This window comes from Gilliamella sp. B14384G10 (assembly GCF_016101685.1).
Classification (GTDB): Bacteria; Pseudomonadota; Gammaproteobacteria; order Enterobacterales; family Orbaceae; genus Gilliamella; species Gilliamella apis_A.
In genome coordinates this window covers 519043-576713 of sequence record NZ_JACFQA010000002.1, presented here as the reverse complement: position 1 = coordinate 576713, position 57671 = coordinate 519043, and the positions used below count along the sequence as shown (strand labels likewise).

Sequence of the window (57671 nt, the reverse complement as noted above, 5' to 3'; positions counted from 1 at the left end):
GATTAAAAAATTATTTGTATACACGTTTCTGGCGTTAGTTTTAATTGGTGGTGGTTCATTAGGTATTGGTTACTATTTTTTACAGCAATTTTCTCAACAACATATGAATATCACTACGGATAATCAAATGTTTGTATTAAAAAAAGGAACCTCATTACATCAATTAGTTGAGCAAGTAAAGAGTAGTAATTTGATGCAACAAGCTTACTTGCTCCCGTATTTATATAAACTCGATCCTTCGTTAAGCTCTATTAAAGCTGGTACTTATCAATTGCATCCTCATATGACAGTTGAAGAGTTTTTAAAATTACTTGTCTCTGGTAAAGAAAGTAGTTTTTATGTGCAATTTGTTGAAGGAAAGCGAGCAAAAGATTGGTTAAATGTGCTTAGTAACACGCCTTATATTCAGCAAACATTAACGGGTAAGTCTCATGATGAAATTGCCAAGTTGTTAGGCATTGATGGCCCATTAGAAGGTTGGTTATCACCTGATACTTATCAATATACAGCTGATAGTCTTGATATCAATATTTTGAAACGTGCATATTTAACTATGAAGACGAATCTACAAAAAGTATGGGACAATCGTGATAGTGATCTACCTTATAAATCCCCTTATGAATTGTTGATTATTGCTTCAATTATTGAAAAAGAGACTGGAATCAGTTCAGAACGAGCAAACGTTGCCTCTGTTTTTGTTAACCGCTTAAAAGCTAATATGAAGTTACAAACGGATCCAACCATTATTTACGGTTTGGGTGAGAATTATACAGGAACGATTAGGCGTATTGATTTGACTGATACTAATAATCCTTATAATACCTATGTAATTGAAGGCTTGCCACCGACACCGATTGCTATGCCTAGTTTGGCATCGCTTGAAGCGGCAGCTCATCCGGCAAAAACCAAATATCTGTTTTTTGTTGCTAATGGAACCGGTGGGCATACGTTCAGTAGCACCTATAGTAATCATCAACAAGCAGTGAATGAATATCGCCGACTTATGAATAATAATTAATTTATTTTATACTACAGCCACATTTTTGTGGCTGTTTTTTTAGCTAAAATACCCTCAATCACTCACTCTTTGGTTAGTTGATAATTCATCAAGTTGTTTTATCAATGCTAATAAGTCATTAACATCTATTTCTTGCTGTTTAAATGCTTCTTCAAAATAAGGATGAAGGGCAAATTTTGGTAATTCAGCATTAGCATCAATTAACGCTTGCATTCGAGGGATAAATATCCACTGTAACCATTCATAAGGTTGCATGGTATCAAGCGCAAATGGTTGTTCACTCAAGAACGCCTCTGCTACTGGTGGCGAAGGTTGCCAAAGTGTCAATCTTTGTAATTCATCTCTAATCAATCTTAATTGAGTAGTCATTAAATCTATTTGTTTATGATGATTAATTAGTGATCGATAATACTGCCAATCAAAATAAGGTCCTGGATCTGTTTTCCTTGTTGGGGCAATATCACTATGGCCAGTAATATGTTTAATTGGATAGGTTTGTTGTAGTAATTTGGTTACTATGGCTAGTTGTTGATATTGTATTTCGGTAAAGTTTTCAGTATCGCAACCTTCCATTTCAATACCAATTGAGAAATCATTACAATTTTCCTTGCCTGCAAAAATAGATTTGCCTGCATGCCAAGCCCGTTTATCAAAAGGGACAAATTGAATAATTTCACCATCACGTCTTATAAACAAATGGCTTGATACCTGTAATTGATAAATTTCAGCAAAATAGGGGTGAGCGTTTGGGTCTAATTTACCTGTAAAGAGTTGTTCAACATAAGGACCGCCATATTGCTTAGGTGGTAGGCTAATATTATGAATAACCAGTAATGAGATGGGTTGATCTTCTGGACGGTCATTATAATAAGGCGATTTTATTTGCTTAATATTTTTAATCCAACCATCAACAATTTTTAAAGGCATAATAGCTCCGATACATTTAGATTTGCTCTATATTTCGATCTGTTTCACAATTTTGATTACCACCATGATGATTGTGGTGATCATTTTGTATTTCAAGTTCTAAAATTCTCTCTGTATATTATTTCATTTTTTGAATTAGCTATAAAGTCACACTATCAAACAATTATTTGATTTGTGAGGCTATTATGCAATGCCAATCTGGATTTACTCTATTTGAATTAATGATCGCTATTGTCGTGATAGCAATTTTAACTGCTATCGGTTTACCTGCTTATCAAGGTTATATAAAAAAAGCAGCCTTAACCGATATGCTGCAATCAATGACTGCATATAAAACAGCAATTGAAATTTGCACTATAGAGCAAGGCGCTTTAAGCAAATGTAGCAGTGGTAATAACGGTGTACCAACGACGAGAACGACCAATTATGTGACGTCAATTAATGTCTCTAATGGGGTGATAACTTTAGTAGGTAAAAGCGCTTTATCAAGTTTAACAGTAACTTTAACACCTATTTTAAATGCTAAATTAGGTAATTTAGATTGGTCAAGAACATGTCAAACCAATCCACCAGATCCAACTTTAACTACAGCTTGTGAAGATATTTTTAAATTTTAATTGTGATTAATATTGCTAATAGGATAACCGCTATGCAAGAAGAGAATCTCGTCGAAAGCCTCGACAAATTATTGCTTTCAGCATTGGATAAGCGGGCATCTGATATTCATTTTGAGCCTTATCAACATTATTATCGAATTCGCATGAGAATTGATGGCGTTTTGCAAAATATGCTAACACCGTCGTTAATGTTAGCTAAACAGATTGCAGCTAGACTAAAGATTATGGCCAATTTAAATATTGCTCAACAACGGCTTCCGCAAGATGGTCAACTAGTGATCAATAATTATGCAATGCGTATAGCTACTTTGCCTGTCCTCAATGGTGAAAAGATTGTATTACGAGTTATGGATAATCATGACTCCGAACTGAGTATCGATGATTTAGGATTAACAGGGGAAGATCTATTAACCTTCAAGCAAATATTGGATTATCCGCAAGGCTTGATTTTGGTAACAGGGCCGACAGGCAGTGGCAAAACTATGACGTTATATAGTGCTTTAAAACGGTTAAATAAACCTAAATGTAATATTTGTAGTGTTGAAGATCCGATCGAAATTCCATTAGATGGTATTAATCAAACTGCAGTTAATCTTAAGGCTGGTTTAAGTTTTTCTGTGATATTACGAGCCTTTTTGCGTCAAGATCCTGATGTGATGATGATTGGTGAAATTCGTGATCCTGAAACAGCTGAGATTGCAATTCAAGCAGCGCAAACTGGGCATTTAGTGTTATCAACCCTACACACTAATTCTAGTATTGAGGCTATCATCCGTTTAAATCAAATGGGTATTAAAAATTACCTGTTATCATCCAGTTTAAAACTAGTCATTGCTCAACGATTAGTTCGTAAATTGTGCCAATATTGTAAAGTGGTAGCTAGTGAGCTTACATTGATAAATAACGAACCTTCACCACATTTTATCGCCATGGGCTGTGAAAAATGTGTGGGTGGTTATTTAGGGCGGATAGGCTTATATGAACTGTTAATTATCACACCACAAGTACAACAGCAGATTTTAACCAACCAACCGATTGTTTCAAAAAATATGGTAACACTTAGGCAAGTAGGTAATAAGCTTGTTCGACAAGGCATTACTACACTGGCGGAATTAAATCGTGTTTTAGGTAATAATTGAGTGATAGTTTGGAGATAATGCATGAAGCGACTCTATTATTGGTATGATATTAACTTTCATCAAAATAAGATTATTGCCATATCTAAGCAAGATGTGCGAAGAAAATTGTTATTAGAAGGCCAAATTGCGATTAAAATTAGTTCCGGTAACTTAATTACCTCACAAAGTTTTAAACTTAACGAACTGCTCATTATAACTAAACAGTTAGCCACAATGTTAAAAGCAGGATTATCAATTGTAGAGAGCTTACGATTACTGATTGATGAGCAACCTAAAGTGCAATGGCAATATCTGTTAACCGATATTAGTCAACAGATAACCAAAGGTGAATCATTATCGATTGCTTTAAAACAGCATCATTCAGTATTTTCGGAGCTTTATTGTGAAATTATTGCCATTGGTGAATTGACCGGAAGATTAGAAGAGAGTTTTGAACAATTAACCTGTCATCTTGAAAGATCATTATCAATACAAGATCAGATTAAGAAAGCGCTGCGTTATCCATTGTTTTTATTATTTGTATCGGTACTAGTGATTATGGTTATGATATTTATTGTATTACCAAAATTTGCCGATATTTATCAAAGTTTTGATGCCGAGTTACCTTATTTTACACAACTAGTGATTGATATAACCAATAATGTTAAACAAGAGGGATTATTTATACTATTAGCTATTACGTTATGTTATTTGTTTTTTTATTATGTTGTTATAGTACGTTATCAGCTTATTATAGATAAGTATAAACTGAAGCTTCCTTTAATTGGTCCAATAATCCAATCTCAATGTCTAATGCAAATTTTTCATACATTAGCAATAACTCAGCAAGTAGGTATCCCACTTTTGACAGGATTAACCGCCTCGTCTAAAACAATAAGTAATTTTTATTACCGTAATATCATCAACCAAATTATGACGGGGATTGAACAGGGGAATAGCTTTAGTCAAATGTTAGCTAGCTATCCCGCTTTACCGAAGCTTTGTGTGCAACTAGTTCATGCCGGTGAAGAGTCTGGTTCATTAGATATTATGTTGGATAATATTACTCTTTACTATCAACAACAAAATCAAACTTTAACTGACAATCTAGTCAAAGCATTTGAACCTTCATTAATGCTAATTTTAGCTACAATAATCGGCAGTTTGATTATTGCGATATATTTGCCAATATTCCAAATGGCGGACGTGATCAGTTAATGGCAATACTCTTTTTTTGCGTCGGACTTGCTATTGGTAGTTTTTTGCGAGTCGCTTATTATCGTTATTTACCTATGCAGTCTTTATATGAATATTTGTTAGCTATTACTATTCCTCGCTCCTCATGCCAGAATTGTCATCACAAACTTAGTGCTTGGCAGCTAATTCCTGTATTGTCATGGTTGATGTTAAAAAGACGTTGTTATTATTGTTACCATAAAATAGCCAATAGTTATGTTATTTTTGAGCTAACTATAGCAATATTATTTTTGCTGATTTATTTGGATAAGGGGCTAAATTTTAGATGTGCTTTACTTATGTTACTTGTCGTTATTTTTTTGTTGTTAGCACTAATTGATATTAACTACTTATTATTGCCAGATTTTTTAACTCAACCATTAATGTGGAGTGGATTGATAATAGCTTACTTTAATCTATCTTCACTTAATATCTATGATGCTCTAGTTGGTGTTTTGTTTGGCTATTTAATGCTCAAATTACCGGCAATCATCTTTTTTTGTATTACAAGTAAACAAGGATTAGGTGGTGGTGATATAAAGTTAATTGCTGCTTTAGGTGCGTGGTTGCCTTATCAGTTATTACCATTAATGTTAATCATCGCATCGACGCTGGCTATCATCTATTACGCTTTCTCAAAATATCTATTTAAAAAAAGTTATGAATTAATCGCTTTTGGTCCCTTTTTATTAATCTCAGGGTATTTTATTCTCTACTTAAATTGAACAATTTTTTTGTTTCTATCTTAAATGATTTTAAATAGTTATTTTCTTATTGGTTTGTGATTTTGTTGTCAAACTTTGCTTATAACTAAAAACGATAAGGTTAGTAAAAATGGTTATTTATATTCACTTTCAATAAACGTTATAGTGCAATTAACTCTTTCAGATTTGTAGTTAAGTGATTAATTAAGGAATGATCAATGACGAATATTATTGCTAATAGAATTAACGCATTAAAAGATGAAATGACTGAATGGCGTCATTATATTCATGCTCATCCAGAAACTGCTTTTGAAGAAAAACAAACTACCGAGTTTATTATCGAAAAATTAAAATCATTTGGTATTACTGAACTATATACAGATTTTGCGCCAACAGGAGTAGTAGGCATTATTCATGGTAAAAATGAAGGTCGAACTATTGCATTACGTGCCGATATAGATGCATTAGATATTATTGAAGAAAATGATATTGATTACTGTTCAACTATTCCAGGCAAAATGCATGCCTGCGGTCATGATGGCCATACGGCAACTTTATTAGGTGTAGCAAAATACTTAAGCATCCATCGAGATTTTTCTGGTACAGTTGTGGTTATTTTCCAGCCTGCTGAAGAAAACGAAGGTGGTGGCAGAGTTATGGTTGAAAATGGTTTATTTAATAAATTTCCTATTGAAGCTGTTTATGGTATGCATAATCAACCTAATCTAGCATTAAACCATTTTTTAATTAATCATGGTGCTGTGATGGCATCTTATGATGTTTTTGAAATCAAAATAACAGGGGTGGGTGCTCATGCTGCCGCACCACATTTAGGCAAAGAAACGATTTTAACTGCCACCACAATTGTGAATAGTTTACAGACGATTGTTAGTCGTAATCTCAATCCGATTGATTCATTGGTTATCAGTGTGACACAGATTCACAGCGGCGATACTTGGAATGTACTGCCACAACACGCAGTAATTCGTGGTACAGTTAGAGCATTAAGTGCTGCAGATCAAGATTTAGCAGAAGAGCGAATTAAACATATTTCGACAGGTATTGCTTTAACCTTCAATACCAAAGCGGAGATTGATTATCAGCGACGTTATCCAGCAACCATTAATCATGCTAAACAAGCTGATATTGCCGTTAAAGCTGCACAAAAAATTGTCGGTGATGATAAGATTATTGTGGATTCACCGCCAACAATGGGATCAGAAGATTTTGCCTTCATGTTGCAAAAAATACCTGGATCTTATATTAAAATTGGTGCAGGTGAAGGCACAAATGTTCATAATCCTTCATATAATTTTAATGATGAAATTCTGACAACTGGTGCGCGCTATTTTATCGAAATTGTTCAGCAAGAATTAGGACAGTAAATTTTAACCAGCTGGAATAGATTTATTCCAGCTTAATTAAAATTATTGGTTCTGAACCATTAGAAATTTAACAGACTATTTGGTTGACCCTTAACACGGAAGTTTGTTTCAATATCAATGCCATTGGCTAAAACGACTTGTACATAGATTTCATCATCTTCGCCAAGTTTTAATGCAGCTAATACTTGGCCACCTTCTCGCCAATTACCGTCAAGTTCATATTCAAGTTTGTCACCAATTATTGGCAAAGCCTTGCTTTTTCCAACTAACAGATAAAGTCCACGATTATTTGCGCCGCGAAATTGTGCTCTAGCTACCATCTCTTGTCCACAATAACAGCCTTTATCAAAACTGATAGCATTATAATGCTGTAAGTTACAAGCTTGTGGTAAAAGACTTTCAATATTTGGTTCATCAATAATCGCATAACCAGCTTCTAAATCAAGTTTTAACCAATGATCTGCAGTTTGTGAGTCGGTTGGTAATGGTTCATTCGAGACTTTTATCAGCCGCATTTCAGGTAATGGGATTTTGATATAAGTTATATCATCTTTGGTAATGCAACTATTGTCACCAAGCTCCGCAATAATTGATTGTTCAATGGCATTATTTTCTAAGCCAATTAGATTAAGATCTACAACGGGTTCAATTGTCACTTTTGAAAAAACGGCATATTTTTTTAGAGCAGCAATTTGTTTTTCAGCAACCGTCTTACGCACAATATAAAAAATATCTGCTCCTCGTTGAAATAATATTAAATTACTCCACATCCGTCCTTTTGCATCACAATGTGCTGCAAATAATGCTGTATGTTCATTAAGATGATTAATATCAGCAGTCACTTGTCCTTGTAAAAATGTACGATTGTCAGTACCTGATACTTTGACTAATTGCCAATCAGATAGGGAAGTTGGTTTACAATAAGAATTGTTCATTAAAAACACCTTTTTAATATAAAGGACTCTAGTACAAAATGACTAGCATAAGTCATGCATAAAAAAACAAACAAAAAATAATAATAAATAACTCTTAATAATCATAAGGATATCATTTATCATCAATTAAAAATTGACATTAATCCAATTAAAATCGATTAATAGAATATTTACAAGTTATTTCTTTCAAAAATGAGGCCTAGTATCCAAAAATAATAAGTATACCGCACATATTATTGACTTTATTGATTTTCTGTATTAGTTCATGCAAAATAAATTAAAAATGACAAATTAGTTATAAATGGAGGCAACAACCATGGCAAAACTGTCAGGCGCAGAAATGGTCATTCAGTCACTGATTGATCAGGGAGTTAAGCAGATATTTGGTTATCCAGGTGGTAGTGTTTTGGATATCTATGATGCAATTCATACCTTAGGTGGTATTGAACATATTTTAGTTCGTCACGAGCAAGCTGCAGTACATATGGCTGATGGTTATGCCAGAGCAACTGGTGATGTTGGTGTGGTACTTGTTACTTCAGGTCCAGGGGCAACTAATACTATTACAGGTATCGCAACGGCCTATATGGATTCCGTGCCAATGGTAATTTTATCTGGCCAAGTAGCGAGTAATTTAATTGGTAATGATGCCTTCCAAGAGTGTGATATGGTTGGAATTTCGCGCCCAATTGTCAAACATAGTTTTTTAATTAAAGATAGTAAAGATATTCCAGAAACAATCAAAAAAGCGTTTTATATTGCCTCTACTGGGCGCCCTGGACCAGTTGTTATTGATTTGCCGAAGGATATTGTTAATCCAGCTAACAAATATAATTATAATTATCCAAAATCAGTGACAATGCGATCTTATAATCCAACGACACAAGGGCATAAAGGGCAAATTAAAAAAGCCTTAACTACTTTATTAGCAGCTAAAAAACCTGTGTTATATATTGGTGGTGGGGTAATTAGTGCTGACGCTAGTAATGTGGTTAAATCACTAGCTGATAAACTCAATCTACCGGTGACTTCAACATTAATGGGCATTAGTGCTTTTCCCGGAACCGATAAAAAATATTTAGGCATGATTGGTATGCATGGTGTCTATGAAGCCAATATGGCAATGCATAATGCTGATGTTATTTTTGCTATTGGTGCTCGTTTTGACGATAGAACGACCAACAATATTGAAAAATATTGTCCAAAAGCCAAAATTATTCATATTGATATTGATCCAACGTCTATATCGAAAACCGTATCGGCAACTATTCCAGTGGTTGGTGATGCAAAACAAGTTGTTGAAACAATGTTAACACAACTTAAAGATCTTAGTGTTCAACGTGATCTAGATGCATTAGTTGATTGGTGGAAACAGATTGAACATTGGCGAGCTCGTAAATGCCTTGCTTATAGTCATGAAGGTGAAAGTATTAAGCCACAAGAAGCCATTGAGGTTTTATATAAATTAACTAAAGGTGATGCTTATATTGCAACCGATGTCGGACAACATCAAATGTTTACTGCACTTTACTACCCATTTGATAAACCTCGTCACTTTATTACTTCTGGCGGTCTTGGCACTATGGGCTTTGGTTTACCTGCTGCATTGGGAGTTAAATTAGCATTTCCTAAAAAACATGTAGTTTGCGTAACCGGTGATGGTAGTATTCAGATGAATATTCAAGAGCTTTCAACTGCTTTGCAATATGGTTTACCTGTTATCGTTTTAAATCTTAACAACCGTTTTTTAGGCATGGTTAAACAATGGCAAGATATGATATATGCTGGCCGTCATTCATCATCTTATATGGAATCATTACCTGATTTTGCCAAAATTGCCGAAGCTTATGGTCATGTTGGTATGGTGATTAATAAACGAGAAGATCTGGAACCTAAACTGAAAAAAGCGCTTTCGATAAAAGATCGTTTAGTTTTTATTGATGTCATGACTGATGCGACAGAACATGTTTATCCAATGCAAATTCGCGGTGGTGCAATGAATGAGATGTGGCTTAGTAAAACGGAGAGAACCTAATGCGTTATATATTATCAATTTTAACTGAAAATGAACCAGGTGCATTGTCACGAATTATTGGTTTATTTTCACAGCGTGGGTTTAATATTGAATCCATTACTACAGCACAAACTGAAGATCCAACAATGAGTCGAATGACAATTCAAACATCTGGTGATGAACATGTGCTCGAACAGATCCAAAAGCAACTACATAAATTAGTCAATGTTTATCGCGTTAATGATCTCACTGAAGGCCCTCATGTTGAACGTGAAATCATGTTAGTTAAAGTTGCAGCAAAAAGCTCTGATGCGCGTGATGAAGTTAAACGTTGTGCTGATATCTTTAGAGGTTCGATTGTTGATGTGACAGCAACTCATTATATTGTCCAATTATCAGGTACTAGTGAAAAATTAGAGTCATTCTTAGCTTCAATTCGTGAAACCTGCAATATAGTTGAAATTGTTCGTTCTGGGATCATCGGTTTATCTCGCAGCGAAAAAACGGTTAAATAAATGATCTTCTAAATAAAATAAAAGGCGCATTAAGCGTCTTTTTTTTAAATATATAATAATATTAAATCAATTTTGAAAAAATATTGGATAAATATCAAACAAATGATATAGTTGTCGATTTTTTAACATTCGCGATATTATAGGGAAATAAAGAATGTTGGATGCATTATTTTGGATCGTGATGATATTTAATATCTTCTCCGGTGTAATTGTGTTTGCATTTATACTCATTTTCATTTTTGGTTACTTTGCTGTAAGACGTGATCGCAAAAATCTTAAAAAAAATAAGAAAAAAATAAAAGATTTTATTGCAAAACGTGAGTCATATAGAGATTTAACTAATGAAGAATTAAAACTATTAGAACCTTTTACAAGCCATAAAATATCTGTTCGACCTTATAAACTCCAACCGTTAATTGATTGCAAAGTATCGATAATAAAAGGTGCTTGTATTCGTAATATGGTAATCACCGAAGACAACAAAAATCGTTATTACTATGAAATTAATAATATCAATCTTTTCTTTCCGTATGATTTAGATATGTATCTTTCAAAATATAATGTTGTTGAAGTTGTTTTTACGAACACATATGCATATGTAGTTAATGTCAACAATTGTGGTATTCAGTTTGCTTTTGACAATTATGATCCTAATAGAATAAAAACGACTAATGTTCCAAAATCAGAGACAGCTCCTAAGAATGCTGATTTCGCTTCAGTAAATAATGACGTAAAAGTTGATTATAAAACTTTGTCTACACGTGAAGAAACACCATTGGAATTAAAATCTCGCAATCTAAGCAACTATGGCATATTAACTTCATTTTGTTTATTATTTGCAACTATTCTTTTTATTCGTGAATGGTTAGCTGAAAATGATCAAATATTATCTACTCTGATCAAAATTATAATATGTTTTGTTGTAGCTGTATTTTTTGCTTTGCATAAATCTAAGCTAAAATCCAAACCACAACAAGTGAAAACCATTAAGGTTAATACTTTCAATAAAAATTCTAAATCTCACACCTTAATTGTCGATCATAAAACGAATATAGGTTATCCAAAGTATTGGTCACGTTTTCTACCTGAAGTATCAAAAACAACCACCGAAATGGACATCATAGGTAATATTAATACATTACTGCGTTGTGGGAATATTTTATCAATTCATCGGGAAGTACAACAATTCGGACCACCAAAATTTGTTTTTCGCAATAACGCTTTATTTTTTCTAGGGTTAATATTGGTAATCGTCTTCTATATTTTTTCTAATCCAATTAACAATAGTTTTTTAGCTTATCGATATTACAGCCATCAATTACAAAATTGGCAAATCAATGATTTAACCAGCTTAAATAATAGTGATATTAAGCGAGGGGATCTTATTAACATCTCTATCAACGGTACTTCATGTGATATTAAAGAGAGAAATAAAAATATTGACACTAAATGTCATCACTTGGCTATCAAGGATAAGCCACTGGGAAATGAGGATAATCAATTTATGCTTTTGTTTAATACTATAAACAAAGTATTTGATGAAAAATTCATTGATGCAGTGATAGATCCAAATACGCTCCGAATGCTAGTTTATAAAGGTGAATCTTATTTAAGTTTGAAAAATATGGGACAGATGGTTATTGATATTGATAAAATTTGTAACATCCTTGAAATTGAATGTGAATCGGTTAAATATAAATTAATTCAATTATATACTAATAAAGGAAATTATGATGAAACAGAATGGACTAAATTAGTTACTGAAGCTGAACTTGATCCAAATTTTTCAAAATCAATAGAAATATCAAAAATTAAAGAATTTATCCCTTATATTGATAAGATTAAAAAAGATATTTTATATGAGTTGAAAAATGTTGTTTATAATTATCAATTTAATGGCTTAGGAGTTGAAATTGTATTAATAGAAAATAGTTATATTCAAATAGCTCAATCAGATAGTATTGAAAATGCATCTTCTAAGGAAGATTTGAAATTATCATTAGATTATTACTATAAAATTTTAACTAATGAAGCTAATGCAAATGATGCAATTAATTTGATTGGACTAGTAGGCGATATTAGCTATCGCGAAGATGGTAGCATTTCACAACTTAAGCTTAATGTTAAAGATTATTATAAGGTTGATTCAGAAAAACTATTTTCATTAACGTCGCCAGTTATTATTGATATTATTATGTTCATTATTATGGCAGCAGTAGCATTAATTAATGGGACCACACTACTTTATAAAATTATATTTAATCAACGTCGTATTAAACTAATCACCAAATATTATTCGGATAGAGTAGTACATTACTATGGCTAGACATTAATAACGACAGGATTAAATTTTCATTTTTTGTTATAAAAATAATCAATAATTTCAGCTTGTGGAATAACAATGGATTTGTATTTAGTTTTTAAAATAGGTATTTTAATTTTTGGATTAATTAGTTGGTTTCTTTATAAAAGTGATCGTAGTATCAATAAGAATATTTTAAATGATCATATAAGACAACGTGAACAAATAAGAGATTTAACCGATGAAGAACTAGAACTGTTACAACCCTTTCTAACTAGTAAATTAGCAGTTTATCCTTATAATTTTCAATCATCCTTGATTGATAACAAAGTATCGTATTTACTTGGTACTTGTACTCGTAAAAGTCTTTATAGTAACACAGAAGAAATCGCCTATTATTATGATGTCGATAATATTGAAATATTCTTTCCATATAATATGGATATGTATATTGATGAATCAAATATTTTTGAAGTTGTATTTACCAAACATTATGGGATCGTTATTAAAGTAAATGATTATGATATCAAAACAGCATTTGAAAATTATGATCCAAATGAGGAATATTTATTTAGAGATGTAAAGCAAACTAAATCTAAAGAAAAGATTTTTGACAATGAATTCTTTGAAGAACACAATACTACCCATCGTCAAGATGGTATTAATTCTTCTGATGTTGAATCACTCAGCATTTATAATGATAGTAAAAATCTAGATAATAATCAGGCTTATTTAGAAGCATCAAAAAATTACTATAAACTCCTCTATCAACGAGAAGAAACTCAATTTGAAGCTGCTATACGTCGTAAACATAGCCTTGGTTGGTTGACATCGCTTTGCTTAATTTTAGCTACGGTTCTCTTGATACGCTCATGGTTGGGAGAAAATGATCAGATATCTATTTTAATATTAATTTGTCTCGGCGCAGCTGCCTTTTTTGCTTGGTATAAACCTAAAGATTATTTAAACCCACAGCAAGTATCCGTCGTTAAAGCAAAAATTTATGATAAAGATCCTAACACTTGTTCCATAGAGGTAGGTAATCTTATGGTTTTACAATACCCTAAGTATTGGTTAAATTTTATCCCTGAGACTTCAGATTCCGCGACTGAAATGGTTATCAGTAATGATAATAAAAAATTACTTCGCTATGGTCTGACTTTATCCATTAATAATGAAGTAGAGCAATTTGGACCACCAAAGCTAGTTTCAAGAAATAAGATTTTATTCGTGATTGGTGTAATTTTATCCGCTATTCTCTATTACTTTACTGATCCAGTTAATAATGGTTATTTTGCTTATCAATATTACAGTCAACAATCTGAAAATCTGCAAATTAAAGATTTTACCACTTTAAAAAATAGTGTTATTAAGCCTGGTGACATTGTGAATATCAACATCAAAAATACTTCGTGTGATGTCAATGATTTAAAAGAAGAATATCAATGTCATAACTTCTATATTAACAGTCAGCCAATGGCTTTGAAGGAAAATAATGTCATGGCCATCGAAGGTTCATTAAAACATATTTTTGATACAAAATTTGTTGATGACGTGGTCGATACGGAAATGTTGCGTTTCCAAAATGTACAAAGCCTATATGTTGATATGCTTAACCGCAGTTCAAATGATGGACGTTATGTTAAAAATTCATTTTCTAAAATAGAAAGTATTGGTCAAATGGTAATTGATATTGATAAGGTTTGTAAGATTTTACCGGTTAAAGAATGTGACAATGTCAAATACAATCTGACTCATTTGTTTGATACCAGTAGGAGCAAGGCAAATATTACATGGGATGATTTATTGACTGAATCTACAAAAAATCCTCGTTTTAGTGAAATAGTCGAAACTCGCAGAATGCGTAGCCTCAAACAGGCGCTTGAACCATTTAAATCAGAACTTGAAAGTGAATTGGTGAATGTTATTTCTAAATATCAATCTGATAACGGTGTAAAAATTACATTAACCAATCAAAGCTATGTTGACATGGCTCCATTAGTAATGAGTAATTCGATGAGATTCGATGAAAATGGTTATATTAATTATTATTTTGCTATTTTAAACAACAGTATTCCTGCGAATATTAATATCGTTGGTTCGGTAAGTGATATTCTTTATCACAAGGTTGAAAATTCTGATAGACATAATCTTGAAACACAGAGTATTTCTGATCTGAAAGTGAACGCAAATCATCATTATAATTTGGACGAAAATCAACAGTTATCATCAAATTTATTGGTTATTATTAATGTTATTATGTTTGTCGTGACGACTTTAATCGCTACGATTAATGCTGTAAAACTAGTTCAGAAAACGAGAATTAATCGAAATCGTTCTAAAGAAATTATTAAATATTATCAAGATAGGTTAATTTAGGTATTAATCTTTATTAAAAGGTCTTAAATTAAGAAGATATCAATAGTATGTTAGCAAATATTATCTGTTTTATCGTTATTCCAGCTCTTGCTTTCTTGGTGCTACGCATAGGTATCTTGACCCAAAAAGAACTAGATAAACTTTCCCAAAAAAAGCAAGCCGAAATTGATCCTTTTATTCGTGAAAATGCTATTCGACAGTTAACTGAAGAAGAAATTCTTCTTCTTCAACCTTATCTTGATAATGAAGATCATATTCCTCCTCCTTATCAATGGCAAAGTTCATTAATCAATTATGATGTCATGAGAATTAAAGCGTATATTGAAAAAGATTATCCAGATAAACAAAATAATAATTACTATTACAAGATGGGTTATATACGGTTATTCTTTCCTTACAATATGTCTTACCGTATTTTAGGTCTTCGTGATAGTTTTGATAGCGAACTACCTAAAAATAAGTCTGACTATATCAATACCGCTGAAGTTGTGTTTACTAAAAGTTATGCCATTGTCGTTAAAATAAACACTTGTGAGTTATTGGAAGCAGGTCTAAATCTATCTGGTCGAAAAGAGGGGCAAATTGAAGATTATTGGCAGACCGGCAATTTGAAACCTATTGGTTTGAGTAGCGCTGAAAAGTCAAATGAAACCATTACCCAACTTCTAACAGAAGAATCAGAAAAGACACCGCCTTTTGAGATTGTTAACAAAAGAGAAAAAAATCAATTTGAAATTGCAATGGAAGACCAAAGTAACTCCGGAAAATTAATGATTTTTTTGTTTGTATTAGGTGTGATGGGGTTATTGGTTTTAGAGCATTTTCAATCGCTATTGTTGGCATTTTTCTCAATCATATGCTTTATATTAGCTATGATAGTATCGCATATAAAACGAGAAATACCTACTAAATATGTCAACCATATCAAAGCGCAAAAATTGGGTATTGAATCATACTTTTATGTTAACACTCCCGAACACTGGAGAATGTTCATATCAAATAAAAGTGAAACTCCAATTGATATGGAGGTTGACATTAATTCTCGAAAATTACTCAGTTATGGCGGCTATTTATCAATAAGTGAAGAAGTGGAAAATTATGGTGCACCAAAATTTATCAAGCATAATGTTAAATTGGCTATTACAGGATTATTATTGGTTGTATTAATTTACTATTTTACCAATGCCGGTGAAAAATTTGATTTTAGCTATCAGCAATTAACCTCACAAGCCACTATTTGGAACATTGATGATAAAACTAACTTAAAGAAAATAGCCATTCAATTTATGGATCGGGTTAATCTCGATTTATCAAGTGTCTCGTGTGATATTCAAAATGAAAATGAAGATCATTCTCAATGTAATAAAATATTTGTTAATACCAATCCAATAGGCAGTACAAAACTTAATCTTTTTTCTTCATGGCCTCAATCAACACAAGCGATTTATGATAGCAATATTTTAAGAATGACAAAGGATTCAGAAGTTATTGTAATGACTGCGTTAGCCAACAAATATTTAAATCAGCGTTTAGAGAATGACTCCAAATATACGAATAATCCAAAATACAAACAATACACGAAAAACAAAAATATAGTTGAATTGATAAAAATCTATAATATTGAGACAGCTATTCCAACCTTTGATGACAGTTGTAAACATCTAAACCTTGAACCTTGTGACCAAATTAAAAACAGTCTAGCCAATTTACTGTCAGAGATAAGTGGTGTTGATTTAAACAATTGGTCTGACGTGGTGGCTTATGCGAAATCGCATTACAACATTCAAAAAATAGTAAATTTAAACTCGGCGCAAAATATTGTCCAACTAATTGCTCAATATCGAAAAAATATTCTTAAACATTTTATCTTTGATGCTAAAGAAAAAGTAGCAATGCTGCAAAATGATGAAAATAACCTTAGTTTACAATTTACTAAATTGATCCCACTCTATGATAAAAATTATAATTACAAATATAATAATGAAATTTTCAAAGAACAACTTGATTATTATAATGGTATTTTAATGGGAAATAATGCTAACTTAAAAATTACAGGTGTAGTCACTAATGTGAGTTACCATAATGGAACAGTTTCAAAACTAACTATTTCAACAGATCCTATCTATAGTATTGATAAAAATCAGTTGTTTTCATTTTTATCACCGATTTTGATCAACAATTTTGTGTTTCTATTTGTTATCTTAATCACCTTAATTAATTGTACTTTGTTTATTTGGAAAAAAGCTGCCAATCAATTACGACTTGAAAAAATTATTTCTAATTATAGTGATAAAATTTTAAAAAACCATTCAATGGTTGGGGATTAATATTAGATAGATTACTGAAATAATAGATACCAAATTAGTAGGCGAAGAGAGTAACTTATCGATTAAACATAATTATTCAATTGTGAGCTAAGCCATATTCTGTTATACTATTTTCCCGTCTGATTCATCATATATTGCATTAGTTTTTATGGTTTAAACTTATGTTATATTGTTCAACTAAATTAATAATGGTCTGGTATTAATGGTCACGAATTATATTTTTGTAACAGGCGGTGTCGTTTCTTCTTTAGGTAAAGGCATTGCCGCAGCATCTTTAGCTGCAATTTTAGAAGCCCGCAATTTAAAAGTCACCATGCTAAAACTTGATCCCTACATCAACGTCGATCCGGGAACAATGAGTCCAATTCAACATGGTGAAGTTTTTGTGACTGAAGACGGTGCCGAAACCGATCTTGATTTGGGGCATTATGAGCGTTTTATTCGCACCAAAATGAGCCGAAAAAACAATTTTACCACTGGACGTATTTATTCTGATGTTTTGCGAAAAGAACGTCGTGGTGATTATTTAGGCGCAACAGTTCAAGTTATCCCTCATATTACTAATGCGATTAAAGATCGTGTTATTGATGGTGCAAAAGGTTACGATGTCGCTATCGTTGAAGTTGGTGGTACTGTTGGTGATATTGAATCATTACCATTTTTGGAAGCTATTCGCCAATTAGCGGTAGATGTTGGTCGTGAACATACTTTGTTTATGCATTTAACTTTAGTTCCTTACCTTGCATCATCTGGTGAAGTTAAAACTAAACCAACGCAACACTCAGTGAAAGAGTTATTATCAATTGGTATTCAACCGGATGTCTTAATTTGTCGTTCAGATCGCATTATTCCAGCCAATGAAAGAGCTAAAATTGCGCTATTTTGTAATGTGCCTGAGCGTGCGGTGATTTCACTTAAAGATGTTGATTCTATTTATAAGATCCCTGCATTATTAAAATCACAAAATTTAGATACTTTTGTTTGCAATCGCTTCCATCTTGAATGTAAAGAAGCGGATCTATCTGAATGGGAACAAGTGATTTATGAAGAAGCCAACCCAGTTGGTGAAGTGACCATTGGTATGGTTGGTAAATATATTGCGTTACCTGATGCTTATAAATCAGTTAATGAAGCATTAAAACATGGTGGTTTAAAGAATCGTTTAACTGTACATATTCGTTATATTGATTCAGAAGATCTTGAATCACGAGGCACTGAATTATTACAAGATTTAGATGCAATATTAATTCCTGGTGGCTTTGGCTATCGTGGAGTTGAAGGTAAAATTATGGCTGCACGTTATGCTCGTGAAAACAAGATCCCTTACTTAGGTATTTGTCTTGGTTTACAAGTAGCATTAATTGAATATGCTCGTAATGTTGCCGGCATCAAAGATGCTAATTCAACAGAGTTTGTTAAAGATTGCGCAAATCCAGTAATCGCATTAATTACTGAATGGAGCGATGAATCAGGAAAAGTGGTTCAACGTAGTGAAGATAGTGATCTAGGTGGCACTATGCGTTTAGGTTCACAAATTTGTCATTTAGAGCCTAATTCATTAGTTGCAGGTATGTACAAAAAAGAATCGATTACCGAACGTCATCGCCATCGTTATGAAGTTAACAACAATTTATTACCAGAAGTGGTTAAAGCTGGATTAAAAGTAACAGGATTATCAACTGATAAAAAACTAGTAGAAATCATTGAAATTCCTGATCATCCATGGTTTGTTGCGTGTCAATTCCATCCGGAATTCACTTCAACACCACGTGATGGACATCCATTATTTAGTAGTTTTATTAAAGCTGCCAAAGATCATCAAGATCAGCAGCAAAAATAGTTTATATTTACATTATAGTTACATATCTGTCATATAGAGGAAAATAACATGGCAAAAATCGTTAAAGTACATGGTCGTGAAGTCATCGACTCTCGTGGTAACCCAACTGTTGAAGCTGAAGTTCATTTAGAAGGTGGTTTCGTTGGTCTTGCAATCGTTCCATCAGGAGCATCAACAGGTTCACGTGAAGCATTAGAACTTCGTGATGGTGACAAATCTCGCTTTTTAGGTAAAGGCGTACTTAAAGCTGTTGAAAACGTAAATGGCCCAATTGCTAAAGCAGTTGTTGGTAAAGATGCGTTAGATCAAGCAGCTATCGACCAAGTCATGCTTGACTTAGACGGTACTGATTTCAAATCAAACTTAGGTGCTAACTCAATTCTAGCTGTATCTTTAGCTACAGCTAAAGCTGCAGCTGCAGCTAAAGGCGTACCACTTTATCAACATATCGCTGATCTTAATGGTACTCCAGGTCAGTACTCTATGCCATTACCAATGATGAACATTATCAATGGTGGTGAACACGCTGATAATAACATCGACTTACAAGAATTTATGATTCAACCAGTTGGTGCTAAAACTGTTCGTGAAGCAATCCGTATGGGTTCTGAAGTATTCCACAACTTAGCAAAAGTTCTTCATGATAAAGGTATGAACACTGCTGTTGGTGATGAAGGTGGTTTTGCTCCTAACTTAGGTTCAAATGCTGAAGCATTAGCTTGCATCAAAGAAGCAGTTGAAAAAGCTGGTTATGTATTAGGTAAAGACATTACTTTAGCGATGGACTGTGCAGCTTCTGAATTCTATAACAAAGAAACGGGTAAATACGTATTAAAAGGTGAAGGTAATAAAGAGTTCACTGCTCAAGAATTTACTCACTATCTAGAAGGTTTAACTGAACAATATCCAATCGTATCTATCGAAGATGGTTTAGACGAAAGCGATTGGGAAGGTTGGGCATACCAAACTAAAGCATTAGGTGACAAAATTCAATTAGTTGGTGATGATCTATTTGTAACTAACACTAAAATCTTCAAACAAGGTATTGAGAAAGGTATCGCTAACTCAATCCTAGTTAAAGTTAACCAAATTGGTACTTTAACTGAATCTATCGCAGCTGTTAAAATGGCGAAAGATGCGGGTTATACTGCGGTTATCTCTCACCGTTCAGGTGAAACTGAAGATTCAACTATTGCTGATTTAGCTGTTGGTTTAGCTGCTGGTCAAATCAAAACTGGTTCAATGAGCCGTTCTGACCGTGTTGCTAAATACAACCAATTAATCCGTATTGAAGAAGCTTTAGGTTCAAAAGCACCATTTAACGGTTTAAAGGAAGTTAAAGGTCAATAATTCGTTTTTATAAACGATGTTATTTAATAAAACGGTGACTTAGTTCACCGTTTTTTATTGCTTAAGCGATGACATAACACCATAAGGGTTGCGTTGCTTTGGGTTGTGTTGTACTCTTAGGCACTTACGTTGAAATGGTGCCTTAAATTTGAAAATAATCATAAATATCTAATTGATAATTTATAATTTAACCACATATAACTCTTTTATATTAACCAATACGAATACTTTTTCTGCTTATGAATAATATTACGAATATGTCCCAGCCTAAAAGTAAATGGCAACTTTTTAACTGGCTTTGTTCAGGTAAATTACCGCTTAACGAATTATGGCTTAAACCGACTTATCGTTATAAATTTTTTTTTCGAACTCTATTTTTAAGTCCTATTACGCTTAAATTATTAGATAAATTAAGACAATACAAGTTACTTGGTTACTATTTATCATGCCAAACTAATTTACCTTGTAAACTACAACGACCTTATTTAGCTTCTTGTTTGAGCCAACAAGAACGGTACGAGGCATTAGCTTATCATTATGATTTTTTAGCTAATCGTCCTGATAGCATGACAAAAGCCTTCTATAACTTAGATATCCCTTTTGAATTAGCCAGTATTAGGGCAAAAAATGACGCCAATATAAAAATTGCAATGCAAGCACGTAATAAATATGCTCGGGAAGGGGAACTCAGCCTCTATTTTTATGATAATGATGGCATTGATTTAGCGACGTTAACTTTTACTATCGCGCAATATCAACAAAAGTCGACACTTTTTATTTCCGGCTTACAAGGAACAGGGCATCATGAAGCTCGAACTCGAGTACAACAGGCAACAAAACAGTGCTATGGGCTTTTTCCTAAACGTGTTGCGGTTGAGGCAGCGTTAATTATTGCTGGTTATTTTCAACTTGAACAAATTATTGCGGTGGGCAATAAAACTCATGTCTACAACAACTGGCGTTATAATAGCCGACAAGAAAGAATCTTATCTGATTATGATGATTTTTGGTTAACTATTGATGGTAAGCAAGATTTAAGATCGTTATTTATATTGCCAAACCAGATTAACCGCAAATCACTGGAAGAAGTTGCCAGTAAAAAGCGTTCTGAGTATCGCAATCGTTATGCATTATTAGATGAGCTCAAGAACAATATTGAAACACAATTAGCATCATTAAAATAATCTTTTAATCTATCGCTTGCATTATATTGCAAGCGATCTTAAACAAGACCCAAATCTATCTGATACTTTTAATATAAAAATGATAATTAAGGAATGAAATATGTATTTTGGTATTCTTATTGCTTTAGTACCGTTATGTTTAGGTTATTTGATTAAATTCAAAGAGCAAAAGTGGATAACCAAGATTAATCAGATCTTAAGTTGGATGGTCTATTTTATATTATTTATAATGGGAACCGAACTAGCTCATTTAGATAATCTCGCAGCTAATTTAAAAATTATCTTATTTTATACTGGTATTATTTTTATCTGTACTTTTGGCGGTAATTTTATTTTTTTAGCTATTGTTGATCTTTTTTTACCATGGCGTACTTCACATAGTAATGCAACTTATCAATCACGATTTAAAATGATCTTGGAATCTCTGCGGGTCTGTATTGCATTGATAGCAGGATTTGTTGCAGGACTTTTTCCACTGTTTATTTGGCAATATAGTGAAGATATTACCAAAGTGGTTTTAGTATTTTTGTTGTTACTTATTGGTATTCAGTTGCGTAGTAATAATATTTCGTTAAAACAGATTTTATTGAATAAAGTGGGTATTGCTACTACCATTATTGTCATTCTAAGTACCTTTTTAGGTGGTATTATTGCCGCCTTCATATTGGCACAACCAGTGAGAGTAGGGTTGGCAATGTCATCAGGATTTGGTTGGTATTCGTTATCGGGAATATTAATGACAGAAGCTCATGGTCCAATCATTGGTAGTGCTACTTTCTTAAATGACATTCTACGAGAATTATGTGCCATTATCTTAATTCCTACCTTAATCAAACGATATAAACTTACAGCACTAGGTTTATGTGGTGCAACCTCAATGGATTTTACCTTACCTATGCTACAAAAAGGAGCAGGGGTTAGTATTGTACCACCAGCAATCGTTCAAGGTTTTTTATTAACGTTAATAATGCCAATATTTATGACTCTATTTAATTCTGGCTTATTTTAAATTTTCTACCTAAATTTAACTGACTAAGTTAATAAATAATAATAAATAGTTTATTGTAGACTACCATTGTAACTATATGATTATGTAAATTTATAACAGTAATTGATTAGTTATAATAAAAAATCTATGCGAATCAGTGGTTAAAACTTGCCATATATATTTTTTTATAAATTAGCAAAAACTTTTACTCAGACTTTCATCAATAAACCAACAATTGTTAATTTTACTTTACATATGTTGACAAAATAGGTCCTGAATTAAAAGTAAGATTTTCACAACAAAAAAACATACAATGTTAGAACAAGATATGCAGTGTTTTAATCTTACCTTAAATCATCAACAAATCAATTATTCAAGTATTTAGTAACTGGATAGCGAACCTGTTGAAGTTTATTTAGCCTTTACTAAAAGTCTAAAAACGACATTATTAAAGATTGCACATTGAATTATTAATCCATTTTAATGAAAATGTTTGCATAACGGGGCTGCTTGTTACCACGATTTTATTGAATTTTAAGATTTTATAAGATCATCATTTAATAATCATGATCTTTATGAACGACCGAAAGGTATCAAGATCAATTGATAACAATAATGACCTGATTTTCCTTACTAATCTTTACAATTTTTAAACAAGTAGCAATTGCGGAAATTACTCGATTTAATTATACTTTAAAAGTCAAAAAATTAGATTTTTATTGAAATAAAATAATCGGATATCGTGACAAAGGATTGAAAAAATGTTAAAATACAGTTGTTTAGTGGTCAGTCAGTCAGTCAGTCAGTCAGTCAGTCAGTCAGTCAGTCAGTCAGTCAGTCAGTCAGTCAGTCAGTCAGTCAGTCAGTCAGTCATAAATTAGGGTTATTAAAGGGATTAATAAGTCGAGCCTACATAAATCATCCAATTGCAAGTCAACGATTCTTTACTTCCGTTAAAGAAATCATTACCGCTAAAATTTATTCACTTAACTTACATTTAACCCTTAATTTTTTGCGTTTAAAACCAACATTTTTAACCATATTAGCTATACCTAGTTTATTAATCCTTTCAATTAATTCGGCATATGCATTAAATGCGAGTACGGCCAATGCAATTCATGGAAATGGCCCATATCTCTCTTTTGATGGAATAAATCGAGCCTCTACTACAGAGCCACTGCTTTGGCTTAGATTATCAAACGGTGCGGTTTATCAGCCATATCAAGATAGTTCAAGTTACAACAATCCAATAAAGTTACCTGAGTCAGTTGCGAAAGTAAAGGATATCCAAACAATTATACCGTTTAATAATTATCCTAGTATTAGTTTAAGTAGCGTTATCGCAAGCAATAATTATTTTAATGATATTGATGGAGATAGTGGAATTAGTTCATCAGGTACCTTAAATGTTACGTGGCGAGATGCTAATAATAATGACATCACTAATTGGGTTAAAAATAATCAAGATGCATTTTTATCAATTACCGGTTCGCCTTATAAAGTTACCATTTCCTCTACAAGTGGACGTTTATCAACGCGATATGGACTTCCACAATCAAGTGATATAAGCAATTTTCAAGGGGCAAGTCATACTTATTATTTTTCCCCTGAAGCTAATGGGCGAGCCATAAAGACACGTTCTGATTCATGGGAATATCCTGTAAATCGTAATAAATGGAATAATTTTCCAACTACTGGAGGTGATGGACTTAATTATACATTAGTGCTTGATAAGATCAGCCCAGAAGAAGTGATAGCTATTAATGGTAGTATTATATATCCCGAATCAGGCGAAGGTGTAAATTTATCTTTGTGGAGAGATTCAATTAATGAAGTAGGGATAAGACTAAATGGCCCTAAAATAATTAATGGAGGAAGGTCAACAAAAGGTGTAGCGATAATTGGTTCGGATAAAGTAGATAAGAAATTTGGAGTTTCAAGGTTTGTACTTTATGCCGATAAAGAACGTAAAACAGTTCTGTATAAATTTATAATAAATACTTGGTTTATTAATACAAATCGTTTTGCAACCAACCAAACTCAAACTCCTATACGACCTCGTTATTGTAATTATGAAGGTTATGACTTGCCATCGATTGCACTATTTAGTAATTTTTATTCAAATCGACCAACGTCATCACAAACATTTAGAGAATTAGGTCGACTATATTCTGAATGGGGACAATATGTTGGTAGTTGGAAAATTACTGATCGAGTGATGACTTCTGGTGGTGGGGTTATTCAAGCGGGCGTTATACAAGGCGGTTTTGTAGGCGAAAAATTACGTATGATTTGTGCTACAAGGTTGTCACCAAAAAATTAAGCGAGTAATTGCCAAATAAGGTTTGTTAACTGTATTTGGCTCAAATTTCCATTTGAACATTTTTATCAGCCAATTAATTATCTGATTAGCTACTAAATAGTTAATTTTCAGAATTAGCATCGATTTGTGCTGTATTAACAGCCTAAAAAAGTATTTTTTATAGTTTAATATTAACTTATTAATTAACTATGATAAAAATTTTTGCGCGACAGTAACTAAAATTAACAATATTTTAGTATTTATTAAAGTCAGCTAAAAATTTTGTTACAAATTTGTAACATAAAATCAAAGCGTTTTAGTTCAACTTTACTTTGCATTATTTGACAAAATTTAACATTACAAAGTTTGATATAGTTAATGATATTATTTATACTTTTCTTATAAAATTGATTTATTCACAATAAAATATAATGCTTTTACAAAGGATTGATATATGTTACCAAGTAGTTGTTCAGTAACTAACCATAAATTAGGATTATTTAACCGATTAATAACTGAAATGTTAGCAATATATTTGCCTCAGCATCAACATTCATTTTTTTCTTTTAAAGTTTTATTTACTGTTAAATTCTTGTCTTTTGGAACCAATTTGATAAAACCATTTTTTTGTTTAAAACCGATGCTAATAAATGTATTGGTTATAAATAGTTTATTAACCCTTTCAATTAATTCGACATATGCATTAAATACCAGTACGGTTAATGTAATTAATGGTAGTGCTCCTTATCTTACTTATGACGGAGGCATAACTAAAGCAGATAGTACCGAAAGTTTGTTGGGTATAACTTTATCCGATGGAACAGTCATCAATGCTTCAAATGATGAATCCAGTCTAGTAACTCCAATCGAGTTACCGAGTCAAGACGATACTTATGCGAGTATCCAAACTATCGTTCCGTTACCGGCAGCAGGTAATAGTAGTTATCCTAGAGTGAATATTATTGATTTACTGAAAGCACCGTATAACTATTTTGGTGATGATGATGGCGATGGTTATGATGATGTAACCGGTGAAGTTATCGCAACAGCGAGTGGTGATATAGGCGTTAAATGGGAAAATATTAATGGTATTGATGTGACCGACACCGTTAAAAACAATGCCTATAGTAAATTTATTGAATGTGATAGTCCTTATAAACTAACCTTAACAACAAGTAATGTTGAATTAAATACCGTATATGGAGAGCCAAATAAAAGTAGTTTTATGGGCAGTAGCCATAGTTATTATATAAATCCTAAAGTTGAACCTCATGTCTGTTATGCTCAACCTAGCCCATTATATGATGATGGCTCTTCTGGAGTGGGTATGTTATATGATGGACCTGGCTGGGATTCGGCCCTTATTGATTGGAATTATAGAGGTTATCCAAGTAAAGGATTTAAGATTAATAGCGCACGTAATAGTGGTAATTATGATGGTGAAAGTTCGGTTTATAAAAATAATTTTCCAAGTACAGGATCTAATGGATTATATTTTTATTTGTTATTGGCAGGAATAAGTCCAGAAGCGGTGATCGCGGCCAATGGCAGTAGCATAAGTGCTGTAGAAGGAGGCAATGTCAGATTAAGCTTAAGTACGGGAATAACTCAATGGGAGAATGATAGCACTTTTCTATTTAATAATGCAATAATGTACCCTTATCAATTCCCCTTATATGGTGTACCACAAAAAGGATTAAAGATAACCTTAAATGGTCCTCGGGCAACGTCTAATGATAAGAGTTTTAGTCCTTCTACATTTAGGTTATATGCCGATAGTAGAAAAAGTAAAATACTTTATGAATTTAAATTGATGCGTTGGTATATTCCTACCGATATTGTCTATAACGATATTCTTATAAAAGGAGATTTATCGGCCTCTCAATCGAAAGCTGAAGAAGCGTGTCGTCGATTAGGTAAAGGTTATCGGTTAACGGGAATGTATGATTTGACCTATGATGTTTTTAAAGAAAAATGGCATGGTATACCTCCAACAGACAATTATACTCATCGTCAGTTAAGTTACCGTAAAGATGGTGAATGGGTTAGAGGAATAATGAATGAATGGGGTTCTTTATATAACAACAATGTTTTTTCGGATACTCGTAATTATCCTGATAGTGATTGGGTACATCAAGTTTATGGGATTGCAGAACCAATATCGAAAAATGATGGTAAATATATACGAATTCCGTCGGTTAGTATGTATTCAGGTGGTGTTGGCAACACAGACCCTACATTTTCTTATTTAGCTTGTGTTTCACCTTAATAATAAGAAGTTTAACAATTAAATTAAAATATTATCCAATGTATTGGGATTTATATGTGAGATTTTAAATAGCTATTAGTAAAATATTAGTCTTACAATCTCAATATAAGGAAATATTGTAATAATAAATAAATTGTATTTTTACACGTTTACAATGAGGGTAGCTTTATTGTAACTGCATTATAGGCCATAAATTAAAAGTAAGATTTTTACAACCAAAGTATGTTAATGATTGGATAGCAAATTGTGGATTCCTATTACAATAAGTTGATTAAGCGCCAGCCAAATGGGCTATTAACGTCATTTTGTGCAGAGTTAGAGTGCGATTATCATAAGGATCTATTTAGGGGGTTATCAGCGACGTTGCCGTGAAGAGAGCGTAGCGAAAGTAACGGCAAAAGCCAGCCGAGCGCGTTTGAAGACGCGCGAAAGGCAGGCGTCGGAGCTATCGACTAAAAAATATACAATATTAAAACAAAATATGCAGTGTTTTAGTTTTAATTTTATTTTAGTAGGTCAACAAATTAATTATTTAAGTAGTTGTTAATCAATTAGCTATCTTGTTGAAGTTGATTTAGCCTTTATCAAAAATCTCAAAACACCATTATTAAAGATTGAAGATTGAAGATTGAAGATTGAGTTATTAATCTATTTTAATAAAAATATTTGCATAACGGGGGGGCTTGTTACCATGATTTTATTGAATTTTAAGATTGTTGGGATGATGATTAAATAATCATGATCTTTGTGAACGACCGAAAGATATCAAGATCAACTGATAACAGTAGTGACCTGATTTTACTTACTTATCTTTACAATTTTTAAACAGGCAGGAATTGCCAAAATCACTCAATTTAATTATACTTTTTACCAACAATAAATTATATTTTTATTCAATTAAAATAGCCGGATGTCGTGACAAAGGATTGAAAAAATGTTAAAATACAGTTGTTTAGAGGCCAGCCAGCCAGCCAGCCAGCCAGCCAGCCAGCCAGCCAGCCAGCCAGCCAGCCAGCCAGCCAGCCAGCCAGCCAGCCAGCCATAATTTATTAAATCAAAAACGTTTTTTTGATAAAAAAAAGCCCTTTTTAGTTTTTTTTGTTTTCTCAATTATAACTCACAATGTAAGTGCATTATCTGCGTCAACTGTCAATGTTATTCATGGTAGCGCACCATATATAACTTTTGATGAATACAAAACACAATCGGATCTTTCACCCTTATTATCAATTGCTTTACCCAATGGTGAAAAAATAAGCCCATTAACTGATACATCAAGTGCGACACAACCTATTAGGCTTAATACTAATAATACAAAGTTTGCCGACATTCAAACTTTTGTTCCTTTTCCGGTTGACAATATAAATTATCCTACAAAACCTTTGAGTGATATTATTGTTGGTTCAAATTATTGGTGGGATATGGATGGTGATGGTAGCGATAAATCACCGACAGTGACCGGAAATTTAAAAGTGACATGGCAGGATGATGAGGGAAACGATATAACTAATTTAGTGAAGAATCAAGTTGATACATTACTAGATGGTTGCTTGGCACCATATAAATTAACAGTATCAGCAACACAAGGCACTATTTCTACTACTTATGGGATTCCTAAAACAAGATCATTTTCTGCTATTCAACATAGCTACTATATTTATCCAAAAGTCATGTCTACCGCCAAATTTTGTTATGCAAAACCTAATGTAGAATATGAAAATGATATAAATGGTGAGTGGAAAAAGGGCAAAGGTTTTATCTTTTATGATCCTGATAATGTTTATAAGAATTTTCCTACTACTGGATCAAATAATTTATTTTTTGATTTAAAAATAGCTGGTTTATCAGCAAAAGAACTAATTAAAATTAATGGCGAAAGTGTTTCTCAAATATCAGGTAGTGGTGTAAGTTTAGCTTTAAGTGACCATCAAGGCTTTTTGCGAGTAACTTTAAAAGGCCCATCAGCCTCAACTAATGGCGGTCAATTTCAACCTTCTACATTTAGACTTTATGCGGATTATAGTAAGACAAATGTTTTTTATACCTTTACGTTACAGCGATGGTATATTGCCTTTATAGGGCCTTCTGGCAGTTATGCTAACTCAAAAAATAAATGTAACAGCTTAAATGGTGGATATCGGATACCTAATGTATTGGAATTAACTAATTCTAATCGTGAATACAATGAGAATAATATTTATATAGGTTGGACTTATGGTATACCTGGTGTTGGCCCAGAATATCGAAGAATGATTAGTTATAAGAATGATCGTGGTACATGGATGGGAGGTCTATTTGCTGAATGGGGTAATACTACTAATTTTTACTATAAGAGTAGTGATTGGGATGATTATAATGATCCTTATTTTGGTACTTCGATTTATTGGTCAAGTAATATCTTTAGAGGTGATGCTAAAACATTATATGTAGTAGATTCTCGACAGGGTATTGTTGGCACTCGAGCTGATTTTGAACATATGTATTTAACTGCTTGTATAACACCATAATGATTGGTAAGTAAGTTATTGAACAAAAATATACAAACATAAAGTACTTTTTTGTAAACCTAATTGTGTTAATTTCAAAATTGATACGGTTAGGATTTTTAATTTAAAATGAATTATATTTAATGAATATAGAAGAAAAACTTAAATTAAGTCAGCAGTCTGATTGTATCTATTTTTTTCGAGAACGGATGTTTGCACAAGTTTATGGAGTATCACTCTATTTAGCCGCTACGAAATTAAATTTAGATTTGAAAGTTTATTGTCAACAATATAAAAAATTGAATAATAAAAAAGTATTAAAAGCTGGAATATCAATACCAAAGTTAATTGGACTTTTCTCAGACCAACTTATTGTTCAATCTTATGGTTATCAATTAAGAGGAAATTGGCAGATTAATTTAACACAAGTTATTGAATGGCAGAAATTGCAATTTACTGCAATAGAGCAATTAAGAATGATGTCAGCGCTCCCTAATATTACAGAACCTAATTCAAGCCACCTCTCAAATAGAAAGGATAAAGCCCGATTAGCATTAGCCGGCAAGCATTCACAGGATGCTTGGCATCTAATGCTAAGCGAAAGAGAATATAATTATTTAAAAGATTGGAAAAAAGGGAAATATCCGTTATCAATTGACTTAAGCTTTATCGAAAAACTGTCCCAAAAAATTGCATCCAGTCGCGCTTAGCGATTGGCGTAATTTTTTGCTCAAAAAGTGAACATTAAAATCACTAAAAAAATTACGAAAAACGCTTTTTTAATGCAATAAAAAGTTAACAAGTAAACTTTTGTTAAATCGCTGTGCCTTTTTTAGGGATGAAAAAATTTTGTATATCAACTTGTTCATGTTGCAAAAGCCAAATTTTTTTGTCAATTCCACCAGCATAACCAGTTAAGTTACCATTGGCTCCAATAACCCGATGGCAAGGAATAATAATTGATAAAGGATTGTGACCAACCGCTCCTCCAACGGCTTGACTGGACATATGCGGCTTATTACATTTCAATGCCACTTGTTTTGCGATATAACCATAGGTAATGACTTCGCCGTAAGGAATTTGGGCTAATATATCCCATACCATATACCTAAATGCGCTACCTTGAGGAGCAAGTGATAATTGCTTTATAGATGGTTTTTTTTCAAGAAAATAGTCATCTAACCATTTTTTAGTTTGATTAAATATTGTCAAATTAGATTTTTCTTGTTTGGTCGCATTAACAATTTGACCAAAATATTTTTGCCCTTCAATCCAGGCGCCAACTAATTTATTGTGCTGGCTAGCTAAAGTTATCAATCCCATTGGTGACGAATAATGACAAATATAAAACATGAAAAATCCTGATATTACCGATTAAGCGATATTTTATTATAACCAGTTAATGTAATTTAAGTAGTAAAAATAGTTGTTTATTCTAGATTGTTCAATTCAGTAGTTATAAAAATTTTTTCTTTTTTTATATTATCTGCAATGAATAATTTAAAATAAAAAATTTATTAAAACTATTTTTAGTAATATATTGATTAATAATATATTATAAAGTGGTTGTAAATGATGAATTCGAGTAAACTAGCTTATTATTTTTATGTATTAATACCGAAAAGAAAGTGATTAAGCATAGTCGAGTGAATAGAATATGATTCAACAATAATAAAAAAAGACTCACGTAAGTGAGTCTTTTTATAAAGATTATTTGCTAGCTTTGCCTTTTTCTACATAGCTCATATCACCTAAGGATTCAACGATAAATTTACCATCATCGGTATAACGGATTTTAGTTACGCTAGCGTTACCAAGTCCACTCGTGATAGGTTTATCTAACATCTCTTCAACCATTGCCATAATAGCCATACCGTGAGAGACCACCAATACATTACCACCACCTTGTTCTTGAGCAGATTTAGCAATAGCCTTTAATGAGGCTTGCATACGAGTTTTAACGGCATTGTAGTCTTCAGCTTGACCTGATTTCTCAACAGCTTTAATCGCATCCATCATTTTTTTAAGGGTAACTTTACCTTTAGCTAAATCAGCCATTAGGGCTTTGTCAGACTCATAACCTAGATGTTGTGCAGCTGGGTTCCACATGTTTGGATCAAGATCACCTTCAAAATCACCAAAGCAAGTTTCACGCAGGCTTTCCATTTCATTAATGTTTAATTTAGTTTCACCTTTAGATTCAAGTACGATTCTTGCTGTTTGTCTAGCACGACCAGAGTCACTTGAATATACCGAAATAAAATCAACATCTTTTAAACCTCGGCCAAGTTGCTCGGCAACTTCAATGCCTGGTTTAGTAAGAGGCGTGTCTGACCATCCTTGTGCACGATGCACGTTATTAAACATAGTTTTACCATGACGAGTAAAATAGATATTTACATCGGCAGCAAATGATTGCGCGATTGACGCTGTAAGAATAGCGGTTAAACCAATAAGTTTAATAAGTTTTTTCATAGTTTCGTCCTTTTATAACAAGTTAAATCGATAATCAATAACGGTTTCAGCTGATAATGTTGGTGAACGTTGTGCATGGCCGTCTCTCAATTTAGGGGTAATGTCTTTGCTACTCATGGTTTTATAAGACCAACCATAACCAAATTTTGACAAAATAGATAGATTTTTAAATGTTCCACTGGTTGGTTTCCAGATATTAAACACGTTAATTTCACCATTTTTTAGGGTTTCATGTTTATAGTTAAATTCACCATAGTTTAGATATAAACCAGTGGTATTATCTTTAAAGAAGTCATAACCTAATACGCTGGATAATACAACTTCGCCATCACGCATATAGTCCGCACCTGCAGCTGCCATACCATTATAACGGCCACGGTTATTTTTACCTATGTGACGACCATAATAACCGATAGCGCCTTTTCGATTGGCATCGGTATAAGCGATACCGAATTTGGCACTCCAGTCTGCTTCTTTCCATTCAACATCGGCTGCATAATGCCACGCTGAATCATCAAAATCACGCACATTGGCTTTCATTTTGTCATGATTTTTAAGTGCAGTACTGCCATAGATTTGTGAACCAAAGGTCAGTTTTTCTATTGGTTTATATGAAAACTCAATTGCATGACGATTGATATAATCTTTGGCAACACCATAAGAGTAATCAAGTTTAATTACTTCATCTTTATAGGCGATTTCAGCAGTTTTGATATTATCAATTACGTGTTTTCTATCTAAACTATAAAAATGCACTTTTTTAGCCGATTCACGAGGTAAAGTACTATCTATATAAGCTAGCGATAACGCTAAATTAGAGTATTTAAGTGTTCCACTATACCCGAGATAACTGTTACGGGTTAAATGTTGCGATGAACTAATTACCCCCATGTCTTTTAAACTATGCCAACCTGCTTTACCATTAAAATTAATATCTTTATTACCAAGTTTGACTTTAGCATAACGTTGCGTAAATTTGTTAAAACCATGAGCATTGTGTTTATCCGCTTTTTTGCCATCGTTATAAAGTAAGTTACGAGTAGCAAAGTAATCACTGGCTCCAAGTTTGATGACATTGTCATAAGTAACATCGAATCCCAAGATATCTAACCAATAACCTGATTTATAGTTAAATGTTAATGCTTGTCCCCACGCACTATGAACTTCTTTGGGTTGCGATGCATTTTCTTTTAAATACTTCCAATGATTACGTGTGGAAAATTCAAATTTGCTATCTTTGAAAAAACTGTTATTAGTATTCAGCGAATTTGATTCAGCCGCAACTGCTGAAAAACACATAATATTAAGTAGCGCTAGCGAAAGGTACTTTATTTTCATTGTTATATCCTATCTTTATTTTTCCAAAAAAAAAACCTAAATATCGCCCACAAACCTATCGGTTGAGCTGATATTTAGGTTTTGCCTGCCTAAGCAGTAACAATCCTATTTTGCTAATTTAATTGCTAATTATCTAATTTTATTCGGATTATCGTTAATTGTTTGCCTCCAGTCGTTTATTTATTTAGTGATAATTTACCTTGATTGACATACTTCATATTGCCAATTTCAACTACACTATATTTACCATTTTGATACACAATTTTAACCACGGTAGCATTTGACAATGGTTTGTTTTTATTTGGGTTATCGGTTAAATCAGAAATCATAGCTTGCATTGACATACCAGATGAAATAGCCAAAATATTTTTTTGATGTTTATCTTGTGCTGTTTTTACAATGCTATGCAGAGCATTTTGGGTTCGCTCTTTAACCTGGTCAAAGTTCTCCGCTTGCTGTTTAGGGTCACTCTTAGCGATGGCATCAGTTAGAGTTGCCACGGGAATTTGTCCTTGCACATAACTTTTATAAAAGCTATCAACAGATTTAAAACCAAGAGATTTCATGGATGCAGATACCATTTTAGCATTGCTTCCACCTTCAAATCCGCCATAAAAGACTTCTCGTAAACCTTTTAATTCTTGGATCTGGTAATCTTTAACACCTTTTTGTTGTAACAAAACTTGCATTGTTTCACGTTGACGTCCAGCATCACTGGTGTAATAAGCATCAAATTGAATGTGTTGCTCTTTAAAACCTTCACCTAAATAACGTGCAACTTCAATACCTTTGTCAGTCAATGGTGAATCAGCCCAACCTTGTACAAGATCATAGGTATTAAATAAAGTTTTACCGTGTCGAGCAAAATAAATATTTATGGCATCATCACTATTATTGTTTGTTGCATTATTTGCTTGATTGCTACAACCAGTAGCAAGCGTTGTTAATAACAGCGCACTAGTAACGAATACTGCTTTAATTTTTTTATTTTTCATCTTTAGCCTCATATGGCATAGTCATTATTATGATGCGTGAAATTACCGGTAGGGCAAATGAAGACCTACTGGAATCATCATTATTTTAAATTAGCACCTTTCGATGAAATGACTGATTGATACCAATAAAAGCTTTTCTTCTTATAACGTTGTAGGGTACCAGAACCGTCTTGATTTAAATCCACATAGATAAAACCATATCGTTTGGTCACTTCTGCTTTAGATGCACTAATTAGGTCAATTGGTCCCCAACTGGTATATCCCATCACTTCAACACCATCATTAATCGCTTCACGAATTTGCACTAAATGATCGTTCATATAATTAATACGATAGTCGTCATTAATGGTGCCATCAGCTTCGAGTTTGTCTTTAGCGCCTAAGCCATTTTCAACAATAAATAGTGGTTTTTGGAAACGCTCATAAAGCAAGTTTAATAAGTAACGGATACCGATTGGGTCGATCTGCCAGCCCCATTCAGACGCTTTGAGATGTGGATTAGGTACCATATCAAGAATGTTACCTTTTTGACGAAGCGAGTCGTCAGCTGTTCCACAACAACTCATGTAATAACTAAACGAGATAAAATCGATAGTTTCTTTTAAATCTTCACGGTCTTGATCGGTAATCGTTAATTCAATATTGTTTTCTTTAAAATAACGATTCATATACGTTGGGTAATAGCCACGTGCTTGCACATCACCAAAGAACAACCAACCATGATTTTCTAAATGCGTTGCCCAAACATCTTCTGGTTTTGGACTAAGAGGGTAAGCGATAGCGCCAAGTAACATATTACCAATTTTTGCATTAGGTATAATTTGATGACAAAGTTTAACAGCCCGTCCACTGGCTACTAATTGGTGGTGAATAGCTTGATAGATTTCTGCTTTACTGCTATTTCTAGCTAAACCGACACCGGTGAATGGTTCATGTAGTGACATATTAATTTCATTAAATGTTAACCAATATTTCACTTTATCTTTATAGCGTTCAAATACAGTTTTGGCATAGCGAGTAAAAAACTCAATCACTTTACGGTTTCCCCAACCACCATATTGAGTAACGAGGTAATAGGGCATTTCGTAGTGTGATAAGGTGACTAAAGGCGTAATGTTGTGTTTTAACATTTCATCAAACAGTTTATCGTAAAATGCTAAACCTTTTTCATTTGGTTGTTCTTCATCGCCATTAGGAAAAATACGTGTCCATGCGATAGATGTTCTTAAACAAGTAAATCCCATTTCCGCAAACAGGGCTACATCTTCTGGATAGCGATGATAAAAGTCGATAGCCCTATCTTTGATACTGTTAATTTCAACATTATTACGATCAACTATATCGCCAAATAGACCATTAGGAGTACAGTCTGATGTTGAAAGACCTTTACCATCTTTATTATAAGCACCTTCGACTTGGTTAGCGGCAATTGCGCCGCCCCATAAAAAATCATTAGGAAAAGTATTAGCCATGTTTTACTCCTTGTTTACACTTAACGCTAGTAGTGCGTCACCATGTTGAATATTATCTTGATTAAATATGCACTGCACATCGATATAGTCATCACTATTAGTGATAATGATTGGTGTGGTTACTTCAAAGCCTGCTTGTTCAATTGCTTCGATATCAAAGCTTACCAAGCGATCGCCTTTTTTCACTTTTTGGCCACTTTCTACATGAGCTTCAAAATGTTGGCCATCTAACTTCACTGTATCAATACCAATATGGATAAGTATTTCTGCACCTGATTTAGTTTGGAAACCGATAGCATGTTTCGTTCTAAATAGTGACACTACTTCACCATCTTCTGGTGCAACAACTTCACCAATAGTTGGAATAATTGCAGCACCTTTACCCATTAAACCACTCGCAAAAGTAACATCATTAACTTCCTTTAAGTCAATAAGTTGACCAGTTAATGGGCTGGCAATAGTGATTGTTTTTACTTGTTTATCACTATCAGTTTTATTGTTGTTTGAATCAGAATTTTCTGTTTCATTTTCATTATTTTGTTTTTTATCTTTTGGGATACCAAATAGATAAGTGACTAATGTGGCTACTGCAAATGAAATAAGTGAACCAAATACTACCGCATAAAATTTTTCATTAATGCCTGTAGGTGGAATTAATTGTAAAAATGAGAAGATACTAATAAAGCTGAATGAATAGATAACCGAATGATAATAACCAACAATGCCACCACCAATCATTGCTGAAATACAGCCGATAATAAATGGACGTTTTAATGGTAAGTTAATGCCATAAATGGCCGGTTCGGTTACCCCAAAAATTCCTGATAATACCGATGAACTTGCTAATGTTTTAACTTGTGGATCTTTGCTGCGTAACATAACCGCTAATACCGCACCAACTTGAGCGAATACCGCAGGGAATAAGATTGGAATCATAAAATCTTCTTGATAAACCGAGATATTATTCATCGCAAATGGTACTAATCCCCAATGGATACCAAACACCACCATCACTTGCCAAAGAGCAGCTAAAATCATAGAAGCAATGACAGAGTTAAGTTGATAAACATAGATGATACCACTAGCAACTGTATCACTTAAGAATGACACAACTGGACCAATTACAGCAAAGGTTAGTGGTACGGTAATTATCAAACCAAATAACGGAGCAATAAACTTTTTGAATGAGTCATGCATGATTTTGTTTAAGTTGCGTTCTAATAATGAATAGAACCATGCAGCTAAGATTATTGGGAAAACCGATGAAGGATAAGGGATTAATTTAATAGGAATGCTAAAAAATTCTGTTTGTAATTCAAACTTATTACCTAACATGCCAACCACACTAGGATGAACCAATGCACCACCTAATGCCATACCTACATAAGGATTACCACCGAATTTTTTAACCGCTGAAAATCCTAGAATGATTGGTAAATAATAGAATGGGGCGTCAGCAATCGCATTTAAGAAGTTAAGGGTTGGTGAGTCAGCTTGAACAAGTTCCATGACTTGTAATATTGCTACTATTCCTTTAAAAATACCACCAGCAACAAGTACGACTAGTGCAGGGATAAAGATACTAGAAACTAAATCAATCAGTTTTGATACAATACCTTTAGGGGCAGCCGGTGGTGCATCGTTGGTTGGTTTTTCATTGAGATTGGTTAATTGCATGATGACATTAAATACATCTGCAACACTGTTACCGATTACGACTTGGAACTGTCCACCACTTTGTACAACTGTAATGATACCGGCTTGTTTTTTTAAAAATTCAGCATTTGCTTTTGATTCATCTTTCAATGCAAATCTAAGTCTAGTTGCACAATGCACTAGACTGATAATATTATCTTTACCACCTACATGCTCAATAATTACTTCGGCAAGTTGTTTGTTTTTCATAGCTTATCCTTATTTAAGCGCAAAAAAAAACCTAAACTCCCATTCCATTGGGAGTTTAGGTTTTGCTTGCATCAAAAAATAGTTGATGCAATAACAATCCAAAATTTCAGTGTTAATTAAATTAACATAAATTTAATAATATTGTTGCTAATAGTTAATTATTTTGTGATTTCGATCACACTATTATTTTTTAGCTCGGCTCTTAGTCGTTCAATATGAATAGTCAAATACAAACTTTCATCATCAGATAATGGATGCTGATATTGTTGAATTAAATGTAAGTCTATCTGTTTAGTACACAAATAGGCTTGTTCATATTTTTGCCGAATAATTTCATATAATGATGTGTCTTGTTGAGCTTGTTTACCTTGACTCAAGATACGATGCGCAAAAAACTTTAAGTGCGTGACGAATCGTTGATAGGATAGGCTATTTTCATCATATTCAAATTTAAAATGGTATTTAACAATATTCAAAATTTCACGCATGATCTTCGTCATATTAACAATATTCGGCATGGTATCATTTAGTTGTGCATTGACTATATGGAAGGTAATAAAACCAGCTTCGTCTTCGTGCAGTTCTATACCTAAGCGCTGTTTAATCACCGATAAAGCATGCAAACCAATTTGATATTCATTTGGATAGAATTTTTTTATTTCCCAAATGAAGTTATTCGGAATATCAAATCCCTGCTTATGTCTTTCAATAGCAAAATAGATATGATCGGTTAATGAAATATAGATACTATCTTGTAATTTGCCACCTAACTGTTTTTTTGCATAATTGATTATAATATCTGAAGTTGTATGAATTTCGATAGGTATTTCCGAAAGCAACTCAGCAAACTTTGGCAGTATTTCTTGATTATTCAATGAAAACTGCTTTTCAATAAGTTTGGGGTCAATTTCATCTCCTTCCTTTTTTTTGAATCCTACCCCACGTCCAGTAACAATTAATTCATTTCCCTTTGCATCTAACGTTACGACAACATTATTATTTAATATTTTATGAACTTTCATCTGTTACAGTCTAAATTAAAGGTTAGGTTATTATGTCTAGCTTAACAAAAATAGAAAGTAATAAAATGAAAAAGTGTGATAAGTATCAAAATTTGGCTTAAAAATTGTTGATTTTTTGCGGTAAAAAATAGCAATAAACCCGACAGGCAAGCCTTGTCGGGTTGAATATTCAAAATAGTTAATTAATTATTGAGCAAGTAATTTATTCATGGTTTGAATAAATTTACTCGGATCACTCAATGATCCTTTTTCAGCAAGAAGTGCTTGATCTAACAATAACTCAACCCAGTCACTAAATGTTGTTTCGTCTTGAGTATTAGCGATGCGTTTAACTAATTGATGATCAGGATTAATCTCAAATGTGTATTTGATCTCTGGTGCTTTTTGTCCTGCTGCAGCAAATAATTTAGCCATTTGGGTAGACATTTCGTCAGCAGCTGTTGTTACAATTGCTGGTGTATCAGTTAAACGATGGGTTAATTTAACCTCTTTAACTTTGTCTGCTAAAACTTTTTTCACTCGTTCAATAAATGGCTCAAGTTCTTTTTCAACTTGTTTTTGTTCATCGCTATTTTGATCGGCTAACTTTTCGATTGATTCGTCAGATTTACTGATAGATTGGAACTGTTTACCAGCAAATTCAGTTAAATTGCTCATCATCCATTCGTCAATACGATCAGAAAGTAATAATACCTCAATACCTTTTTTACGGAATAATTCAAGGTGAGGACTATTTTTGGCTGCGCCATAACTATCGGCAGTAATAAAGTAGATCTTCTCTTGACCTTCTTGCATACGGCTGATGTAATCATCTAATGATACGCTCTGTACTTCGCTATCACTGTTAGTGGTAGTAAAGCGTAATAACTTAGCAATAGACTCACGATTGCTAAAATCTTCACCAGTCCCTTCTTTTAAAACGAGACCAAATTCACTCCAGAATTGTTGATATTGTTCTTTGTCATCTTTAGCAAGTTTATCAAGCATTTGTAAAACACGTTTAGTACATGCATTGCGTAAATTCTGGGTTACTTTGTTATCTTGCAGGATTTCGCGGGAAACATTTAATGGTAAATCATTAGAATCAATTAAACCTTTTACAAAGCGTAAGTAGTTTGGCATAAATTGTTCTGCATCATCCATAATAAAAACACGTTGCACATACAATTTTAAACCGTGTTTATTGTCACGATTCCACATATCCCATGGCGCTTTAGATGGAATATAGAGCAAACTAGTATATTCTTGTTTACCTTCGACACGGTTGTGGCTCCAGCTTAGCGGATCGGCAAAATCGTGTGAAATATGTTTATAGAACTCTTTATATTCTTCATCTGTTACTTCTGATTTGCTACGCGTCCAAAGTGCTTGGGCTTTATTCACTTTTTCCCATTTAACTTCTTTGCTTTCTTCATCAGTAGTTTGTACTTCAACTGGTAATGAGATGTGATCTGAATATTTGCTAATAATTGAACGTAAGCGCCAATCATCTAAAAACTCTTTTTCATCATCTTTCAAATGTAAGACGATTTCAGTACCACGTGTTTCTTTGTTAGTATCAGAAATGGTGTATTCACCTTCACCAGCAGATTGCCACATCACTGCTTCATCTGCTTTGGCTGTTGCCGCACGAGTTGTCACGGTAACATTATCAGCAACAATAAATGCTGAGTAAAAACCGACACCAAATTGGCCAATAAGTTGGCTATCTTTAGCTTGATCACTACCAATTGACTCTAAAAATGCTTTGGTGCCTGATTTAGCAATTGTTCCTAAATTCTCAATGACTTCATCACGAGTCATACCAATACCATTATCGGCAATGGTTAAGGTGCCAGCTTCCTTGTTGGTTGAAATACGAACCCCAAGCTCGGCATCACCAGCGTATAAATCAGGATTTTCAAGTGCTTTAAAACGAAGCTTATCAGCTGCATCTGAAGCATTTGAAATTAATTCTCTTAAAAATATTTCTTTATTAGAATATAAAGAGTGAATCATTAAATGAAGAATTTGTTTAACTTCGGATTGAAATCCACGTGTTTCAGTTCCTTGTTTACTCATTGACTAATACCTCAGCTATATTTGCAAATTCAATTAATATTTACCACAAAACGTTCATCTTATTAATGCGATAAATAAGATGTTATCTTGTTAATATTAACTGATTAACATTGACATAATGATTTGATTAATTGTTGTATCGTTATATGGGAATAAAAAAGACAATTTCAAGAGAGAGTATTAAGATAACTAATTAATTGCTGATTTTTTAGTTATTTTGGCAATAAAAAAGCCTTGATATTAATCAAGGCTTTTAAATTTACTAACCAGTTAATTATCGAGTTTCTGGTAAGAATCCACAAACTAAAATAACTACTACGGCCACAGGAATGATGACGCGAGTCAAGATTGACCATACACCAAACCAGAAATTGCCTAAGTTCAATTCTTTACGAATGATTTTTTGGTTCATCATCCAAGCACCGAAGATTACAGTTCCTAATCCAGTCACAGGTAACATAATCTTACTAGTTAGATAGTCGAGTAAATCGAAAATATTTTTACCAAATAACGTCACATCTGACCATTCATTAAAGGATAAAATACAAGCAATACCTAATGCCCAAATTAATACACTACTAACCACAGTCGCAGTTTTACGGCCCATAGGCGTTTTCTCTTCTAAAAGCTCTACAGTTGGTTCAAGTAATGAAATTGATGAAGTTAAGGCAGCAAAAGTTAGGAAGATAAAGAATAAACAACCTAAAATTGAGCCAGCAGCCATATTACCAAAGGCAATTGGTAAGGTAACAAAAATAAGACCTGGACCCGCTCCAGCTTCTAAACCATTAGCAAATACTAACGGAAAGATTGCCATACCAGATAGCATGGCCACAATAACGTCTAAAATAACCACGGTGCGGGCAGTAGATAGTAAATTCACATCTTTACCAAGATATGAACCATAAGCCATCATAATCCCCATACCTAATGATAAACTGAAGAACGCATGGCCTAAAGCAGCTAAAATAGCGGTACCACTCAATGCTGACCAATTAGGGGTGAATAAAAAGTTAAACGCTACGCCAAATGATGGGCCACTAACAATAGCTGCATAACCAACTAGAATTAAAAGCAGTAGCCCTAAACCAGGCATCATCACTTTACAAGCACGCTCTAAACCACCACCAACGCCCATAGCCACAATAATAGTATTCGCAGCCATAAACACGGTATGCCAAGTTAAAAGGCTACCGACATCACTAAGGAAACCACTAAAAATTTGCCCAGTAGCAGCACCATCAACACCATTGAAGGTGCCATTGATAGCTAAAAAGATGTAATCAGTCGCCCAGCCACCAATTACACTATAAAAAGAAAGAATTAAAAACGAGCCAAGTACACCAATAATACCAACCCAGCGCCATAATTTTGAGCGACCTTCTGATACCGCAACATCTTCCATGGTATGAATTGGATTTTTTTGTCCGCGACGGCCGATTAACCATTCTAAAACTAAAATTGGTAAGCCAATGACAAACATAAATAGTAAATAGGTCAGAACAAATGCTGAACCACCCATTTCACCTGCCATATATGGAAATTTCCATATATTACCTAAACCCACAGCAGAACCGGCAGCAGCAAGCATAAATCCCATGCGAGAGCTCCACTGTGAATGACTTTTCTTCATAGTACCTGTACTCATGAATCTATTTTCCCTAGAGTTTTGATTAAATATTTAATTTTAGTATCAGCAAAAGCCTAACTATTTTTTTATTAGATAAATAAAATGCTAAATCATGCCATGAAATAAATTTATAAACAAGAAAACATTATCATTTATAACGATAACCAATAAAAAATTAAATCGTTAACCTTAAGTTTAATCGTGTTTTGAAGTGGCCAGAGTAAAAAACGAGCAATAAAAAGTTGAGGAGTGACGTTTTTGGCGATTACATTTAGACTATTGCAACCCTTTTTTTTACTTAAAATAAAATAATTTAAAAATCAATATGTTGAAAAATGGCTCCAAAAAAGGGTTTTTATTAGTAAAAATAGACTTTGCCTTTTTGCCAACAACATTTATAGTATATCTGGCTCTAGTTCACTGCCGTGTAGGTAGTTTAGAAAAAATCCGACACGAGCTGCAACACCGAAACCCAGTTCACTGCCGTGTAGGTAGTTTAGAAACAGATGAAAAATTCAGAGTGATCGCCATTTATGTTCACTGCCGTGTAGGTAGTTTAGAAAATACCAGACCCAACCGTTAACATCCCGTTATCGTTCACTGCCGTGTAGGTAGTTTAGAAAATTCAGTCGCTTGGCGCGGTAATCGGTGAAGTGTTCACTGCCGTGTAGGTAGTTTAGAAATCAGGTGGCATGCATATAGTAGTCGTTGAGCCGTTCACTGCCGTGTAGGTAGTTTAGAAAACACACCATTAGGAATAGGAATAGGTGTTGGTGTTCACTGCCGTGTAGGTAGTTTAGAAAATAACTCTCTAATAACATTTTTTCCTTTTTTTTGTTCACTGCCGTGTAGGTAGTTTAGAAAGCTGAGACCATGAATTACCGCCCATGCGCATAGTTCACTGCCGTGTAGGTAGATTTAAATTTTTTAGTCGTTACATTATTTTGACGAAAGAGATTAAAAATCATGTCAAATATGCCTTTTTGACAAGGCTATGTATATTCTAATACAAATAATAGATAATGTATAAATACTTAACGTGAATGAACTAGTCATGTAATGACTAACTAGTTTCGCTGTCGATGGCAAAAATTAGTGTGTGTAACCCCTTATTCGAAAATATCCTTTGTACTAAAATCCCCTCAGAAATTATTTAAACCTCTAAACGTTAGTGAGCTAAAACAATTCAATATGACAAAAAGTTGAGAAAAAGGGAGCATGAAATCTTTGATATTGATAATCATCAGCCCATCGCATATATTACATAGAATATTTACTTCTCTAAAAAGAATAGTCATGACACAAAACATCGATTTGAACGAAATAGATAAGTTTGCAAAACTTGCTTCGCAATGGTGGGATCCCAACGGCCAATGCAAACCATTACATATTATTAATCCATTACGAGTAGATTATATAAAACAATTGTCAGGTGATCTAAATGGAAAACATGTATTAGATGTTGGCTGTGGTGGTGGGCTTTTGTCAGAGAGTCTTGCAAAACTCGCGGCTAATGTAACTGCAATTGATCTTGCAGAAGAGTCATTAGCAGTGGCAAAATTACATGCCGAGCAAAATGGTTTAGAAATAAACTACCAGAATCAAACAGTAGAGCAGCATGCTGAACAATTCCCTGCGCACTATGATGTTATTACTTGTATGGAAATGTTAGAACATGTTCCCGATCCGTTTTCAATTATTCATGCTTGTGCAAAATCGCTTAAGCCTAATGGACAACTCTATTTATCGACTATTAACCGCAATCATAAAGCAAAATTAATGTTGATTTATGGTGCGGAATATATTGCACGCTTAGTACCGAAAGGTACTCATGATTTTAATCGTTTTATTCGTCCTTCTGAATTAATGACTTGGGTTGAACAAGCTAATTTGATTGTAAAAGGAATAATTGGTATGGAGTATCATTTGCTTAGTAATCAATTTCGCTTAGGTAAAAATGTTGATGTCAATTACATCTTAATGGCACAAAAAAGCGATGGCGAGTAACAGAGATTAGTTTGCGCTATACTTATCTGCTGAAATATAAATATAAAATTTTACTGGTCTTTTATATTGAAAGTGAGTAGAATACATCGGCAATATTTTATCAACAATTCAACTCAATGGTGAATATTGTCATGTCTCGTATAGTTAAAGAAGCCCTCACGTTCGATGATGTTTTATTAGTTCCAGCCCATTCAACTGTTTTACCTAACACTGCTGATATTACAACTCAACTGACGCAAACCATCAAATTAAATATTCCAATGTTATCTGCGGCAATGGATACTGTTACCGAAGCCGAACTTGCTATTGCACTTGCTCAAGAAGGTGGCATTGGTTTTATTCATAAAAATATGCCAATTGAAGTTCAGGCAGAACATGTCAAACGGGTAAAAAAACATGAAAGCGGAATTGTACAAGATCCCGTATCAGTATTACCTACAGCAACGATTAAAGAAGTGATTGAACTAGCCAAAGAATATGGTTTTGCTGGTTTCCCTGTTATAACAGAATCGCAAGAATTAGTTGGCATTATTACTGCTCGTGATGTTCGATTTGCTACTGATTTATCACTATCTGTTACAGCCGTAATGACGCCTAAAGAACGCTTAGTTACTGTTAAAGAAGGAGAATCTCGGGAAAGTGTTTTGAAAAAGATGCATGAACACCGTGTTGAAAAAGTATTAGTTGTTGATGATCGTTTTCACTTAAAAGGCATGATAACAGTCAAAGACTACAATAAAGCCGAGCAAAAACCAAATGCTTGTAAAGATGAAAAAGGTCGTTTACGAGTGGGCGCTGCTGTTGGCGCAGGAGCAGGTAATGAAGAACGTATTGCTGCATTGGTAGAAGCTGGTGTTGATGTGTTACTTATCGATTCATCACATGGCCATTCAGAAGGTGTACTTGAACGTATTCGCCAAACAAGACAAGCTTATCCAAACTTGCAAATTGTTGGTGGTAATGTGGCAACCGGTGAAGGCGCTAAAGCTCTTATTGATGCCGGAGTAAGCGCAGTCAAAGTCGGTATTGGACCAGGTTCAATTTGTACTACACGTATTGTTACTGGGGTAGGGGTACCACAAATTAGTGCGATTATGGATGCTGTTGAGGTAGCTAAACAACATAATATTCCTGTTATTGCTGATGGAGGTATTCGTTTTTCAGGTGATATCGCTAAAGCAATTGCTGCTGGTGCATCTTGTGTTATGGTTGGTTCGATGTTTGCCGGTACAGAAGAAGCACCCGGCGAGATTGAATTATTCCAAGGCCGTGCTTATAAATCTTATCGTGGTATGGGGTCGTTAGGGGCAATGGCAAAAGGGTCATCTGATCGTTATTTCCAATCTGACAATGCTGCTGATAAGTTAGTACCAGAAGGTATTGAAGGTCGAATTGCATATAAAGGTTTGTTAAAAGAAATTATCCATCAACAAATGGGTGGCTTACGTTCATGTATGGGATTAACTGGCTGTGGAACTATCGATGAACTTCGCACTAAATCGAAGTTTTATCGTATAACTGGTGCGGGTATGAAAGAAAGTCATGTTCATGATGTTCTTATCACCAAAGAGCCACCTAACTATCGAGCTGGCTAATAAGTATGATTTAAAAGGGATTGAATATAATCCCTTTTTTATTTGTATCATTTGCTACCCAAAAATTTTAGATAAATTTTTTAAAAATCCAAAGTTTTATTTTAAATGTTTAATTTAATGATATTAACAAAAGTTAATAGTTAAATATTAAAATTTATTGCATAGATTTTCTTCTGTCACTATACTTGCAGACGTATTCCTAATACAAAATCAGGTTAGTATTTATCCTTTTATGGGTAAAAAATCATATAAAACACCAAGTTAATTGACATGGTAGTCGCGATGTATAATAAATTTAAATTTGAAACCTGCCTAAGTAATCATTTAAATTTGGCTAATTTTAGTAATAAACTAAACTGTTTGTTTTTTGTTAATGTTATGTTTTTTTACCATTAGTCAAAAAAGCCAAGCAATCGTAGCTAATACCGTAAATACCATTATTGGTAGTAAACCAAAAGTTGTTAATATAGAAGCAGCTTCCAACAAACATGGTTTTATCTTAAATGGTGTTTTTTATAGTTCAAGCTCTCATAATTTGAGCGATACGCATATTAACGAATTTGATGGTTTAACAAAATTTAGTGATTTTATTATTAAGAACTATACTGAAAATGATTTAGATAATTCATCTAATTATGACAATTCAGATGGTGATAATATTCGTAATAATAAGCCATTTATCGTTGAACAAACGGTTTACGATTGGTTTGATAATAATGGTGAAAAAATTCCCGACAGTAATATAGATAATCTAATAGGTTGTGGAAGTAATTATGCAATGCCTTTGTCATTGACATTAAAAACTTCAGTAAAAACCTATTCTGAATATGGTAACCCAAATGAAAGTGAGACAGTAGCGATAACTAAAATATATAAAATTGCACCTACAGGCGATGTATGTTACCTGAAACCAAATTCAACTAAAGTTTTACCTTTAAATCAATGGCGTGGTAGTGATGCTCAAGGGACTATGTACCCATGGAATACAGGTCCAATAAAACCAGATCCCGAAAGTGGTGGAGGTTATACTCAGGATTTTATTGTTGATAAAGGGTTTAGAGCCAGACCAATTGTTTCAGATAAACCCTTTCCAACTACAGGCTTCCCAGGTGCAGAATTTCAATTAATAATGAATTATTCTCAAGATAGTTATATTTATAATGTAATAGTCAATCCTGGTAATGTGGCGACAGGAGATCAAACAGGTAATGTTCTTTTAAAAGCGAAACCACCGGAAGGTAATAGTGATATCATTATTCGAGCTACATTAAAATCATCTCCTAAAAAACATTTTGATTATAAATTTAATCCAACTTCCGTTTGGATAGAACCTCAAAATGTGGGTAGTTATGATTGGCGTACTGCATTTAACCAATTTTGTGGAGGAATTGATGGATTCCCATCTCGTAAAGATTATTCTAATTCGCCTGTAGTTAATGTTGGCCCTAATTGGCAACGTCATGGAAAATGGAATTTTTCTACTCGTGCTATTAATCAAGGACTTTATCCTGAATGGGGATATATAAATCGTCGTACTTATCCAAATTCTAAATGGGAGTGGGATGAAACGACTTATTTTACTAAAGATCCTAATTCTGATACACAATACTTCGTTATTTACCTACATGATAGTGGGCTATTGCCTTCTCCTCGTACGCCGGGTGATTTCGCAGGAAATGATTTTGCGTTTATAGCTTGTAGAAAATAATATTTTATTAAACTATATTATGGATTATTGATACCAATGATTGACTGAATCCGCTTGACTTAAGTTGAGGTCTTTGACTCTTTTACTGATATCGAATTGTTTATATGTCAGAGAGCTTTATTTTAACTAATCGGTGTGACAAGTATTATTTTCAAGTTATAAAAAAGACCGAGTTTTTATCTGTCTCGGTCTTGTAATCAGATTTATTTATTATGAGCTTAACTGACAAGCACTACATCTTGAAGTGCATCTAATTTTCATTATTTTTCAATTTTCTTTTCAAAATTGACAGAATAGCCCATTCCTCTTTTGCGGTAGGCTTCCTTCGCTTGATGACAAGGATAGGTTTCTGCTATTTTACGTTCTAAAGTATTTTTTTCGTTCCATTTTAAATTTTGAGCCTCAATGTCTGCGATTTTATCAGCACATGAGTTAAATGTTCTAATAAATTCATCATCATTATCGGTAAAGAATTTTACATGTTTCTCATTTTCTCTATCAAAAGCTTTTTCCCAACTTTTTCTACAGGCATTTAAAGAGTAGATATCTTCAGCACAATAAAGTGGTTTTTGGGATTCAATAGTTTGAATATCGGCGTTAGCCAGATCTTCAGTGGCTTTTTCCTCTAAGGCTGATTGGGCAACGGCACAATTTGAACCTCGACGTTGATCTAATTTACATAAAGAAATCATTTGCTCTTTAATATCTTCGAATGTTAGCTGTTTTAATTCTTTTTTACCTTCATCAACTTTTTCATTATAAACAATTTCCCAAGCTTTACATTTAGGGGAAGGTGCTGAGAATAATACATTGCACCCTTCAACTTTCATATATTCATTGATGGAATTTTGCCATGATTTGTCCGCTATTTGTTTTCTAATTGCTGTCATTTCTGTTTCTAAAGCTAGTTTTTCCTCTGCTGCTTTACGTTCTTGTTCTAATTTAGCTTGTTGGATTCGATCTTCTTTGATAGCATTCTCTGCAGCTTGACATTCAGTATCATTTTTTATTTTTTCGAATAATTTCTCATCATTTTGTCTAAAAGCTTTATTTAAATCATTACGGCATTCTTCTAATTTCTCTTTAGCAGAATCAATATGTTTTAAATAATACTCTTGATTCTTTTCTTCACATCCAGCCAATCCTAATCCAGCTATTAATACAAGTCCTATCACTTTTAAGTTTTTCATCATCTTTCCTATTTTAATTTAACTTAATCAATAAAATTAAGTAATAATAATTATTTATATAGTTGGGGCAATAATTGTTGTTATTAAATAAAGATAATGCGGTATTGTTTTTATCATCTTTAATATAAAAAATATTTATTTTGGCATTTATCTTTAGCACGCAAGATACACAATAACGATAGGTTTGAAAAGTGATTTTTGTTTATGTATATGCTATATCAATAGAAATATACTGAACTTAATTTATAGAAAAATTTGAGGAACGGGGTTTTTAAAACCTAAAACATCCCATAATCTTTCTGAAATTGGTTATAAAATTAGCTAGCACCAAATATAAAAGTTTATTCCTAACAAATCAGATTGGAGTACTTCATTTAGCGACATCAGCAATGTGCTGATAACTGAGAGAGATTAGCATGGCAAACAGGGATGTTTGGCAAGGCTGTGTTTTGTCAGGAATAAATCACAGCCGGTGCGTTAACAGCGAACGAAGGCGGAAGGCAGTCACGCAGTGACCATTTGCGTAGTCGCCGCGAGAGTTGGTAAAGAGGGTTCGCTCAAATGCTCTTTACTCCGACATAATCACCATATAAAACTAGCAACTAAACAACAAAACGTCCGAAATTAAAAGAACAAAAAAGTTGAGGAGAGGGTTTTTAAAAGCCTAAATCTAGCCACAATTTCACTGAAATTGGCTTTAAAACTAAAATCAGTTTCGCTCTAAATATAAAAGTTTATTTCTAGAAAATCAGATTGGAGTGCTTCATTTAGCGACATGAGCAATGTGCTGACAACTGAGAGAGGTTAGCATGGCAAACAGGGATGTTTGGCAAGGCTGTGTTTTGTCAGGAACAAATCACAGCCGGTGGGTTGAGAGCGAACGAAGGCGGAAGGCAGTCACGCAGTGACCATTTGCGTAGTCGCCGCGAGAGTTGGTAAAGAGGGTTCGCGCAAACCCTCTTTACTCGGACGTAAACGCCATATAGAACTAGCTACCAAACAACAAAACGTCCGAAACTAAAAGAACTAAAAAAGTTGAGGAACGGGGTTTTTTGAAACTTAAATTTGTACCCATTTCCAACCCTTTTTTTGACTTAAAATAAAATTATTAAAAATCAAAACATTAAGAAGTTACTCAAAAAAAGGGTTTTTAATAGTAAAATTACGCTTTGTCTTTTTGCCAACTGCATTTATAGTATGTTGTGTTCTAGTTCACTACCGTGTAGGTAGTTTAGAAAAACCGACCCAAACTATTATATTAAAAAATTAGGTTCACTACCGTGTAGGTAGTTTAGAAAATTGCAATGCATACATTGCTGTCGTATTTGCTGTTCACTACCGTGTAGGTAGTTTAGAAAGTTATTATTAATAACCGTAGAATAATGTTTCTGTTCACTACCGTGTAGGTAGTTTAGAAATCCAACACCACGAACTGTGGCGCTAAATTTACGTTCACTACCGTGTAGGTAGTTTAGAAAACTCAGGAAATGTTTTTATTAAAGATGCGTTTGTTCACTACCGTGTAGGTAGTTTAGAAATATAAATATGACAATACAGAAACTGATTTTAGGTTCACTACCGTGTAGGTAGTTTAGAAAATAAACAACTCTAGTACAAGACTCAATCCAACGTTCACTACCTTGTAGGTATGACAAAAGTCTTAACAATTATTTACCAATCTGAATTTGCTATAATTACCTAATATATCTATACTTTTTTCTGCAAGGATTGCATATTTTTAGATAAAAATTATAAATTAAAGGATTAAGAGCATGTTGAGATACCCTTATTTAGGCGCTATTTCTAATTTAATTGTTAATGCAACATTGACCAATAAAGAAAATATATCGAGTCACGGCCCTTCAATACAGCAATTATTCATTAATCAGCCAATAAAGCGAAATTCAACGTTTAATAAAACACTACTCAAATATTCATCCTCATTTGGCCAAACAATAGTGAAATTCTTGAAAAAGATTTGTTTATGTTCTATGGCTTTTTCAACTATATTTAGCCCTGTATACGCGTTAAGTTCATTTACCACAGAAAGTATAAAAGGTAGTGCACCATATTTAACGCTAGATGATGGTGTTAGTAAAATAACGAGTACAGAAGAGCTACTGGCAATTAAATTACCTAATGGTACTGTGATAACCCCGCAAAATGATGTATCAAGTATAACCAATCCGATCGAGTTACCTGATAAAAAAAATACATATGCCAGTGTACAAACGATTGTTCCATTACCTATATCAGGCAATAATCAGTTTCCTGTAATAAATATGACGGATTTACTTGCTGCACCGTATAATTATTTTGCTGATGATGATGGTGATGGATTTGATGATAGTGACCTTATTACCGCAACCGCAACAGGTGACATTAAGATAAAATGGGAAGCCCGTAATCCTGCCGTAGCAGATATTAATGCTAAAAACGCATTTATAGATATTACATCGAAGGTGAAAAGTCATCCTGATGCCATTCCGGATTTATGTGATGGGGTACATAAAATAACCATTAGCGCTAGTAATAGTGAGTTAACTACACCTTATGGTGATCCCAATACAAATCATTTTCAAGAAGGTTCACATAGTTATTATTTAACGCCAAAATTAGATCCAAAAGTGTGTTATGCCCAGCCAAATTTGTATCCTGATAACGCTAGTTTAGGCGGTCGTGATTATGAGATAGATGGCATTTTATGGGATGCCGCACAAATCGAGAGTGACCATGATTATGGGGATTATCGAGGGTATCCAAGTAAAGGTATTAAGGTATTACGAGCAACCAATAGTGGTAATTATCAAGGTGAAACTTCAATAACTAAAAATAACTTTCCAACGACCGGATCACATGGATTGTATTTTTATTTACTATTTGGCGGTATAACACCTGAAGCGGTATTAGCTGCCAATGGCAGTACTGTACAATCTATAGAGGGGGGCAATGTTAGTTTATCATTAAGTGTAAGTAAAACCACTGAATGGGAGCATGGTGAGCATGGACCGATACCATATGGATTGGCTGAACCTGCTATAAAAATAACCTTAATCGGGCCACGTTTCAATTCTACGGATAAGAATTTTAGACCAATGACTTTCAGATTATATGCTGATAGTAATAAAAGTACGCTAATTTATGAATTTAAATTAATGCGTTGGTTTATTGCTAATCCTGAGATTGTTTTTAATAATGAAACTCGATTTGAACCACCTATTGGTTCAAATGATGAAGCTTTAAGTTATCAATCTAAGGCAAGGGATTATTGTAAAAGTTTAGGTAGTGGTTATCGATTGCCAGATGTGAATGAGTTTTCCAATACCAATCCTGACGATGGTTGGATTGGCGGTTATATTAATGAGTATGCAACGTATGCTCGTCGACAATTAAGTTATCAGGAGAATAGAAAGTGGATTGGTGGAATTGCGAATGAATGGGGGTGTATGGCTGAAGATGATTTGTATGATCCTGGTCATAATATGTTTTGCCAAACTTATACAGAAACAGATTGGAATGCATATAATTATTGGACGAATAATGTAGCAACAAATACTGAGCTACCTGAAAATGAAGGAAAACCATTTTTATATCGGGTTGAAGGAAAAACTCGGGTACTTCATTTAAATGCATTTGAAATTCGTGCTGCTTGTGTTACACCTTAAGTGTTAATTGTGTTAATCCTAAAATATAATAAATGCAAGTTATAGTCACTGTTAGTTTTTGATGTATTTTAACAGTTATTAGAGTATTGGTTTTTTATTAATATATTGCATAAAAAAGATAAAAAACCAATATAATACCTAGTATTTAACTAATTAAAATTTTTTTAAGTGGTTTTATAAGTACTATTATTTGTCTAGTATTAATGCGTTATATATCTGAACACTTGAATTTAAAGAATAAAATTCCATTTTATTCTTCCTACCTTTTTATTCAAAAAGGCAATTGTTTTTGCTTATTGGATAAAAGAGCAAAGTATTCAATTATTCTAAAAATGCGTACCATTAATTAATTGAGATTTCTAGGTAAATTAATTTAATAAGGTATCTCATCATGAAGAAATGATTGACCATAGGGTAAATAATAAAGGTCGATTATAAAAAATTTGAGGAACAGGGTTTTTAAAGCCAAAAATCCTCCAATAACCTCTTCGAAATTGGTTTTAAAGGAATAATTAAAGTGTAATATTACATTAAACTTTACAAAAATTAACAATTTAACAGTCGAAATAAGTTGCATGGTTTTTTTCAATCACTATACTTTTATAACTTATTTATATAACAGGATGAATTTTGTGCCAATAGGTATAAAATTGCAAATAAATCATTAATTTAATTGACATGGATGTCGGATATGTATTATAATTTACAACACCAAACACCAAACACCAAACATGCCCAACCTATAATTTAACGTTAGTAAAGTTAAGCACGCGCAGTTTATTATCTCACTACAATTCATTTCTCCAGCAAATTCGGCAAAATTTTTCAAAATTTCTTGGTTTAGCCTTTTTATCTCGGCAGATAGTTTTCGTGTTAATGGTGTTTGTTTTACAGTCTATCTCTTTTTCTAATTATGCATTAACCACTAAAACGACCAATATTATTCAAGGTTCAGCGCCTTATTTAACGCTAGATGATGGTGTTAGTAAAATAACGAGTACAGAAGAGCTACTGGCAATTAAATTACCTAATGGTACTGTGATAACCCCGCAAAATGATGTATCAAGTATATCCAATCCGATCGAGTTACCTGATAAGAACAATACATATGCCAGTGTACAAACGATTGTTCCATTACCTATATCAGGCAATAATCAGTTTCCTATAATAAATATGACTGATTTACTTGCTACACCGTATAATTATTTTGCTGATGATGATGGTGATGGATTTGATGATAGTGACCTTATTACTGCAACCGCGACAGGTGACATTAAGATAAAATGGGAAGCCCGTAATCCTGCCGTAGCAGATATTAATGCTAAAAACGCATTTATAGATATTACATCGAAGGTGAAAAGTCATCCTGATACCATTGTAGATTTATGTGATGGGGTCCATAAAATAACCATTAGTGCTAGTGATAGTGAGTTAACTACACCTTATGGTGATCCCAATACAAATCATTTTCAAGAAGGTTCACATAGTTATTATTTAACGCCAAAATTAGATCCAAAAGTGTGTTATGCCCAGCCAAATTTGTATCCTGATAACGCTAGTTTAGCCGGTCGTGATTATGAGGTAGATGGCATTTTATGGGATTCAGCACAAGTTGACGATGGCACTGAATATGGTCATTATCGAGGGTATCCTAGTAAAGGTATTAAGGTATTGCGAGCAACCAATAGTGGTAATTATCAAGGTGAAACTTCAATAACTAAAAATAACTTTCCAACTACCGGGTCACATGGATTATATTTTTATTTACTATTTGGCGGTATAACACCTGAAGCGGTATTAGCTGCCAATGGCAGTACTGTACAATCTATAGAGGGGGGTAATGTCAGTTTATCATTAAGTGTGAGTAAAACCACTGAATGGGAGGATCATAGTGGTCATGGACCGGATCCATATGGATTGGCTCAACCAGCTATAAAAATAACCTTAATCGGCCCACGTTTTAATTCTACGGATAAGAGTTTTAGACCTATGACATTTAGATTATATGCAGATAGTAATAAAAGTACGCTAATTTATGAATTTAAATTAATGCGTTGGTTTATTGCTAATCCTGAGATTGTTTTTAATAATGAAAGTCCATTTAAACCACCTATTGGTTCAAATGATGAGGCTTTAAGTTATCAATCTAAGGCAAGGGATTATTGTAAAAGTTTAGGTAGTGGTTATCGATTGCCAGATGTGAATGATGTTTCCAATACCAATCCTGACGATGGTTGGATTGGCGGTTATATTAATAGATATGATACGAATGCTCGTCGACAATTAAGTTATCAGGAGAATGGAAAGTGGATTGGTGGAATTGCGAATGAATGGGGTTGCTTATCTGAAGTTGGTAAGCTGGGTCAAAATGTGTATTGCCAAACTTATACAGAAACAGATTGGAATGCATATAATTATTGGACGAATAATGTAGCAACAAATACTGAGCTACCTGAAAATGAAGGAAAACCATTTTTATATCAGGTTGAAGGAAAAACTCGGGTACTTCGTATATATGCATTTGAAATTCGTGCTGCTTGTGTTACACCTTAAGTGTTAATTGTGTTAATCCTAAAATATAATAAACGCAAGTTATAGTCACTGTTAGTTTTTGATGTATTTTAACAGTTATTAGAGTATTGGTTTTTTATTAATATATTGCATAAAAAAGATAAAAAGCCAATATAATACCTACTATTTAACTAATTAAAATTTTTTTAAGTGGTTTTATAAGTACTATTATTTGTCTAGCATTAATCTGCATATCTGAATTAAAAAAATAAAGTTGAATTTTATTCTTGCTGTTTTTTATTCAGTTTCTCTGGTATAAATTTACTCTTTAGTCGATATTTTATAGAGATTTTTTATTCAAAAAGGTAATTGTTTTTGCTTATTGGATAAAAGAGCAAAGTATTCAATTATTCTAAAAATGCGTACCAATAATTAATTGAGATTTCTAGGTAAATTAATTTAATAAGGCATATCATCATGAAGAAATGATTGACCATAGAGTAAATAATAAAGGTCGATTATAAAAAATTTGAGGAACAAGGTTTTTAAAGCCAAAAATCCTCTAATAACCTCTTCGAAATTGGTTTTAAAGGAATAATTAAAGTGTAATATTACATTAAACTTTACAAAAATTAACAATTTAACAGTCGAAATAAGTTGCATGGTTTTTTTCAATCACTATACTTTTATAACTTATTTATATAACAGGATGAATTTTGTGCCAATAGGTATAAAATTGCAAATAAATCATTAATTTAGTTGACATGGATGTCGGATATGTATTATAATTTACAACACCAAACACCAAACACCAAACATGCCCAACCTATAATTTAACGTTAGTAAAGTTAAGCACGCGCAGTTTATTATCTCACTACAATTCATTTCTCCAGCAAATTCGGCAAAATTTTTTAAAATTTCTTGGTTTAGCCTTTTTATCTCGGCAGATAGTTTTCGTGTTAATGGTGTTTGTTTTACAGTCTATCTCTTTTTCTAATTATGCATTAACCACTAAAACGACCAATATTATTCAAGGTTCAGCGCCTTATTTAACGCTAGATGATGGTGTTAGTAAAATAACGAGTACAGAAGAGCTACTGGCAATTAAATTACCTAATGGTACTGTGATAACCCCGCAAAATGATGTATCAAGTATATCCAATCCGATTGAGTTACCTGATAAAACAAATACTTATGCCAGTGTACAAACGATTGTTCCATTACCTATATCAGGCAATAATCAGTTTCCTATAATAAATATGACTGATTTACTTGCTGCACCGTATAATTATTTTGCTGATGATGATGGTGATGGATTTGATGATAGTGACCTTATTACTGCAACCGCGACAGGTGACATTAAGATAAAATGGGAAGCCCGTAATCCTGCTGTAGCAGATATTAATGCTAAAAACGCATTTATAGATATTACATCGAAGGTGAAAAGTCATCCTGATACCATTGTAGATTTATGTGATGGGGTCCATAAAATAACCATTAGTGCTAGTGATAGTGAGTTAACTACACCTTATGGTGATCCCAATACAAATCATTTTCAAGAAGGTTCACATAGTTATTATTTAACGCCAAAATTAGATCCAAAAGTGTGTTATGCCCAGCCAAATTTGTTCTTTGATGGGGGGAGTCTAGGCGGTATTGATTATCAGGTAGATGGAATTTTATGGGATGTCGCACAAGTCGAGAGTGACCATGATTATGGTGTTTATCGAGGGTATCCAAGTAAAGGTATTAAGGTATTACGAGCAACCAATAGTGGTAATTATCAAGGTGAAACTTCAATAACTAAAAATAACTTTCCAACGACCGGGTCACATGGATTGTATTTTTATTTACTATTTGGCGGTATAACACCTGAAGCGGTATTAGCTGCCAATGGCAGTACTGTACAATCTATAGAGGGGGGCAATGTTAGTTTATCATTAAGTGTAAGTAAAACCACTGAATGGGAGCATAGTGGTCATGGACCGTATCCATATGGATTGGCTGAACCTGCTATAAAAATAACCTTAATCGGGCCACGTTTCAATTCTACGGATAAGAATTTTAGACCAATGACTTTCAGATTATATGCTGATAGTAATAAAAGTACGCTAATTTATGAATTTAAATTAATGCGTTGGTTTATTGCTAATCCTGAGATTATTTTTAATAATGAAAATGAAAATTCTCGCCCTATTAGT

Annotated in this window: 39 protein-coding genes and 2 CRISPR repeat arrays (2 of these 41 only partly in view); of the genes, 25 read left to right on the top strand and 14 right to left on the bottom strand. The window is 33.3% G+C overall.

Annotated elements, in window-relative coordinates; translation table 11 throughout:
• Positions 1 to 1018 carry the 3' portion of an endolytic transglycosylase MltG gene (mltG, locus tag H3T54_RS06925; RefSeq protein ID WP_198221688.1) on the top strand. 2 nt of this gene lie to the left of the window's left edge, so only the last 1018 of its 1020 coding nucleotides appear in the window; only part of the start codon is in view: it crosses the left edge, with 1 base visible at position 1; the stop codon is at positions 1016 to 1018.
• 54 nt (positions 1019 to 1072) lie between these two features.
• On the opposite strand, the gene ampD is transcribed toward mltG, so the two are convergent.
• On the bottom strand, positions 1073 to 1945 hold the full coding sequence (ampD, locus tag H3T54_RS06920; RefSeq protein ID WP_198221686.1) for a 1,6-anhydro-N-acetylmuramyl-L-alanine amidase AmpD: 873 nt from the start codon (positions 1943 to 1945) through the stop codon (positions 1073 to 1075).
• 185 nt (positions 1946 to 2130) lie between these two features.
• Here ampD and ppdD point away from each other — a divergent pair, with 185 nt between their 5' ends.
• The 5 genes from ppdD to H3T54_RS06895 all read left to right on the top strand — a co-directional run bounded on the left by ppdD (position 2131) and on the right by H3T54_RS06895 (position 7005).
• A complete protein-coding gene (ppdD, locus tag H3T54_RS06915; RefSeq protein WP_198221684.1) occupies positions 2131 to 2562 on the top strand; it encodes a prepilin peptidase-dependent pilin in 432 nt (143 codons plus the stop codon).
• 32 nt (positions 2563 to 2594) lie between these two features.
• Complete coding sequence (locus H3T54_RS06910; protein ID WP_198221681.1) at positions 2595 to 3701, top strand: ATPase, T2SS/T4P/T4SS family; 1107 nt, start codon at positions 2595 to 2597, stop codon at positions 3699 to 3701.
• 21 nt (positions 3702 to 3722) lie between these two features.
• Positions 3723 to 4898, top strand: coding sequence for a type II secretion system F family protein (locus tag H3T54_RS06905; protein ID WP_198221679.1), 1176 nt, complete (start codon positions 3723 to 3725; stop codon positions 4896 to 4898).
• Positions 4898 to 5641 (top strand): A24 family peptidase, encoded by a 744-nt coding sequence (locus H3T54_RS06900; RefSeq protein ID WP_198221677.1) that lies wholly within the window; start codon positions 4898 to 4900, stop codon positions 5639 to 5641. Before H3T54_RS06905 ends, H3T54_RS06900 begins: the two co-directional genes overlap by 1 nt.
• Before the next feature lie 197 nt (positions 5642 to 5838).
• Positions 5839 to 7005, top strand: coding sequence for a M20 aminoacylase family protein (locus H3T54_RS06895; RefSeq protein WP_198221675.1), 1167 nt, complete (start codon positions 5839 to 5841; stop codon positions 7003 to 7005).
• Between the two features lie 59 nt (positions 7006 to 7064).
• Here the strand turns inward: H3T54_RS06895 and ygfZ are convergent, their stop codons facing one another.
• Positions 7065 to 7940 carry a tRNA-modifying protein YgfZ gene (ygfZ, locus tag H3T54_RS06890; RefSeq protein ID WP_198221674.1) on the bottom strand — a complete coding sequence of 292 codons (876 nt, stop codon included), beginning with the start codon at positions 7938 to 7940 and terminating at the stop codon, positions 7065 to 7067.
• Positions 7941 to 8256: 316 nt separating this feature from the next.
• Here ygfZ and ilvI point away from each other — a divergent pair, with 316 nt between their 5' ends.
• The 11 genes from ilvI (at position 8257) to H3T54_RS06835 (ending at position 27410) form a co-directional block, all read left to right on the top strand.
• Complete coding sequence (gene ilvI, locus H3T54_RS06885) at positions 8257 to 9975, top strand: acetolactate synthase 3 large subunit (RefSeq protein WP_198221672.1); 1719 nt, start codon at positions 8257 to 8259, stop codon at positions 9973 to 9975.
• Positions 9975 to 10469: an acetolactate synthase small subunit gene (gene ilvN, locus H3T54_RS06880; protein ID WP_198221670.1), complete on the top strand. Its 495-nt coding sequence runs from the start codon at positions 9975 to 9977 to the stop codon at positions 10467 to 10469. Before ilvI ends, ilvN begins: the two co-directional genes overlap by 1 nt.
• A 154-nt stretch (positions 10470 to 10623) precedes the next feature.
• Entirely contained in the window at positions 10624 to 12795 is a 2172-nt protein-coding gene (locus tag H3T54_RS06875) for an IgaA/UmoB family intracellular growth attenuator (protein WP_198221662.1), read from the top strand.
• 75 nt (positions 12796 to 12870) lie between these two features.
• Positions 12871 to 15150, top strand: a complete 2280-nt coding sequence (locus tag H3T54_RS06870; RefSeq protein WP_198221660.1) for an IgaA/UmoB family intracellular growth attenuator — start codon at positions 12871 to 12873, stop codon at positions 15148 to 15150.
• Positions 15151 to 15197: 47 nt separating this feature from the next.
• Positions 15198 to 17477, top strand: coding sequence for a hypothetical protein (locus tag H3T54_RS06865; RefSeq protein ID WP_198221658.1), 2280 nt, complete (start codon positions 15198 to 15200; stop codon positions 17475 to 17477).
• 202 nt (positions 17478 to 17679) lie between these two features.
• Positions 17680 to 19317 carry a glutamine hydrolyzing CTP synthase gene (gene pyrG, locus H3T54_RS06860; RefSeq protein WP_086364110.1) on the top strand — a complete coding sequence of 546 codons (1638 nt, stop codon included), beginning with the start codon at positions 17680 to 17682 and terminating at the stop codon, positions 19315 to 19317.
• Positions 19318 to 19365: 48 nt separating this feature from the next.
• Entirely contained in the window at positions 19366 to 20667 is a 1302-nt protein-coding gene (gene eno / locus H3T54_RS06855) for a phosphopyruvate hydratase (protein ID WP_110448150.1), read from the top strand.
• Positions 20668 to 20906: 239 nt separating this feature from the next.
• A complete protein-coding gene (locus tag H3T54_RS06850; RefSeq protein WP_198221656.1) occupies positions 20907 to 21851 on the top strand; it encodes a VirK/YbjX family protein in 945 nt (314 codons plus the stop codon).
• 100 nt (positions 21852 to 21951) lie between these two features.
• Positions 21952 to 22860, top strand: a complete 909-nt coding sequence (locus H3T54_RS06845; protein WP_110448148.1) for a lysine exporter LysO family protein — start codon at positions 21952 to 21954, stop codon at positions 22858 to 22860.
• Between the two features lie 754 nt (positions 22861 to 23614).
• Positions 23615 to 25162: a hypothetical protein gene (locus tag H3T54_RS06840; RefSeq protein WP_198221654.1), complete on the top strand. Its 1548-nt coding sequence runs from the start codon at positions 23615 to 23617 to the stop codon at positions 25160 to 25162.
• Between the two features lie 433 nt (positions 25163 to 25595).
• A complete protein-coding gene (locus H3T54_RS06835) occupies positions 25596 to 27410 on the top strand; it encodes a hypothetical protein (RefSeq protein WP_198221651.1) in 1815 nt (604 codons plus the stop codon).
• Between the two features lie 897 nt (positions 27411 to 28307).
• On the opposite strand, the gene H3T54_RS06830 is transcribed toward H3T54_RS06835, so the two are convergent.
• Both H3T54_RS06830 and H3T54_RS06825 read right to left on the bottom strand, forming a co-directional pair.
• The gene (locus H3T54_RS06830; protein ID WP_198221649.1) at positions 28308 to 28520 is read right to left on the bottom strand and encodes a hypothetical protein; all 213 of its coding nucleotides are present in this window, start codon (positions 28518 to 28520) and stop codon (positions 28308 to 28310) included.
• Positions 28521 to 28569: 49 nt separating this feature from the next.
• The gene (locus H3T54_RS06825; protein WP_181414682.1) at positions 28570 to 28740 is read right to left on the bottom strand and encodes a hypothetical protein; all 171 of its coding nucleotides are present in this window, start codon (positions 28738 to 28740) and stop codon (positions 28570 to 28572) included.
• Between the two features lie 52 nt (positions 28741 to 28792).
• Between H3T54_RS06825 and H3T54_RS06820 the strand changes: the two genes are divergently transcribed.
• A complete protein-coding gene (locus H3T54_RS06820; RefSeq protein WP_198221647.1) occupies positions 28793 to 29917 on the top strand; it encodes a hypothetical protein in 1125 nt (374 codons plus the stop codon).
• 122 nt (positions 29918 to 30039) lie between these two features.
• A complete protein-coding gene (locus H3T54_RS06815; protein ID WP_110448142.1) occupies positions 30040 to 30606 on the top strand; it encodes a hypothetical protein in 567 nt (188 codons plus the stop codon).
• A gap of 103 nt (positions 30607 to 30709) precedes the next feature.
• Here the strand turns inward: H3T54_RS06815 and H3T54_RS06810 are convergent, their stop codons facing one another.
• The 9 genes from H3T54_RS06810 to H3T54_RS06770 form a co-directional block, all read right to left on the bottom strand.
• Positions 30710 to 31249 (bottom strand): methylated-DNA--[protein]-cysteine S-methyltransferase, encoded by a 540-nt coding sequence (locus H3T54_RS06810; RefSeq protein WP_110448141.1) that lies wholly within the window; start codon positions 31247 to 31249, stop codon positions 30710 to 30712.
• Between the two features lie 357 nt (positions 31250 to 31606).
• The gene (locus H3T54_RS06805) at positions 31607 to 32371 is read right to left on the bottom strand and encodes a histidine phosphatase family protein (protein ID WP_198221645.1); all 765 of its coding nucleotides are present in this window, start codon (positions 32369 to 32371) and stop codon (positions 31607 to 31609) included.
• A 12-nt stretch (positions 32372 to 32383) separates the two neighbouring features.
• Positions 32384 to 33709: an OprD family outer membrane porin gene (locus tag H3T54_RS06800; protein ID WP_198221643.1), complete on the bottom strand. Its 1326-nt coding sequence runs from the start codon at positions 33707 to 33709 to the stop codon at positions 32384 to 32386.
• Between the two features lie 176 nt (positions 33710 to 33885).
• Positions 33886 to 34704 (bottom strand): histidine phosphatase family protein, encoded by an 819-nt coding sequence (locus tag H3T54_RS06795; protein ID WP_198221641.1) that lies wholly within the window; start codon positions 34702 to 34704, stop codon positions 33886 to 33888.
• 80 nt (positions 34705 to 34784) lie between these two features.
• A complete protein-coding gene (locus H3T54_RS06790) occupies positions 34785 to 36176 on the bottom strand; it encodes a glycoside hydrolase family 1 protein (protein ID WP_198221639.1) in 1392 nt (463 codons plus the stop codon).
• Positions 36177 to 36179: 3 nt separating this feature from the next.
• On the bottom strand, positions 36180 to 38081 hold the full coding sequence (locus H3T54_RS06785; RefSeq protein ID WP_198221637.1) for a beta-glucoside-specific PTS transporter subunit IIABC: 1902 nt from the start codon (positions 38079 to 38081) through the stop codon (positions 36180 to 36182).
• Between the two features lie 158 nt (positions 38082 to 38239).
• A complete protein-coding gene (gene licT, locus H3T54_RS06780; protein WP_198221635.1) occupies positions 38240 to 39103 on the bottom strand; it encodes a BglG family transcription antiterminator LicT in 864 nt (287 codons plus the stop codon).
• Positions 39104 to 39289: 186 nt separating this feature from the next.
• Positions 39290 to 41164, bottom strand: a complete 1875-nt coding sequence (gene htpG / locus H3T54_RS06775) for a molecular chaperone HtpG (RefSeq protein WP_065578237.1) — start codon at positions 41162 to 41164, stop codon at positions 39290 to 39292.
• A 274-nt stretch (positions 41165 to 41438) separates the two neighbouring features.
• Positions 41439 to 42812 carry a sodium-dependent transporter gene (locus H3T54_RS06770; protein WP_198221633.1) on the bottom strand — a complete coding sequence of 458 codons (1374 nt, stop codon included), beginning with the start codon at positions 42810 to 42812 and terminating at the stop codon, positions 41439 to 41441.
• Positions 42813 to 43209: 397 nt separating this feature from the next.
• A CRISPR array of direct repeats spans positions 43210 to 43718; the repeat unit is 28 nt; unit sequence GTTCACTGCCGTGTAGGTAGTTTAGAAA.
• Between the two features lie 372 nt (positions 43719 to 44090).
• On the opposite strand from H3T54_RS06770, the gene ubiG reads away from it, so the two are divergent.
• The 3 genes from ubiG to H3T54_RS06755 all read left to right on the top strand — a co-directional run bounded on the left by ubiG (position 44091) and on the right by H3T54_RS06755 (position 48104).
• Positions 44091 to 44801 carry a bifunctional 2-polyprenyl-6-hydroxyphenol methylase/3-demethylubiquinol 3-O-methyltransferase UbiG gene (gene ubiG, locus H3T54_RS06765; RefSeq protein WP_198221631.1) on the top strand — a complete coding sequence of 237 codons (711 nt, stop codon included), beginning with the start codon at positions 44091 to 44093 and terminating at the stop codon, positions 44799 to 44801.
• 131 nt (positions 44802 to 44932) lie between these two features.
• On the top strand, positions 44933 to 46396 hold the full coding sequence (guaB, locus tag H3T54_RS06760; protein WP_110448132.1) for an IMP dehydrogenase: 1464 nt from the start codon (positions 44933 to 44935) through the stop codon (positions 46394 to 46396).
• Positions 46397 to 46769: 373 nt separating this feature from the next.
• On the top strand, positions 46770 to 48104 hold the full coding sequence (locus H3T54_RS06755; RefSeq protein ID WP_198221629.1) for a hypothetical protein: 1335 nt from the start codon (positions 46770 to 46772) through the stop codon (positions 48102 to 48104).
• A 260-nt stretch (positions 48105 to 48364) separates the two neighbouring features.
• Here the strand turns inward: H3T54_RS06755 and H3T54_RS06750 are convergent, their stop codons facing one another.
• Complete coding sequence (locus H3T54_RS06750) at positions 48365 to 49294, bottom strand: hypothetical protein (RefSeq protein WP_198221627.1); 930 nt, start codon at positions 49292 to 49294, stop codon at positions 48365 to 48367.
• Positions 49295 to 50504: 1210 nt separating this feature from the next.
• Positions 50505 to 50952: a CRISPR direct-repeat array (repeat unit 28 nt; unit sequence GTTCACTACCGTGTAGGTAGTTTAGAAA).
• A 114-nt stretch (positions 50953 to 51066) separates the two neighbouring features.
• Between H3T54_RS06750 and H3T54_RS06745 the strand changes: the two genes are divergently transcribed.
• From H3T54_RS06745 to H3T54_RS06735, 3 genes are all read left to right on the top strand, one after another.
• Positions 51067 to 52959, top strand: coding sequence for a hypothetical protein (locus H3T54_RS06745; protein WP_198221625.1), 1893 nt, complete (start codon positions 51067 to 51069; stop codon positions 52957 to 52959).
• An 876-nt stretch (positions 52960 to 53835) separates the two neighbouring features.
• Positions 53836 to 55512 carry a hypothetical protein gene (locus H3T54_RS06740; protein ID WP_198223316.1) on the top strand — a complete coding sequence of 559 codons (1677 nt, stop codon included), beginning with the start codon at positions 53836 to 53838 and terminating at the stop codon, positions 55510 to 55512.
• A 920-nt stretch (positions 55513 to 56432) separates the two neighbouring features.
• A protein-coding gene (locus H3T54_RS06735; protein ID WP_198223315.1) for a hypothetical protein crosses the window boundary here: on the top strand, positions 56433 to 57671 show its 5' portion. The gene runs 444 nt beyond the window's last position; the window shows 1239 of its 1683 coding nt (coding positions 1–1239); it begins with the start codon at positions 56433 to 56435; its stop codon lies beyond the right edge, outside the window.

Coding starts and splice junctions, on each gene's coding strand:
- ampD (WP_198221686.1), bottom strand. CDS start 1,945: ATGCCTTTAAAAATTGTTGATGGTTGGATTAAAAATATTAAGCAAATA.
- ppdD (WP_198221684.1), top strand. CDS start 2,131: ATGCAATGCCAATCTGGATTTACTCTATTTGAATTAATGATCGCTATT.
- H3T54_RS06910 (WP_198221681.1), top strand. CDS start 2,595: ATGCAAGAAGAGAATCTCGTCGAAAGCCTCGACAAATTATTGCTTTCA.
- H3T54_RS06905 (WP_198221679.1), top strand. CDS start 3,723: ATGAAGCGACTCTATTATTGGTATGATATTAACTTTCATCAAAATAAG.
- H3T54_RS06900 (WP_198221677.1), top strand. CDS start 4,898: ATGGCAATACTCTTTTTTTGCGTCGGACTTGCTATTGGTAGTTTTTTG.
- H3T54_RS06895 (WP_198221675.1), top strand. CDS start 5,839: ATGACGAATATTATTGCTAATAGAATTAACGCATTAAAAGATGAAATG.
- ygfZ (WP_198221674.1), bottom strand. CDS start 7,940: ATGAACAATTCTTATTGTAAACCAACTTCCCTATCTGATTGGCAATTA.
- ilvI (WP_198221672.1), top strand. CDS start 8,257: ATGGCAAAACTGTCAGGCGCAGAAATGGTCATTCAGTCACTGATTGAT.
- ilvN (WP_198221670.1), top strand. CDS start 9,975: ATGCGTTATATATTATCAATTTTAACTGAAAATGAACCAGGTGCATTG.
- H3T54_RS06875 (WP_198221662.1), top strand. CDS start 10,624: ATGTTGGATGCATTATTTTGGATCGTGATGATATTTAATATCTTCTCC.
- H3T54_RS06870 (WP_198221660.1), top strand. CDS start 12,871: ATGGATTTGTATTTAGTTTTTAAAATAGGTATTTTAATTTTTGGATTA.
- H3T54_RS06865 (WP_198221658.1), top strand. CDS start 15,198: ATGTTAGCAAATATTATCTGTTTTATCGTTATTCCAGCTCTTGCTTTC.
- pyrG (WP_086364110.1), top strand. CDS start 17,680: ATGGTCACGAATTATATTTTTGTAACAGGCGGTGTCGTTTCTTCTTTA.
- eno (WP_110448150.1), top strand. CDS start 19,366: ATGGCAAAAATCGTTAAAGTACATGGTCGTGAAGTCATCGACTCTCGT.
- H3T54_RS06850 (WP_198221656.1), top strand. CDS start 20,907: ATGAATAATATTACGAATATGTCCCAGCCTAAAAGTAAATGGCAACTT.
- H3T54_RS06845 (WP_110448148.1), top strand. CDS start 21,952: ATGTATTTTGGTATTCTTATTGCTTTAGTACCGTTATGTTTAGGTTAT.
- H3T54_RS06835 (WP_198221651.1), top strand. CDS start 25,596: ATGTTACCAAGTAGTTGTTCAGTAACTAACCATAAATTAGGATTATTT.
- H3T54_RS06825 (WP_181414682.1), bottom strand. CDS start 28,740: ATGTCGGCAAACTTTGTATTATTAGTATTAAGCCTAATAGGTTGTGTC.
- H3T54_RS06815 (WP_110448142.1), top strand. CDS start 30,040: ATGAATATAGAAGAAAAACTTAAATTAAGTCAGCAGTCTGATTGTATC.
- H3T54_RS06810 (WP_110448141.1), bottom strand. CDS start 31,249: ATGTTTTATATTTGTCATTATTCGTCACCAATGGGATTGATAACTTTA.
- H3T54_RS06805 (WP_198221645.1), bottom strand. CDS start 32,371: ATGAAAAAACTTATTAAACTTATTGGTTTAACCGCTATTCTTACAGCG.
- H3T54_RS06800 (WP_198221643.1), bottom strand. CDS start 33,709: ATGAAAATAAAGTACCTTTCGCTAGCGCTACTTAATATTATGTGTTTT.
- H3T54_RS06795 (WP_198221641.1), bottom strand. CDS start 34,704: ATGAAAAATAAAAAAATTAAAGCAGTATTCGTTACTAGTGCGCTGTTA.
- H3T54_RS06790 (WP_198221639.1), bottom strand. CDS start 36,176: ATGGCTAATACTTTTCCTAATGATTTTTTATGGGGCGGCGCAATTGCC.
- H3T54_RS06785 (WP_198221637.1), bottom strand. CDS start 38,081: ATGAAAAACAAACAACTTGCCGAAGTAATTATTGAGCATGTAGGTGGT.
- licT (WP_198221635.1), bottom strand. CDS start 39,103: ATGAAAGTTCATAAAATATTAAATAATAATGTTGTCGTAACGTTAGAT.
- htpG (WP_065578237.1), bottom strand. CDS start 41,164: ATGAGTAAACAAGGAACTGAAACACGTGGATTTCAATCCGAAGTTAAA.
- H3T54_RS06770 (WP_198221633.1), bottom strand. CDS start 42,812: ATGAGTACAGGTACTATGAAGAAAAGTCATTCACAGTGGAGCTCTCGC.
- ubiG (WP_198221631.1), top strand. CDS start 44,091: ATGACACAAAACATCGATTTGAACGAAATAGATAAGTTTGCAAAACTT.
- guaB (WP_110448132.1), top strand. CDS start 44,933: ATGTCTCGTATAGTTAAAGAAGCCCTCACGTTCGATGATGTTTTATTA.
- H3T54_RS06755 (WP_198221629.1), top strand. CDS start 46,770: ATGTTATGTTTTTTTACCATTAGTCAAAAAAGCCAAGCAATCGTAGCT.
- H3T54_RS06750 (WP_198221627.1), bottom strand. CDS start 49,294: ATGAAAAACTTAAAAGTGATAGGACTTGTATTAATAGCTGGATTAGGA.
- H3T54_RS06745 (WP_198221625.1), top strand. CDS start 51,067: ATGTTGAGATACCCTTATTTAGGCGCTATTTCTAATTTAATTGTTAAT.
- H3T54_RS06740 (WP_198223316.1), top strand. CDS start 53,836: ATGGTGTTTGTTTTACAGTCTATCTCTTTTTCTAATTATGCATTAACC.